We start from the raw sequence: 55,312 nt of genomic DNA, 5'->3' as shown, positions 1-55,312 counted from the left end.
GCGGGCGACCGACGCCGGCAAGCTGGCCGAGGGCAAGTTCCTGTACTCGGTGGTGCTGAGCGACGACTCGGTGAAGTTCCCGCTGAACCGGTACGAGCTGTCGCCGGAAGCCGAGCAGCGTCTGGCCGACTTCGCCTCGAAGCTGAAGGGCGACAACAAGAACGTCTATCTGGAGATCCAGGGCTTCACCGACGCCACCGGCGATCCGAAGTACAACGAGAGCCTGGCCGGCGAGCGGGCCGAGACGGTGCGCAAGTTCCTCAGCAAGCAGGGCGTGCCGCTGAACCGCATGGCGACGATCTCGTACGGCGAGGAAGACCCGGTGGCCCCCAACGACAACCCCGACGGCCGCGCCCAGAACCGCCGCGTGGTGATCCAGGTCCTGGCCTAGGTTTGGCTTGGGGACAGGCGCATGCGCCTGTCCCCGTCCCCTGACGCCCCCTCCGTCGGCTTCGCCGCCACCTCCCCCGTTTCACGGGGGAGGAGAACGGCTCTCTCCTCACCCGCATCGCGGGGGAGGTGGCGCGATGCGGATACGCATCGCGACGGAGGGGGCGTCAGGCGTCCGCCGCTTCCTTCGCCTTGGCGATCAGCGCGTCGTCAATCTGGGAGGCCCGCTTGGCCGCGGGGCGCTGGCTGATCCCGGCCCAGTAGGCCTCGAAGGCCGGACGCTTCTCGATCGAGCCGAACATCATGCCCCAGCCGATCTGCGAACCGACATAGACGTCGGCGGCGGAGAAGCGGTCGCCGACGATGTACGGGCGGCCCGTCACGGCCGTTTCCAGCGCGTTCAAGGTGTCTTCCAGGCAGCCATAGCCGGCTGTGGCGCGGCGTTCGGGCGGCACCTCGACGCCGAGGGCCTTGTTGGTCACCGCCGCCTCGACCGGACCGCAGCCGAACATCAGCCAACGATAATAGGTCCCGCGCTCGGAAGCGCCGACGGGCGGCGCCAGGCCCGCCTCCGGAAAGGCGTCGGCCAGGTAGGCGCAGATCGCCGCGCCTTCGGTGACCGTCACGCCGCGATGGGTGATGGCCGGCACCTTGCCCATCGGATTGATCGCCAGATATTCGGGCGCCTTCATCGACGCGGCGTAGTCGAGCGTCACTGTGCGGTAGGGCGCGCCGACCTCCTCGAGCATCCAGCGCACGATGCGACCGCGCGACATGGGGTTGGTGTAGAAAACGAGTTCGTCGCTCATGGCTGGCCCTCCAAAAGGAGGCGCGATCCTAGCGCGTGCGACCGGGCGCGCAATCTCGCAAACCAGTGATCTTCGAATTAGGCCGAAGCCCGCAGCGCCCGGTCCGGCGCGGCGGTCATGGCGCCGTTCAGCGCATCGACCAGGCCGGCGGCGGTCATCGGCTTGGACACCGAGCCGTCGAAGACCCCGCCGGGATTGCCGGGCCGGGCGTCGGCCGAGAAGGCGATGATCGGCGTCGCGGCGTTGGGGCCGCCGCCGTTGCGGATGCGCAGGGCGGCCTGGGCGCCGTCCAGGCGCGGCATGCGCAGATCCATCAGGATGGCGTCGAACGGAGCCGCCGCGGCGGCCGCCACGCCTTCTTCGCCGTCCACCGCCTCGGCGACCTCGGCGCCCAAGGCGGTGAGGATGGCGTTGACCAGCTCGCGGTTGGCGGGGTTGTCGTCGACGATCAGCACCCGGCAGGCGGGCGGCAGCGGCGGGATGGCGGCGCCGTGGGAGGGGCTGGCCTCGGCGCGAGCCGTCGACGGCGCGGCGATGTCGAAGCTGAAGCACGCCCCGTCGCCCGGCACGCTGACGACCCCGATGCGGCCGCCCATCGCCTCGACCAGGCCCTTGCAGATCGCCAGGCCCAGGCCGGTGCCGCCGTGCTTGCGGGTCAGGCCGGCGTCGACCTGGGAAAAGCGGCGGAACAGCAGGTCGACGGCCTCGGGCGCGATGCCGGGGCCGGTGTCGCGCACCGACACGTTCAGTCGCTCGGCGGCGTCGTCATAGGCGGCGGCGACGGTGATCGACCCCGCCTCGGTGAACTTCACCGCGTTGCCGATCAGGTTCAGCAGCACCTGGCGCAGGCGGCCGCCGTCGAGCAGCAGGTCGGCGGGCAGGGCGCCCAGGCCTTCGGCGCGCAGGGCCACGCCCCGGGCGTCGGTCTCCAGCGAGAACAGGCCCAGGGCCTCCTCGATCAGCGGGCCGGGGGCGACCGGCTCCAGCTTCAGCTCCAGCTGGCCGGCCTCCAGCTTCGAGAAGTCCAGGATGTCGTTGATGGTGGTCAGCAGGGCCTTGCCGCCGCTCAGCACGCGGCCGATGAAGCGGCGCGCGTCGGGCGACAGGTCCGCCTCGTCGTCCACCAGGCGGGCGAAACCCAGCACCGAGGTCAGGGGCGTGCGCAGCTCGTGGCTCATATTGGCCAGGAACTCGCCCTTCACCGCGGCGGCGGCCTCGGCCGCGTTGCGGGCCTCGCGCAGCTGGCGCTCCATGGCCTTCTGCTCGGTGACGTCGCGGACGATGTCGGTGATGCCGAGGACCGCTCCGGTCAGCGGGTCGCGCTGCAGGCTGGGGCGGGATTCCAGCCAGATCATCTGGCCGTCCTTGCGGATCGCGCGATATTGGACGCGGCTGGGGCCGTTGTCGTCATGGGCGGCCATGTGGGCGATGTGTTCGATCACGACGGCGCGGACGGCCTCGCGGTCGTCCTCGTGCACGGTGGTCATGCCCTCACGGCCGACCAGTTCCTCGGGCGCGTAACCCATCATCGCCACGCAGGCCGGCGAGACGTACTGGATGACGCCTCGCAGGTTGCTGTGGACGATCATGTCCTGGGCGTCCTCGGCCAGCTGGCGGAAGCGCGCCTCGCTGCGGAACACCGCGGCGTTGGCCTCGGTCATGCTCTGCAGCATCTGGCGCCGGCGCCGCTGGATCGAGGCCACGGGCAGGCTGATGAAGATCGCCACCGCCAGGAACAGCTGCAGCACGATGGCCTGGTCGGCCGAACCGGCCTGCAGCAGCGTGATCGGGCCTCGGCCGGCCATGGTGAAGATCACCGCCACGATCGCGACCAGGGTCGCGCTCAGGGCCGCGCCCAGCACCTCCAGCCGCCAGGCGACCAGCAGCATGACCGGCGGGATCATGAACAGCAGCGGCCGGTGCTGGGTGAAGACGCCGACGGTCACCGCCAGCAGCAGCAGCAGGCAGGCGACGCCGCTGGCCGACAGGGGGCGTTCGCGCAGGTAATGGCGCAGGCGGACCAGGGCCAGCAGACAGGGTGTGATGGTCATCAGGCCCAGGATGTCGCCCAGCGACCAGACGCCGATATTGGCCAGCAGCGCGCCGCCGCGCATGGCCGTATGGATCGAGGCGGTCACCACCCCGGTGGCGATCGGGGCGGCCAGGCCGCAGACCAGGGCGAAGGCGACCATGTCCCGGGGCCGGCCCAGGTCGACCTCCTGGCCGACCACCCGGCGCATGCCCCAGGCGCAGATGAAGACCTGGATGATGTTGCAGCTGACCAGCACGATGTTGACAGTGACCAGGTCGTGGACGTGGGCGCCGGCCGCCAGTCCGCCGGCCAGGCATCCCAGCAGTACGGCCGGCCAGTGCCGGCCGCGGCACGACAGCAGGCAGGCCACACCGAAGCCGTTGGACAGCCAGATGGGCGCCACCTGGTTGTAGTTGCGAGGGAATTCGACGCACAGATAGGCCAGCAGGGCGTAGCCGACCGCCGCGATCACGGCCAGGGCCAGGGTCTTCAGGATGTCGCCGCCGGTCCACTTCGAGATCGACCAGATCGAGGCGGGGGAGGTCGTCTCTGTCATCGCCCTGCTTTCGCGGGGCGCCAGCTTCCGCTCGAGTCGGCGCCCCTGAAGCACGCATAGGCTGAAGGCCTTAAAGAACAGTGGCTTGCGGCGTGGCCGCCATCAGGTTCGTTGGACGGGGCCGCTTCAGGCTCCGAAACCCGCCGCCACGACCAGCCGGGCGACCTCGGCGATCACGGCGTTGCGGCCGTCGTCGGCCAGGGTGGAGCGGCTCAGATAGGCGGTGATCAGCAGGGGCGGGCGGCGCGATCCGCCAGCGCCGGTCGGCCAGATCACGGCGATGTCGTTGGTGGTCCCGACCTTGCCGTCGCCCCAGCTGCCGGTCTTGTCGCCGACCGTCCAGCCGGCGGGCAGGCCGGCGCGCAGGCGCTTGTCGCCGGTCTGGTTGGCCACCAGCCACGTGACCAGCTGCTGGCGCGAGGCCGGCGACAGCACCGGACCCAGGGTCAGGGCGCGCAGGGCGGCCAGCATGGCGGCGGGCGAGGTGGTGTCGTGGATTTCGCCGGGCCGGACGATGTTCAGGCCGGGCTCGTAGCCGTCCAGGCGGGTCACCTTGTCGCCCAGGCCGCGCAGGAAGGCGGTCAGGGCCGGCGGGCCGCCGAAGGTGTAGAGCAGCACATTGGCGGCGGCGTTGTCGCTGAGGGTGACCGTCGCCTCGCACAGCGCCCCGACGGTCATGCCCTCGTCGACGTGCTTCTCGGTGACCGGCGAATGGGCGACCAGCACGTTTCGACCGTAGACGATCCGCCGATCCAGCCGCTCCAGGCCCTGGTCCACCCGCTTGAGCACCAGGCCCGCGACCAGGGCCTTGAAGGTGCTGCACATCGCGAAACGCTCGTCGCCGCGATGGGCGAAGGTCTTGCCGCTGGCGGTGTCCAGCACCGCCACGCCCAGCCGGCCGCCGCTGCGGGCCTCCAGGGCGGCCATATCCCGGCTAATGCCGCTGGTCAGTCGCGCCGTCGCGGCCGAGGCGGCGGGGCCGGCGATGGAAAGGGCGGGAATGGCGGAAAGGGCCGTCAACACTTGGCGTCGGTCGATCATCGGGTTCTCCATGGCCCGGAAGATGGGCCAGGCGTGACCCTGGGATCAAACGATGATACCTGGGCGCAAACCCTAGGAAAATTTGGGTGTCCAGATGAGCCGCGCGCAGCTTCCCCTGAACGCCCTGCGAGCCTTCGAGGCCTCGGCCCGGCACCTGTCCTTCACGCGGGCGGCCATCGAGCTGTGCGTGACCCAGGCCGCCGTCAGCCACCAGGTCAAGGGCCTGGAGCAGCGGCTGGGCGCCAGCCTGTTCCGCCGCCTGCCGCGCGGCCTGGCCCTGACCGACGAGGGCCTGGCCCTGCTGCCGACGGTGCGCGACAGCTTCGACCGAATGAGCGACGTGCTCGAGCGGTTCTCGGCCGGCCGGGTGATGGAGGTGCTCAGCGTCGGGGTGGTCGGCACCTTCGCCGTGGGCTGGCTGCTGCCGCGCCTGCCGGCCTTCCGCGAGGCCCATCCGTTCGTCGACCTGCGCCTGTTCACCAACAACAACCGCATCGACATCGCCGGCGAGGGGCTGGACTGCGCGGTGCGCTTCGGCGACGGGGCCTGGCACGGAACCCAGGCCGCGCCGCTGTTCGCCGCGCCGATGACGCCGCTGTGCGCGCCCCTGGTGGCCGAACGGCTGAAGTCGCCCGAGGCCCTGGGCGCCGAGATCCTGCTGCGCAGCTACCGGGCCGACGACTGGCCCGACTGGTTCGCCGCCGCCGGCCTGGTCCCGCCGCCGATTCGCGGGCCGGTGTTCGACAGCTCCTGGGTGATGGTCGAGGCGGCGATGCAGGGGGTCGGCGTGGCCCTGGCCCCGTCGATGATGTTCGCCCGCGACCTGGAGCAGGGCCGGCTGGTGCGCCCGTTCGCCCTGGAGGTGGGGTCGGGGATGTACTGGCTGACCTGGCTGAAGTCGCGGACGGTTACCCCGGCGTTGGGGGCGTTCCGGGATTGGCTGGCCGAGCAGGCCACCTAGGCGATCATCTCCGGGTCGTTGCGCCTCAGCCAGGCCGAGGCGTAGCTGCAGAGGGGAACGATCTTCATCCCTTCGTTGCGGGCTGTTTCGGCGACCTTGCCCATCAGGCGGCCGGCCGCGCCGGTGCCGCGCAGCGCGGGATCGGCTTCGACGTGGGGGATGACGAGGCGCTGGCCGCTGCGCTGGTAATCGGCGAAGGCGATGCGCCCGTCGACCTCCAGTTCATAGCGGCTCTTGGCGGGGTTGTGGCTGAAGGCGTCGGTCATGACTCGCATATGGGCTGGACGGCGCACCGCGCCAGGCGTGTTGGTGGCCCGGAGCTAACGCGCGAGCGAGGCGGGCGATGCGGCCAAGGCGGCCCGGTCGAGTGAACTTGGCGCTCGACGCCCTTGACGTTGTCATCCCGGAAGCCTCGCAGAGGCTGTCCGGGACCCAGGGGGCTGGGCAAGGGCGGTGCGGTTCTCCTGGGTCCCGGACAAGCGCTGCGCGCTTTCCGGGATGACAACGGTGGGGGAATGGCCCCTAGACCAGCTCCACCGCCATCGCCGTCGCCTCGCCGCCGCCGATGCACAGGGAGGCCAGGCCCTTCTTGCCGCCGCGGGCCTGCAGGGCGGCGATCAGGGTGCAGAGGATGCGCGCGCCGCTGGCGCCGATCGGGTGGCCCAGGGCGCAGGCGCCGCCGTTGACGTTCAGCCTGTCGGGGTCGAAGCCCAGTTCCTGCTGGGCGATCATGGCGACCACGGCGAAGGCCTCGTTGACCTCGAACAGGTCGACGTCGGCGACCGCCCAACCGGCCTTCTTCAGCGCCTTGCGCATGGCCGGAACCGGCGCGGTGGTGAACAGGCCCGGCTCGTGGGCGTGGGCGGCGTGGGCGGCGACGCGGGCGACGATCGGCAGGCCCAGGCGCTGGGCGACGCTCTGGCGAGTCATGACCAGGGCGGCGGCGCCGTCGCTGATCGAGCTGGAATTGGCCGCGGTGATGCCGCCGTCGCGGGCGAAGGCCGGGCGCAGGGTGGGGATCTTGGCGGCGTCGGCCTTCAGCGGCTGCTCGTCCTGGGCGATCGTCTCGACGCCCTTGCGGGTGGTGACGGTCACCGGCGCGATCTCGGCGGCGAAGGCCCCCGAGGTCACGGCTTTCTGGGCCTTGGCCAGGCCGGCGATGGCGTAGGCGTCCATGGCGTCGCGGCCGAACTGGTAGGTCGCCGCGCTGTCCTCGGCGAAGGCGCCCATCAGCTTGCCGGGGGTGTAGGCGTCCTCCAGGCCGTCCAGGTACATGGAGTCCCACATCTGGTCGTGGCCGATGCGGGCGCCGGCGCGGTGCTTGGTCAGCAGATAGGGCGCGTTGGTCATGCTCTCCATGCCGCCGGCCACGATGATCTCGGCGCTGCCGGCCGCCAGGGCGTCGTGGGCCATGATCGCCGCCTGCATGCCGCTGCCGCACATCTTGTTGACCGTCGTCGCCTCGACCGACTTGGGCAGGCCGGCCCCGATCGCCGCCTGGCGGGCGGGGGCCTGGCCCAGGCCCGCGGGCAGGACGCAGCCCATGAAGATCTGCTCGACCTGATCGCCCGAGACGCCGGCCCGCTCGATCGCAGCCTTCACCGCCGTCGCCCCCAGCTCGGTGGCCTTGGCGCCGGCCAGCGCGCCCTGGAAGCCGCCCATCGGCGTGCGGGCGAACGAGACGATGACGATGGGGTCGCCAGAAGACTTGAAGGCCTCGGACATGCTGGAGCTCCACCCGTTTTGCGTTCTGGGAATTTCGCGGCGAAATAAACCCTCTTCGGCGTGGTGGGCGCAAGGGTGTTCCGCAAAGAGCGGGCGACGGAGGAATGCGGACATTCCCGCCGTCGCCGCGCAGTGCGCAACCGAGAGAGTCAATTGCTATAAAAAACTTACCTCCGTGGGTCTGCAAAAGCAACCCTTGCATTCCCCGGCGTAAGGCTTCACCTTCGTGTGATGGGCCGGACCGCCGACTACACCAATGAACGCTGCGCCATCGCCGCCACCCTTGAGGTCGTCGGCGATCCGTGGACCCTGCTGATCCTGCGCGACGCCTTCCAGGGCGTGAAGCGGTTCGAGCAGTGGCAGGAACGCCTGGGCGTGGCCCGCAACGTGCTGGCCGCCCGGCTCAAGAGCCTGGTGGCCAACGGCGTGCTGGAGCCGCGCCGCTATTCGGAACGCCCGCCGCGCCAGGAATATGTGCTGACGTCCAAGGGCCGGGCCCTGTCGCCGGTGCTGCTGACCATGGCCGAGTGGGGCGACCAGCACGTCTACGGCCTGGGCAAGGGGCCGGTGCACTTCGTCCACAAGACCTGCGGCTGCGACTTCCATCCCAAGCTGGCCTGCGAGGCCTGCGGCCAGATCGTCGACGGCCGCGACCTGGGCCGGGTGGTGCACGAGGATCAGGCGCTGACGGTCGGCCAGGCCCTGGAGGCCTCGGCCAAGATCGCCGCCGAGTGAGCTTCCGCTTCCACGTCCATCGCGCCAAGCCGGCCTATCGGCTGGTGACGGCGGACGGGGCGGTATTTCCGGCCGGCGCCGATCCGGAAGACTGGCGCTTCACGCGAGTCCGCGCGCGGGCCGACACCAATCCCGACGTCGCCCGACTGGTCGACGAGACCGGCCATTGCCTGTTCAAGATCGGCCTGGGCTTCGACGAGATCGTTTGATCCACAGCTTTTGACAAATGTGTCGGAACCCCGACGCAAGCTCGGCGTTTTGAGCCGTCGAGCGCATCGCGCTCAGGGCGGGGCGCCCAGGGTGCAGTGGGGTTGGCGTTGGTCGAAGCGACGGGGCGTATAGGCGTGGTCGGCCCCGCCAGAAGCATAAGCAAGCGGATCCTGGACGTGCTGGGCGCGCTCCTGGTGCTGCTGTTCTTTCTTCCGATCGGCTTGGTGATGATCATCGGGATCCGCTTCGCCCGGCGGGGTCCGATTTTCGTGCGCGAGAAGACGGTCGGGCTGCATGGCCGCACGTTCGGGCGCTGGCGCCTGTACCGGCCGGCCGACGGCGGAAGCCTGTTCGACCAGGTGCTCTGGCGAGCGGGACTGGCCGACCTGCCATCGGCCGTGAATGTCATGGACGGCGACATGTCGCTGATCGGTCCCCGGCCGCAGTCGCCCGGGCAGGACGCCTATCTGCGCCAGGGACGGCCGGACTATGCGCGGCGCCTGGAGGCGCGGCCGGGCATGATCTGGCCGCGCGGCGAGGAGGGCGAACCGTCCTGGAGCGCCGAGCTGGACTATATCGCCCGGTGGTCGGTGTTCGTCGATCTGAGGGTCGCTGCCCTCTATGCGGTCCAGGGCCTGTTCCGCGAGGAACAGGACATAGATTAGATCGGCGACGAGATCAGCGCGCGATCATCGCCAGGCCGACAATCAGGCTGGCCCACAGACCAAGATTGGCCAGGATCACGCTCAGCCGGGTCAGCGAGACATGGCGTTCTTGGCGGTGCTTGTAAGTGTAGGCGGCGGTAGACATGGTCCCTGAACTCCAAATTCTACAGTCGCGTCAAAAACTTGGCGCGGGCATACAGTAGATACGTATGCATGCCACAAAAGTTTCGCATGTCACTCGCTCAGGGAGAGATTTCTGGTTCCGAACGACGATTATTTTGCTGCACGGCCCTGAGAGAACGTCAGTTTTTATCGGCGCTGTCAAATAATGGCCCAATATACCGCCTCCAGGATGCTGAAGCGCACCGATGCGCGCCTGGCGTGCATCGGTGCGAGCCGGCAAAAAATCTTGGATCTGGCGTGTCGAGAGACCGTCGGCCTGAGTCGGCCCCTATAGCGCGGCGCGCTCGGTCGCGGCGATGAAGCCGCCGCCCAGCACGCGTTCGGGATCGGCGGGATCGTACAGCACGCAGGCCTGGCCGGGGGCGACGCCCTCTTCCAGCCCGTCGAACACCAGGCGCGGTTCGCCGTCCGCCAGGGCCAGCCGACCCGGGACGGGCTCGCGGGTCGAGCGCACGCGGGCCAGCACCGGCGCGCCGGCGGCGGCGGCGGCTTCCAGGCTGTCCTCAGCGCCCAGCCAGTTGCCTTCCTTCAGCGACAGGGCCCGGGTCAGCAGGGCCTCGCGCGGGCCGACGATCACCTGTCGCTTGTCGGCGTCGATCCGGACCACGAACAGCGGGTCGCCGACGGCGACATTGAGGCCGCGGCGCTGGCCGATGGTGTAGCGGGTGACGCCCTCGTGGCGGCCCAGCACGCGACCGTCCAGGTGCACCATGTCGCCGGGCAAAGCGCCCTGCGGCCGGATGCGGTCGATCACCGTGGTGTACTTGCCCTCGGGCACGAAGCAGATGTCCTGGCTGTCGGGCTTGTCGGCGATGGCCAGCCCCAGCTCGGCGGCCACCTGGCGCACGGTCGGCTTGTCCATGCCGCCCAGGGGGAAGCGCAGGAAGTCCAGCTGCTCGGCCGTGGTGGCGAACAGGAAATAGCTCTGGTCCTTGGCCGGGTCGGCGGCGCGGCGCAGCTGCGGTCGGTTGCCGCCGCCGGCAAACGCCCTTTGCACATAGTGGCCGGTGGCCATGGCCTCGGCGCCGAGGTCGCGGGCGACGTCCAGCAGGTCGCGGAACTTGACGGTCTGGTTGCAGCGTACGCAGGGGATCGGGGTCTCGCCGCGCAGATAGGCGTCGGCGAAGTCCTCGATCACCTGTTCCTTGAAGCGGCTTTCGTAGTCGAGCACGTAGTGCGGGATGCCGATCCGCTCGGCCGCCATGCGGGCGTCCAGGATGTCCTGGCCCGCGCAGCAGGCGCCCTTGCGCGAGACCGCCGCGCCATGGTCGTAGAGCTGCAGGGTGACGCCCACCACGTCGTAGCCGGCCTTGGCCAGCAGGGCGGCGGTGACGGTGGAGTCCACGCCCCCGGACATCGCCGCCACGATCCGCGTCCCGACCGGCAGGCCCACGGCCAGGCGCGCTTGCTCGACGGCCTTCTCCAGGGAAGACGGGGCGAGGGCGGCGGCGGCAGGGGCGAGGGTGGCGTCCATCGCGCGCATATAGCTGTTCGAGGCCGGTTTTGCGAGGTTTGGGTGTCGCGGCGCGGCCCTGCGTCCTTCGAGGCCCGCTGCGCGGGCGCCTCAGGATGAGGAACTCTGTACTGACGTCCTCATCCTGAGGTGCGAGGCGTAGCCGAGCCTCGAAGGACGCAGGGCGTCCCTCCGCGCGAACCTACCTCAGCACGTTCAGCAGCGACGAGTTCTGCAGGCTGGCGAACACCTGGGCCGAGGCCTGGACCGCCAGCTTGGCGGACTCCAGCCGAGTGACCGCCTCGGCCATGTCGACGTCGGTGATGCCGCCGACCATGGTGCTCAGGGTGTCTGCCTGGTCGGAAAGCTCGGTCTTGGCGGTGTCGAAGCGCTTCTGGTTCAGGCCGTTCTGGGCCTGGGCGGTGACCAGCCCCGTCTTGACCCCGTCGAACACGGGCAGCAGGCCCTTGAGGAAGTCGCTCTGGGCCTGGGTAAGCTTGCCGGTGAACGGGCCGTTGGCGTCGACATAGGCCTGGACCTGCTTGAAGGCGCCGTAGACGCCCGTGCCCAGCTTGTCGGCCAGTTGGCCGGTGGCGACCGAGGTGGTGTCGTCGACGCGGTTGCTGGTGATGTACTGGTCGTTCTTGAACAGGGTGGCGATCGGCGGGCCGGCGGTCAGGTCGGTCATGTTGGTGGCGGTGGTCGGCTGGGTGTCAGACTTGGCCCCGGCGAACACGTAGCGGCCGTTGAACTTGCTGTTGAGGCCCTGGACCACGTCGCCGAACGCGCCGTTCATCTGCTGCATCAGGGTCTCGGCGCTGCCGGCCGCGATGGCGTTGGCGATGGCGTCGCGGGCGTCCTGGGTGGCGTCCGCGACCTGGCCGATGCCGATGTCCTGGACGTCCAGGCGGTTGGAGACCAGGGTCGTCTGGTCCAGGAAGCCGGCCACCTTGGCCTGGGCGCTCTTCATCGCCGTCAGGACCTCGGCGTTCTTGGCGTAGCCCTTCAGGTCGGTGGCGTTCTTCTGGCTGGAGACCTGTTCGCCAGCGACGTTCTGCAGCACCTGGGCGCGCATCAGGTTGCTGGTCATCACGCCGAAATTGCCGGAGGTGGAGACGCGGGTCATGGCTTAACCTCAAACGATATTGGTGAGGACATCGAACATGTCCTTCGTCGCCTGGATCAGGCGGGCGGAGGCGTTGAACGCCTGCTGGTAGGTGGTCAGGTTGACCAGTTCCTCGTCGAGGTTGACGCCTTCCTGCGACTGGCGCTGGGCGTCGACCTCGGTCTTGACGGAGTCGGCCGCTTCCTTGCGGCTGGTGGCGGCGGCGGCCTTGCGGGCGATCGAGCCGCTGAAGTCGGCGCCATAGTTCAGCACGGTCTTGCTGGAGCCGGCGGTGTCGCCGGCGGTGGCGAAGGCGGCGGCGACATCGCCGGCCTTGGCCAGGGCCAGCGCGCCGCGGCCGTCGCCGGTCGCCAGGGCGGGGACGCCGGCCGCCACGGTCAGGTTCAGCTTGGCGAACGGCAGCTTGGAGGGATCGGCGTCCATGGCCGGATCCACCTTGAACAGGCCGCCGCGCGTGCTGCGCTCGCTCATGCCGACGCCGAACAGCTGGCTCAGCGACGGACCGCCGACGCCGCGCTGGGTGGTGTCCTCGACCACCGACAGGCTGACCGGGGTGGCGGTGTTGGAGGTGAAGGTCAGCTCGCCCTTCGAGCCTAGCGAGAAAGAGCCATAGAGGCCGATGCCGGAATTGCGCGAGTTCAGGGCGTCGAGGGTTTCCTGCATCGTGCCGGTCCCGGTCGGGATGGCCACCTGGATGTCGCGGATGCGGCTGCCTTCGCTGTCGGTCAGGCGCAGGGTGATGGTCTGGCCGGGCGTGAAGCCGCTGGGATCGCTGGCGACCATGCCGGTCTCGTAGGGCGAGTAGCCGTCCGAGCGGATGATGTCGTTGAGCCCGAAGAACTGGGAAAAGCCCTTGCCGGCCTTGGTCGAGGGCGTGGTGGCGTCGTCGACGATGGCGACGCCATTGGTCGAGGTCGTGGTGTTCAGGCTCAACTGGCCGTTGGTGAAGGCCGCCGTGGCCGTGCCGCCCAGGGCGGTGTTCAGCTGGGTCAGGAAATTGGTGTTGGTGAAGGTCGGGCCGGCCGCGCCGTTGACGGTCATGGTTCCGGCGCCGAAATCGACGTCGACGCGCTGGACGATGGCGCCGGCGGCGTTGGTGATGGCGATCGTCGTCTTGCCGGTGAAGTTGGCGAAGGCGGTGTTGGCGTCCAGGCCCGTGTCCTTGCCGGTCAGGCTGCTTGGCGCGGGGACCGAGCTGGCGGCGTTGGAGGCGCGGTTCAGCTCTTCGGCGGCGCGGCTGACGAATTCGCCCAGCTGGTCGGAAAGGTTGGGCAACTCCTTGTTGCGCAGCTCCAGCAGGCCCTGGATCTCGCCGTTGGTGACGGCCAGCGGCATGACCTGGCCGCCGCTGTTGGCGGTGACGACGGTGAGATAGCCGCTGGCCGGGCCCGACTGGTTGTAGGTGACGGTGGCGGGGCCGTTGCCGGCCAGGGTCACGCCCTCGGCCGAGCGCACCATGACGCCGCCGTTGGAGCGGTCGCTGACCTGGATGTTCATGTAGGTCGACAGCTCGTTGATCAGTCCGCTCTGGACGTTCTCCGAGCCGGTGCCGTCGGCGCCCGCCATCTTGGCGCGGGTGATGTCGACGTTCAGGGCGTCGATCTGCTTGAGCAGGTCGTTGACGCGATCGACGTCGGCGCCGATGCGGTTGTCGGTGTCCTTGATCTGGCTCGACAGCGACGAGGTGATGCGCTTGCTCTCGCCGAGGAAGTCCTCGACCTTGGTGATGGCGCTGCTGCGCAGCAGGGTCGAGGACGGATCGTCCGCGGCCATGGAGAAGGCGGCGTAGACGTCGTCCAGGGTCGCGAAGAAGTTGGTCTTGGCGCTGGGGTCGCCGAACAGCTTCTGGGCGTTGTCCATCGCGGTGGCGACCGCGCTGGCGCGGCCGGCGTCGGAGGCGCCGTTCAGGCTGGCGGCGGCCATGAACTTGTCGGTGGCCCGCTTGATGGCGTCGATGTTGACGCCCACGCCCATGCCGTTCGACACCAGGTTGGACTGGGCGATCGTCTTGCGGACATAGCCGGCGGTATTGATGTTGGCGATGTTGTCGGAAACGACGCGCAGGCCCGTCTGGGCCGCCATCATCCCCGAGGTCGCCACGTTCAAGATGGTGTTCAACGACATGGTCTATTCTCCGGCCTGCTCGGCAAACCACGAACGGCGCAACGCGACCTTGCCCGGCGAAAACTGCCGGGCGTTGTGGGGGGTGACCCCTTCGGCGATGTGCAAGCCATTGAAAGTCATGGCAATTCGTTCCTGACGTCGAGCGAGCGACGCAAAGCCATGCGCAAGGACGGCGCCAACCGCGGGTGGGGCGCGACGACGCGGCAAGCCTGGCCCTTTCCGCTCGGTTCAGCCCGGCAAAAAGCGCCGTGGTCGGCCTATCCGAAGGTGTGAATGCAAGATTAATATCAACTGAAACAACGACTTAATTCTAGATTTCGAGTTGGCCCGGCGGTTGCTCAGGGAAGTCCGGATCAAGGCGTCTCCTCTTCGGGCCGCCATCCTCCGTGGACCTCATCGACGCATGACCGCGATCGCCGCCCCCGCTTCCGTCCTGCCTTCGGCCCCGGCTCTCGCCAGCGGCTATGACAAGGACGCGGCCGAAGGCTTCGGCGCGCTGCTGGCCCAGGCCGGAAGCGCCGGCGCCTCGGACGACAAAGCCTCCACGCGAGACGCTCGCGACGCCGGCAAGGCCTTGGACAAGGCGGCCGACCGGGCCCAGGACAAGAAGACGTCCGACACCAAGGCCGCCGACCGCGCCGCCGACGCCAAGGCCGACAAGGTCGCGGACGCCGCAGACAAGGCCGCCGATCCCAAGACTCCGATCAAGCTCGCCGACGGCCGGGCGACCGACAAGGCTTCGGACGCCAAGCCGGCCCAAGGCAAGACGGACGACAAGACCGACAGCAAGGACCAGGCCGCCGTCGCCGTCGACGGGCCGGTCGCCGATGCGACCGCCGGCCAAGCCGACGCCGCCGCCCTGGCCGCGGCCGCCCTGATCGCCGCCATGCAGGCGCCGGCCGTCGAGTCGCCCAAGCCGGCGACGGACGCCGCCGCGGCTTCCGCCCAGGCCGTCACGACCGAAACTACCGCGGTGCCTCCTGTCGCCAAGGATGCGCAAGTCCAGGCGCTGGCCCTGCCCGCTGAGGCTTTGGCGACCGACGCCGCCGAAACCGCCCCGGCCCTGACAGCGCCGCCGACCGCGACGGCCGCCGAGCTCGCCGCGGCCGCCGCGGCGGCCAAGTCCAAGACATCTTCGACGGCGCCGACCGCCAAGGCCGACGCCGCCACGCCCGCGCCGACCACGACGCCCGCCATCCCGACCGCCGAGGCCGCCGTCGCCGCGATCGCCGCCCCGGCCGCCGACCCCGCCGAACCCGCGCCCGTCCAGGCCGCCGCCGCCGCCCAGGCCGCCGCGCCGGAAGTCGCCTCCGTCACCGGCAAGGTGGTCAAGGCCGCCGAGCCGAAGACGACCCCCTCCACCACGGCGAGCGCCGTCGCGGCCGCCGTCGCCGACGCTGTCGCCGAACCCGGCCATGGCCCGGTCGCCGCCGCGGCCCACGCCGCGACCACCGGGGAAGGCGCGATGGGTGACGGCGCCCAGGACCACGCCAAAGCCCAGGGCTCGCCGCTGAAGGACGCCGCGCCGGTCACGGCCGCCGCCGACGCTCCAGCCGCCGCCCCGGCCTTCGTCGCGCCGGGCACGGCAGCGGCGCCGGCCCCCATCGTCGCCGCCCAGCTGCCGCCCAAGGCCGGTCCGGAAACCGTCAACCACCTGACGACCGAGATCGCCAGCAAGGCGGTGGTCGGCAAGACCAGCCGCTTCGACGTCGTGCTGCAGCCCGAAGGCCTGGGCCGCGTCGACGTACGCATCGAGATCGCCAAGGACGGCAAGCTGACCGCCGCCCTGAACTTCGACAATCCGGCCGCCGCCGCCGACCTGCGCGGCAAGTCCGGCGAGCTGCGCCAGGCCCTGGCGGCCGCCGGCTTCAACGTCGCCGACAACGCCCTGAGCTTCGACAGCTCGAGCCAGAACCAGGGTGGCCAGGGCCAGAACGCCTTCTTCAACTTCCAGGACGGCGAGAACGGCCGTCAGGCTTTCCACGGCCGCGCCTTCCGATCGGCGCTGGGCGAGGAAATCCCAACCCTGTCCCCGTCCGCCCTGCTGCCCGGCCTGCGTGTCGCCGACAGCAGCGGCGTCGACGTCAGAATCTAGGAGAGCCCGCCATGGTCACGGCCACCACCGCCACCGGCAACGCCACCACCGACAAGATCAACAACTCGCGGAACTCGCTCGCCAACAACGAGCAGACGTTCCTGAAGCTGCTGACCACCCAGCTGAAGAACCAGGATCCCCTGGCCCCCACCGACACGACCCAGATGACCAGCCAGATCACCCAGATGACCGGGGTCGAACAGCAACTGGTCACCAACGACCTGCTGACGGCCCTGGTGGGCATGAACACCAGCGGCGGCATCAGCGAGGGCGTCAACCTGATGGGCAAGCAGGTCACCGCCGAGACCGACAAGTCGGTGCTCAAGAGCGGCGAGGCGACCTGGAGCTACACCCAGAGCCGCGCGGGCACGGGTGTGAAGATCGAGGTCCTGGACAAGTTCGACAAGGTGATCGCCACCGTCCTGCCCGACGACATGTCGAGCGGCGACCACACCTTCAAGTGGGACGGCAAGAGCGCCGACGGCACCAAGCAGCCCGACGGCGGCGAATACACCATCAAGGTGACCGCCACCGACGCGGCGGGCACGAAGATTCCGACCACGGCGAAGGGACGCATCGACGGCGTCGTCACCAAGGTCACCAACGAAAGCGGCGTCAACATGGTCTGGATCGGCGAAACCAAGGTGCCGCTCGACTCCGTGATCGGCGTCACCAACCCCACCACGACGACCACGTAACGGCCGTCACGCACTAGATGAACGGGCGTCAGAACGACGCCGTCGCGGTCTCCCCCGGCGCCTCGCCGGATCTAGAGACCCAAACGCAAACCGCGCTGAGCCTTCAAACCCATCCGTTTTTGAACTTCATCGCAGGATCGCAGTCATGAGCATCAACAGCGCCATGCTCGCCGGGGTCTCCGGCCTGATCTCCAACTCGTCGGCCCTGGCCGCGATTTCGGACAACATCGCCAACGTCAACACGGTCGGCTACAAGCGCAGCTCGGCCAATTTCTCGACCCTGGTCACGTCCCAGAGCAAGAACGCCACCTACAGCGCCGGCGGCGTCAAGGCCCAGACCCACCAGTTCGTCAGTCAGCAGGGCCTGACCCAGGCCACGACCTCGAACCTGGACCTGTCGATCGCCGGCTCGGGCTTCTTCGTCGGCACCGAGAAGCCGGAAGGCCTGACCGCCACCGACACCCGCTCGTTTACCCGCGCCGGCTCGTTCCAGCTCGACAACCTGGGCTATCTGAAGAACGACGCCGGCCTCTATCTGCAAGGCTGGCTGGCCGACCCGGTGACCGGCACGATCACGCCCGACCCGTCGGACCTGACCCAACTGTCGTCGATCAATGTCGGCACCGTGGGCGGCACCGCCGAGAAGACCACCCGGGTCGGCGTCAACGCCAACCTGCGCTCGGAACAGCCCGTCTCGGCCGCGGCCAACGCCGTGGTGACCAAGACCGCCGTGGTCGAAGCGCCGGTCTCGTCGCCGGCCGTGGACTACAAGGTCTCGTACAGCCCGACCGGCAACGGCGACGAATACGCCGTTTCGATCAGCCGCGCCGGCGCGGTGTTCTCCACCGGCGTGGCCACCTACAACCCGGCCACTGGCGCGCTGACCGGCTACCTGCCCACCGGCTCGGCGGGCCCGCCCAGCACCACCACCGTCACCGACGGCACGCACACCGTGAACCTTTCGGCTCTGGGTCTGGACACCAAGGCCCAGGCCGTGTCGAGCGGCGCCTACGACCCGACGACCCGCTCGATGTCGGATTACGCCGAGGACAACACCACGGGCGTCAAGCCGGATTTCGAGATCCAGATCCCGGTCTCGGACTCCAAGGGCGGCCAGCGCACGGTCACCCTGTCGCTGCTGAAGGGCCCAGGTCCGAACGAATGGTTCGCCGAACTGCGCGCCAAGCCGGGCGATCTGGACAACAACACCAACGGTCAGATCGCCAGCGGCAAGGTGACCTTCACCACCGACGGCAAGCTGGCCTCGGTCGGCAACCTGTTCGGCGGGATCACCCCGACCGCGATCAGCATCGGCGCTTCCGATCCGCTGGCCACCGGCACGGCGCCGCGCTGGGCCGACGGCCTGGGCATCGACGCCCAGACCCTGCAGGTCGATCTGGCCAGCGCGGCCGGCGGTCTGACCCAGTTCAACAGCCAGTCGGTGGTCCAGTCGGTCAACACCAACGGCACGGCCTTCGGCAACCTGACCAATATCGAAGTCGACGACCAGGGCTATGTCTCGGCGATCTTCGATAACGGCGTGACCCGCCGGATCGCACAGGTAGCGATCGCGACCTTCTCGAACCCCAACGGCTTGAAGGGGGTGAACGGAAATGCATATCGCGTCACCAACGAAAGCGGCACCTATAGCTTGAAGACTCCAGGCGGCGGCGGCGCGGGCTCGATTGCTCCGTCCACGCTGGAAGCTTCGACCGTCGACTTGTCGACGGAGTTCACCGGTCTGATCACGACACAGAGAGCCTATTCGGCTTCGTCGAAGATCATCACCACCGCTGACCAGATGCTAGAAGAGCTTCTGAGCATTAAACGGTAATTACAGGTCTTAACTGACCTTAATTGTCCTGTGTCACATTGATACATCACGGGAGTAAGGGGAAGGTATCGTGTTTCAGCCTTTCTTTACTATTGGAATTAAGCGCCTGTTATTTCCCGGCGCCTATATTCCTCTCCAACAGTGATGGTTGTGGGAAAGGCGTAAAGCCATGTTGCAGCAGCAGCGCACGAACAGCCGGGGTGAGAAGTACGTGATCGGTCCGACCGGCGCGCCGCTGACTCTCTCCGACTTGCCGCCTCCGGAAACCCAGCGTTGGGTCATCCGGCGCAAGGCCGAGGTGGTGGCCGCCGTTCGCGGTGGTCTCCTCTCGCTCGACGAGGCGTGCGATCGGTACAAGTTGACCAACGAGGAGTTCCTCGCCTGGCAACAATCGATCGACCGTCACGGCCTGGCGGGTCTGCGGACCACGCGCCTTCAGCAGTACCGCTAGTCGGCGGGCTCGAAAGTCCAAGGCGCACAGGGGTTTCGGCCCCTTGGCGACCCTGTCGAACAGTTCAGCGGCCGCGTCCCCCAGGGGCGCGGCCGCGACCTTTTGGCGCCCCCGAGTCCCCCTTGGAGCGGGCCTTTGTAAACGACCCGTTTACCTTGCACTGGGTAAATCCTGCCTAGCGACGGCGTGCTCCGGCGCGCGGCGGCTGGCGTTCCCTTCGGGAGCGCCGTTCAGGGGTAGGGCGTAGGTTGGATAAGTTCCTCAGCGCGATTCAAAGGTTCGGCGTCGGCCGGCTGGCCGCCCTGATCGGCGTCGCCGCGGGCGCGATCGCCGTGATCGCCGCCGTGATGATGATGATGAGCAAGCAGCCCAACGAGCTGCTGCTGTCCAATGTCGACCCCAAGGAATCCGCCGCCGCCACCCAGGCGCTCGACACCGCCGGCATCAAGTACGAGACCAAGAGCGACGGCTCGACGATCTATGTCGCCCGCGACAAGGTCAACGCCGCCCGCCAGCTGATCTTCACCAAGGGCCTGGTGACCTCCGGCTCGGTCGGCTACGAGATCTTCGACACCGGCAGCGCGCTGGGCCAGACCGACTTCGTCCAGCAGCTGAACCGCCAGCGCGCCCTGCAGGGCGAACTTGAGCGCACCATCCAGGGCTGGGACGGCGTGCGCGCCGCCCGCGTCCACCTGGTGATCCCCAAGCGCCAGCTGTTCGAGGAAGACGCCGAGAAGCCGACCGCCGCCGTCACCATCAGCACCGGCCGCGAGCCGTCGGCCGACATGGTCCGCGCCGTCCAGAACCTGGTGGCCGGCTCGGTCGCCGGCATGAAGCCCGACGCCGTCAACGTCATCGACCAGCACGGCAAGACCCTGTCGGCCGGCAACGACGAGAGCCTGGCCGGCAAGCTGGCCCAGGACGCCAAGAGCGAGGCCGAGGGCCGCATCGCCAAGACGGTCAAGGACATGATCGACGGCGTGCTCGGCCCGGGCAAGGCGCGCGTCAACGTCACCGCCGACCTCGACCTGAACCGCGTCACCACCCAGGAGCGCAAGTTCGACCCGGACGGCCAGGTCATCCGCTCGGAAAGCACCAACGCCAACAATTCCAGCGAGACCAAGAACGACGACACCGGCGGCGTCACCTCGACCCAGAACATCCCGGGCCAGACCCCGAACGGCTTCCAGCCGCTGGGCTCCAAGCAGGACAGCAACGAGAGCGTCACCAACTACGAGATCTCGGAAAGCACCAGGACCACGGTCCAGGAGCCGGGCGCGGTCCGCAAGGTGGCCATCGCCGTGGCCGTCGACGGCATCACCGCCCCTCCGGGCAAGGACGGCAAGCCGGGCGCCTACACCCCCCGCACCGCCGCCGAGATGGCCCAGCTGGAGCAGCTGGTGAAGACCGCCGTCGGCTTCGACCAGGCCCGCGGCGACCAGGTCTCGGTGGTCAATGTCCGCTTCCCGCAACCCGAGGACCAGGGCCTGGGCAAGGCCGGGCTGATGGACGGCATGGACAAGAACGACCTGATGCGCATCGCCGAACTGGCCGTGCTGGCGGTCGTGGCCCTGCTGATCCTGCTGTTCGCGGTCCGCCCGTTCCTGAAGAGCCTGATGAGCCCGCCGCCGACCCCGCTGGGCCTGGCGCTGAACGGCCCGCAGGTGACCCGCATGGTCACCCTGTCGGACGGCTCGACCCAGGAAGTGGTCGTCGACCAGACGGGCGAGCCCATCGCCATCGCCGGCCCCGGCGACATGGACCAGCGCATCGACATCGCCAAGATCGAAGGCCAGGTGAAGGCCTCGTCGATCAAGCGGGTCTCGGAGTTCGTCGACAAGCACCCCGACGAGTCCGTCGCGATCCTCCGCTCCTGGCTGCACGAGTCGGAGTAGGCGATGAAGAGCTCCGTCAACGACGTCAAGAAGCTGGCCGGTCCCGAGAAGGCCGCGATCGTGCTGCTCGCCTTGGGCGAAGAGCACACCGCGATCTGGGAAGCCCTGGACGACGAGGAAATCAAGGAAGTCTCCCAGGCCATGGCCGGCCTGGGCACGGTCTCGGCCTCGGTCGTGGAAGAGCTGCTGGTCGAGTTCGTCTCGGGCATGAGCTCGACCGGCGCGATCATGGGCTCCTACGAGCAGACCCAGCGCCTGCTGTCGGCCTTCATGCCGCCGGAGAAGGTCGACCAGCTGATGGAAGAGATCCGCGGTCCCGCGGGTCGGACCATGTGGGACAAGCTGGGCAACGTGAACGAGGCGGTGCTCGCCAACTATCTGAAGAACGAATATCCGCAGACCGTCGCCGTGGTGCTGTCCAAGGTGAAGTCCGACCACGCCGCCCGCGTGCTGGCCTCGCTGCCGGAGGACTTCGCCCTGGAATGCGTCACCCGCATGCTGCGGATGGAGCCGGTCCAGCGCGAGATCCTCGACAAGATCGAGCAGACCCTGCGCACCGAATTCATGTCGAACCTGGCGCGCACCTCCAAGCGCGACAGCCACGAGATGATGGCCGAGATCTTCAACAACTTCGACCGCCAGACCGAGGCTCGGTTCATCGCGGCCCTGGAAGAGCGCAACCGCGAGGCCGCCGAGCGCATCCGCGCCCTGATGTTCGTGTTCGAGGACCTCAGCAAGCTCGACCCGGGCGGCGTCCAGACCCTGCTGCGCGCCACCGGCAAGGAGCAGCTGGCCCTGGCCCTGAAGGGCGCCTCGGACAAGCTGCGCGAGATGTTCTTCTCCAACATGTCGGAGCGCGCTTCGAAGATCATGCGCGAGGACATGGAAAGCATGGGCCCGGTCCGCCTGAAGGACGTCGACCAGGCCCAGGTCGCCATGGTGCAGGTCGCCAAGGACCTGGCCGCCAAGGGCGAGATCATGCTGGCCGGCGCCGGCGCCGAAGACGAACTGATCTACTAGGGGGATGGCTGAATGACCGACATCGCCCACAAGCGCTTCACCTTCGACACCGTGTTCGACGACCACGGCGGCATGACCGCGCCGCCGCGAGTGAAGAAGAACTTCACCCTGGAAGAACTGGAAGAGGCCAAGGCCGAGGCCTACGCCGCCGGCGAGCAGTCGGCCGTCGCCCAGGCCGAGCGCGAGGCCGCCCTGGCCCTCAATACCGTCGGCCAGGCGATCCACAGCGCCTTCTCGACCCTGGCCGCCGTCGCCCACGAGCACCGCGAGGGCTCGGCGATGCTGGCCCTGGCCTGCGGCCGGGCCATCGCCGACGCCGCCCTGGACCAGTTCCCCGATGCCCCGACCCAGGCGGCCCTGGTCGCCCTGGCCCGCGAGGTGGAGGCCAGCCCCAAGCTGACCGTCCGCGTCGCCCCGCATCTGGTCGAGCGCACCCAGGCCGCCCTGGAGCAGACCGCCCAGGCCATTGGCTTCCCCGGCCAGATCGTCGCCCGGGCCGACGCCGTGCCGCCCGCCGCCTTCCTCCTCGACTGGGGCGACGGCCGCGCGGCCTTCGATCCCGCCGACGCGGCCGCCCGCGTCACCCAAGCCCTCGAAGCCGCCATCGCGGCCGAGGGTCTCCACGCCGAACCTCTTGCGCCTAGCGAAGGCTGACCGCCATGTCCGAAGACAACCTCACCCTCGACGAATTCGGCGGCAGCATGCTGGCCTCCGAAATGCCGGTCGAACTCAGCGACAAGATCGCGTCCGACCTGGCGCCGGTCTTCGACGTGCCGGTCAACATCTCGGCCGTGCTGGGCCGCGCCCACATGTCGGTGGCGCAACTGCTGCAGTTGCAGGCCGGCAGCATCCTCGAACTGGACCGCAAGGTCGGCGAGGCGATCGACATCTATGTGAACAACCGCCTGGTGGCCCGCGGCGAGGTCGTCGTCGTCGATGAGCGCCTGGGCGTGACCATGACGGAAATCATCAAGGACGGCGACGCCGCCGGCTGACGCCGGACGCCGCCGAGCACCGCTTAAACAGTTGAACTGCCGGGGCACGAAGGCCCCAACGGAGAGAAAACGATGCGCCTCCTGGTCGTCGGAAAACTGAACGGACAGCTCTCGGTCGCCGTGAAGATGGCGATGAACACCGGGGCCAAGGTCTCGCACGTGGAGACCACGGACGCGGCGACCCACGCGCTGCGGGCCGGGCAGGGGGCCGACCTGCTGATGGTCGAGTACACGCTCGACATCGCCGGCCTGATCGCCGCCAACGAGTCCGAGCGGATCCGGGTGCCGGTGGTGGCCTGCGGCGTCGACGCCGACCCGATGCGGGCCGCCGCGGCGATCAAGGCCGGTGCCAAGGAATTCATCCCGCTGCCGCCGGACGCCGAGCTGATCGCCGCGGTCCTGGCCGCCGTCACCGACGACAACCGCCCGATGATCGTCCGCGACCCGGCCATGGAAGGCGTCATCCGCCTGGCCGACCAGGTCGCCCCGTCGGAAGCCTCGATCCTGATCACCGGCGAAAGCGGCTCGGGCAAGGAGGTCATGGCGCGCTACGTCCACGCCAAGTCGCGTCGGGCCAAGGCGCCGTTCATCAGCGTCAACTGCGCCGCCATCCCCGAGAACCTGCTGGAAAGCGAGCTGTTCGGCCACGAGAAGGGGGCCTTCACCGGCGCCGTGGCCCGCCGCGTGGGCAAGTTCGAGGAGGCCAACGGCGGCACCCTGCTGCTGGATGAAATCAGCGAGATGGACGCCCGTCTGCAGGCCAAGCTGCTGCGCGCCATCCAGGAGCGCGAGATCGACCGGGTCGGCGGCTCCAAGCCGGTCAAGGTCGACATCCGCATCCTGGCCACCTCCAACCGCGACCTGGCCGCGGCGGTGAAGGACGGCACGTTCCGCGAGGACCTGCTCTACCGCCTGAACGTCGTGAACCTGCGCCTGCCGCCGCTGCGCGAGCGCCCGGGCGACGTGATCACCCTGTGCGAGCACTTCGTGAAGAAGTACTCGGCCGCCAACGGCGTCGCCGAAAAGCCGATCTCGGCCGAGGCCAAGCGCCGGCTGATCGCCCACCGCTGGCCGGGCAACGTCCGCGAGCTGGAGAACGCCATGCACCGCGCGGTGCTGCTGTCGCCAGGCGCGGAGATCGAGGAGTTCGCCATCCGCCTGCCGGACGGCCAGCCCCTGTCCCCCGCCCCGGACGTGGCGGTGGCCCGCGGCGCCCAGATGGCCGCCGACGCCGTGTCACGCACCTTCGTCGGCTCGACCGTGGCCGAGGTCGAGCAGCACCTGATCATCGAGACGCTGGAGCACTGCCTGGGCAACCGCACCCACGCGGCCAACATCCTGGGCATCTCGATCCGCACCCTGCGCAACAAGCTCAAGGAATATTCCGACGCCGGCGTGTCGGTGCCGCCGCCGCAGGGCGGGGTGGCCGCCGCCTGAGGACCGTGAACCCCGTTCGGGCGCCGCGACCATCGGTCCGGCGCCCAACATAGCTAATTTCGATTAAGACCCCTGGCGACTTCGCGCAAATCGCTCCACTCGCCAAAGCTGGGCAACAGGATCGAAGACTTGAATGGCTGACGCCGCCGTCCCCAAGGCCGCCACCTCGATCCCCAGCGCCAAGTCGCTGTGGGAAGGGATCCTGCGCGGCGAAATGGGACTGGCCCTGGGCGTCGTGGGCATCATCGTCCTGCTGATCATCCCGGTCCCGCCGATGCTGCTGGACCTGCTGCTGGCCATCTCGGTGACCGGCTCGGTCCTGATCCTGATGACCGCGGTGCTGATCAAGAAGCCGCTGGAATTCACCTCGTTCCCGACCGTCCTGCTGGTCGCCACCCTCTACCGCCTGGGGCTGAACGTGGCCTCCACGCGCCTGATCCTCGGCCATGGCCAGGAAGGCTCGCACGGGGCCGGGGCGGTGATCGCCGCCTTCGGCAACCTGATGATGCAGGGCAACTTCGTCATCGGGGTGATCGTCTTCATCATCCTGGTGGTGGTGAACTTCATGGTCGTCACCAAGGGTTCGGGCCGGATCGCCGAAGTGGCGGCCCGCTTCACCCTGGACGCCATGCCCGGCAAGCAGATGGCCATCGACGCCGACCTGTCGACCGGCCTGATCGACCAGGACACCGCCAAGCAGCGCCGCAAGGACCTGGAGCAGGAATCGACCTTCTTCGGGGCCATGGACGGGGCGTCAAAGTTCGTGAAGGGCGACGCCGTCGCCGGCCTGATCATCACCGCCATCAACATCGTCGGCGGCATCCTGATCGGCGTCGTCCAGCACAAGATGCCGATCGGCGAGGCCTCGGCCTCCTACACCCTGATGACCATCGGCGACGGCCTGGTCAGCCAGATCCCGGCCCTGATCATCTCGATCGCCGCGGGCATGGTGGTGTCCAAGGCCGGCGTCGAGGGCAGCGCCAACAAGGCCCTGACCACCCAGCTGGCCATGAACCCGGTCGCCCTGGGCATGGTCTCGGCCTCGGCCGGGGTCATCGCCCTGATTCCGGGCATGCCGATCATCCCGTTCGCCGCCCTGGCGGTGGGCTCGGGCTACCTGGCCTATCGTCGCGCCCAGAAGGCCAAGGAGCCGCAGCCGCTGGACGCCGCCGCCCTGGCCGCCCTGGCCGAAGCGTCGGCCGAGCCGGAAGAGGAGCCGATCAGCGCCTCCCTGGCCATCGACGACGTCAAGATCGAGCTGGGCTACGGCCTGCTGACCCTGATCAACGACCTGGACGGCCGCAAGCTGACCGACCAGATCCGCGCCCTGCGCAAGACCCTGGCCACCGAGTTCGGCTTCGTGATGCCGCCGGTCCGCATCCTGGACAACATGCGCCTGGCCAACCAGGGCTACGCCATCCGCATCAAGGAGATGGAGGCCGGGGCCGGCGAGGTGCGCCTGGGCTGCCTGATGGCCATGGACCCGCGCGGCGGCCAGGTGGAACTGCCGGGCGAGCACGTGCGCGAGCCCGCCTTCGGCCTGCCCGCCACCTGGGTGGAGGAGGCCATGCGCGAGGAGGCCACCTTCCGCGGCTACACCATCGTCGATCCGGCCACCGTGCTGACCACGCACCTGACCGAGATCCTCAAGGAGAACATGGCCGACCTGCTCTCCTACGCCGAGGTGCAGAAGCTGCTGAAGGACCTGCCCGAGGGCCAGAAGAAGCTGGTCGACGACCTGATCCCCTCGGTGGTCAGCGCCACCACCATCCAGCGCGTGCTGCAGGCCCTGCTGAAGGAGCGCGTGTCGATCCGCGACCTGCCGCAGATCCTGGAAGGCATCGGCGAGGCCGCCCCGCACACCGCCTCGGTCATCCAGCTGGTCGAGCAGGTCCGCGCCCGCCTCGGCCGCCAGCTGTGCTGGGCCAACCGCGGCGACGACGGCGCCCTGCCGATCATCACCCTGTCGGCCGAGTGGGAGCAGGCCTTCGCCGAGGCCCTGGTCGGGCCGGGCGAGGACAAGCAGCTGGCCCTGGCGCCCTCGCGCTTGCAGGACTTCATCCGCGGCGTGCGCGACGCCTTCGACCGCGCCGCCATGTCCGGCGACAGCGCCGTGCTGCTGACCAGCCCCGGCGTGCGGCCCTATGTCCGCTCGATCATCGAGCGCTTCCGCGGCCAGACCGTGGTGATGAGCCAGAACGAAATCCATCCCCGCGCCCGCCTGCGCACAGTGGGAATGGTCTAGGGCGCTCCGGCCCCTGCGTTTCAAGCTTTGCCCGGAAAAAGCCTGGAAGCGCCCTGAAATGGTCACGCCTTGTTACCGACTATTTCGGAACCGTTGCCGATAGGTCGCGTTCGGTTTGGCAAGGCGGGGGCCTTCACGACGGAGCGCTACTGATGAAAACCAAGATCGCCATGTTCGCCGCCGCCGCCACTCTTTCGCTGGCCGGCGCCGCTTTCGCCCAGACGACGGGTTCCTCCTCGACTCCGGCCACCGGCGCCACGACGCCGTCCGGCCAGACCATGCCGTCGGCCCAGACCACCCCGTCTGGCACGACCTCGGCCACTCCGGCCACGCCCGCCTCGCCGTCGACCGGCGAGCAGGCGTCTCCGGCCACGCCGGCCAGCCCGGCCACGGGCGCGGCGGCCTCGACCGGCGCGACCGGCACCGCGGGCACGGCCGGCACGACGGCGGCTGACGCCGACGCGGCGGGCACGCCGTCCTCGGCCAATGTCGCCCTGGACCTGAAGGTCGGCTCCGAGGTCAAGGACCCCTCGGGCGCGGTGGTCGGCACCATCGCCGGCACCACGGCCGGCGCCGACGGCTCGACCAATGTCGTCGTGACCAGCGGCGACAAGAAGTTCGCCCTGCCCAAGGCCAGCTTCAGCGCCGCCGCCACCGGCGGCCTGCAGACCACGGCCACCAAGGCGCAGATCGACGCCACCCTGGCCGGCGCCAAGCCGCAATAACCATCCGGCGTCGTCGGAACGACCAGGAGCCCGCTCGGCATTGCCGAGCGGGCTTCGCGCTGCTAGCGATGGGCCAGTACCCGGCGGAGCTCCCGCTGACATGAGGGGTGTCGGATGGCTCCGGCCAGAAATTCCAAGGCGCGTGGCTCCAATGGCCTGTTCTGGGACCTGTTGACGTTCGACCGCCTCGTCACCGGGCCGGTGATTCACCTGATCTACTGGGCCGGCCTGGGCGTGGTGGCCCTGTTCGCCTTCTCCGTCGTCGGCGCCGCCGTCGGCCTGGCGCTGAAGGAGCCCGGCCTGCAGTCGCTGCTGCTGGCCTTCCCGGTGCTGATCGCCGGCCTGCTGGTCGCCGCCGCCATGGTGCTGCTGTGGCGCGCCTTCTGTGAGTTCTACGTCGCCATCTTCCGGATCAGCGAAGACCTGCGCGCCCTGCGCCAGGCCAGCGACGCCGACCACGCGGTGGCGACCGTCACCCGGCCGCCCGTTCAGGGCTAGAGCATCGCGCGGAAAAGTGGACGCCGGTTTTCCGCAAGAGCGATGCGAAAACCAAAGTCCAAGGCCCGATCGCCTGAACCCTCACCCCTGCGACCGAATAACGCGGTCGACGAAAATACGTCACAAAGCTTGAGGGCGGGGTCGATCCCCGGCGTCTAAGCGGCAGGAGGCCTGTCGAGCCTCCAGCCGGAGACGCATTTTGGCCGCCGATCAAGAACCTCACCTCGTCGATATCCATGTGGGCGCGCGCATCCGGATGCGCCGCAAATCCATGGGCCTGAGCCAGACGCAACTGGCCGACAGCGTGGGCATCACCTTCCAGCAGCTGCAGAAGTACGAGCGCGGGACCAACCGCGTCAGCGCGTCCAAGCTTTACGGCATGGCCGTGACTCTGCAGACCTCGGTGGCCTGGTTCTTCGAGGGCATGCCGCCCGAGGCGGACGGCGCCGGCGACCAGCGAACCCAGGCCGTGCGCCGGTTCATGGCCACCGAGGAGGGCGTGGAGCTGGCCTCTCTGGTGCCGCAGCTGCCGCCGGCCCAGCGCCGGCAGATCCTGGCCCTGGCCCGGACGCTCAGCTCGGACGGCGACGACGAGCCGGCGGGCGGGGCGGCGGGTTAGGTCCAGAGCCCAAGTAAGAGAGCCAACAGTTGTCATCCCGGCCGCAGCGAAGCGGAGAGCCGGGACCCAGGTGAACCGCACCGCTCTTGCCCAGTCCCCTGGATCCCGGACAGCCTCTGCGAGGCTTCCGGGATGACAACCATTTATTAGGTCGCCCCTATCCCCCGGAACGCCGCCGCGAGGGCCTCGGCCCCGGCCTTGGGCCGACCGGCGTTGTCGAAGACGGCCGGAGCGTCGGCGGCGTTCTCTGCCGTCAGCCACGAATCGCGGTCGCGCAGGCCCCAGACGGTGAAGGCGAAGCGCTGGCGTTCGGGCAGGGCCATGAAGGCCTCGGCGGCTTCGGCATAGACGGCCGCCTGGCGGCGCTGCAGCTCGGCGCGCGACAGCAGCTTGTTCTCCGACCGGGTCAGCGACACGTCCAGCTCGGACACGTGGATCGGCAGGCCCAGGCTGGCCAGTTCGCGGATCATCCGGGTGATCTCGCCCGGGGCGAGGTCGGCCGCCACGTGCATCTGGGTTCCCAGGCCGGTCAGCGGCGCGCCCGAGGCCAGCAGCCGTTCGGCCAGGTTCAGGAAGGTGGCGCGCTTGCGCGGATAGTATTCGAGATTGTAGTCGTTCAGCAGCAGCGGGGCGTCCGGCTCGGCCTCGCGAGCCGTGCGGAACGCCAGGGCGATGTGGTCGAAGGCGCCCAGGCGCTGGGCCCACAGGCTGTCGCGCCAGCCGGCGCCGTCCTCGGCCACCGCCTCGTTGACCACGTCCCAGCCGACCACCTGACCGCGATAGCGGCCGGCCACGGCGAGGATGTAGTTGCGATAGGCGTCGGCGAAGCCGATGCGGTTCTCGTCCAGCCGCGCGAAGGCCTCCGGCGCCTGGGCGTACCAGACCAGGGTGTGGCCCAGCAGGCCCATGCCGTGGGCGCGGGCGAACGCGGCGATGCGGTCGGGAGCGTCGAAGCGGAAGGATCCGTCCGGCTGGACGATGTACTCCATCTTCATCTGCCATTCGGGCGTCAGCTGGCTGACCTCGCGGGCCAGCAGGGCGGCCAGGGCGGGGTCGTCCAGGTGCAGGGCCTGGACGCAGCTGCCGATCCGGAACGGCGCCAGGCTCTTCAGCGGCGGCAGGGGGGCGGGTTGGCTCTTGGCGACCTGGGGGCCGCAGGCGGACAGGGCCAGGGCGCCGGTCAGGACCGCGCGGCGGCCGAGACGGGGCAGGGGCGGCGGACGGGGACAGGCGCATGCGCCTGTCCCCAGCCCCGGACGCGGCGAATAGAGGCTGTCGCGCCTACCGCCCACCGACCACCATCCGGCGCAGGCCCAGTTCGTCCAGGGCGGCGGTTTCCAGCTTGCCGGCCAGCTTGGCCTTGGCGACCTTGGCGGCCTCGGCGACGTGCTCGTATTTCTTGAGGTTCTCGAAGGCCAGGGACAGGGCGTCGCGGGCGCCGGCCTCCTCGATCAGGATCTGGTCGATCTCGAGCAAGGCCTGGTCGCGGCGGATCTTCGAGCCCTGGCGGAAGCCGATCATGTACCAGCCGGCCTCGACGTCGCCCTGGGCCTGCATGGCTTCCGCCTCGGACTCCGCGTCCAGGGTGGCGACCTTCATCTCGGCGGTCTGGCGGCGCTCGACGATGTCGGCCAGGCGCTTCTGCAGGGTCTCGACCTCGTGGTTCGAGATGCGGATCAGGGAGTCGGCCCACTTGGTCATGCCAGGTTTCCCATCTAGGCGGCGTCGCTCTGCAGGATGTGGGCGAGGTAGCCGAAGCTGTCGTCGAGGCTGGTGGCCTCGTCCGGGGTCTGGCTAAGAAAGGCCTCGACGGCGGGGTTCAGGCGGATGGCGCGGTCGATGATCGGATCGGCCCCGGCGCGGTAGGCGCCGATGCGGATCAGCTCCTCCATGTTCGAATAGGCCGCCAGGGTCTGGCGAGCGGCCTTGACCACCTCACGCTCCTCCAGCGTCTGGCAGCCCGGCATGGTCCGGCTGATCGACTTCAGGACATTGATCGCCGGGAAGCGGCCGCGTTCGGCGATGGCCCGCTCCATGACGATGTGGCCGTCCAGGATGCCCCGGGTGGCGTCGGCGATCGGCTCGTTGTGGTCGTCGCCGTCGACCAGCACGGTGAACAGGGCGGTGATCGGGGCCGCCGTGGTGCCGTCGGGACGGATCGGGCCTGGGCCGGCGCGCTCGAGCAGCTTGGGCAGCTCGGTGAAGACGGTGGGGGTGTAGCCCTTGGTGGTCGGCGGCTCGCCGGCGGCCAGGCCGATCTCGCGCTGGGCCATGGCGAAGCGGGTCACCGAGTCCATCAGGCAGAGGACTTCCAGGTCCTGGTCGCGCAGGAACTCGCTGATCGCCAGGGTCATGTAGGCGGCCTGGCGGCGGGTCAGGGCCGGCTCGTCCGAGGTGGCGACCACGACGATGGCGCGCTTGAGGCCTTCCTCGCCCAGGGTCTCCTCGATGAACTCGCGGACCTCGCGGCCGCGTTCGCCGATCAGGCCGACCACGACGGCGTCGCAGGTCGCCTCTTTGGCCAGCATCGACAGCAGGACGGACTTGCCGACGCCCGAGCCGGCGAAGATGCCCAGGCGCTGGCCGCGGCAGGTGGTGGTGAAGACGTTCAGCGACCGCACGCCCAGGTCGATGCGCTCGCCCACCCGGCCGCGGGCGTGGGCCGGCGGCGGGGGGGTCTTCAGGGGGTAAGGGACCTCGCCCTGCGGCAGCGGCCCGAGCCCATCTATGGGCTCGCCGAAGGCGTTGATGATCCGGCCCAGCCAGGCCTTGGTCGGGCGGACCACGGCGCCTTCGGGCATGATCTTGATCACGGCGCCGGGGGCCACGCCCTCGACGGGGCCGAACGGCATCAGCAGGGCGCGGGTCTCGCGGAAGCCGACCACCTCGGCCGGCAGCACCGGCAGGCCCAGGCGCTCGATCTCGACCCGGGCGCCGACGGCGAGCCGGGTCAGCCCGCCGCGAGCCTCGATCAGGAGGCCGTTCACGGCGGCGACGCGACCGAAGATGGTCAGCGGATCGATACGTTCGACGGCGGCGATCAGGCTACGCAAATCGGTCCTCGGAGGTGAGGTTTCATCCTCCGCCGACAGCGTTAACCAGGCATGAAATTAGGGATGTATTAGGGGGCGATTGAGCGGTGAAAACGTCGCACTCCCAGGGCACCAGAAAAACGCGTCCGCAACTGACCCTCGTCAGGACTTTTTTAGCCGACAAGGCCAAGGCCATTGTGGTCGTTCTCGCGACAACTCGGAATACACAGCATTGATCAATCGCGGGTCGGAACCGATAGGGCTGTAGAGGCCGACAACGCGTGGCGTCGCAGTGACTTGCTCGCCCGGGGCACCCGCCGTGTAGAGCATCGCGCGACTGCTGCCGATCGCAAGAATGCCGGATTCAATGGTGGTCTGGTCGAGCTTGTTTGGCAACGGCAGGCCTACGGCAATAGACTTGCCATTTACGCCTAAGGTTTGGACGGTCAGAGTGCCGGTCAGATTGTCCGCTTCGGCCTGAGCGCCGATGATTCCAAGGCCGCTCAAGGTGATGCCGCCTTTGAGCGCAGTGACGTCCGCTGACAATCTGAGGCCAACGCCGACATAAACAGGAATTGTTACTCTCTCGAACGACCGCGCTTCTTCGTCGGTAAGCGCAGATTTTTCGTTTCGGGAGTCGATCAGGCGAGCATCGAAGTTAGTGACGATCCGGGCGTCATCGAGAGGCGCGCTTACGGGGACCCATGCACCGCCGGCACTCGCGTGCTTTCCATCAGAGGTCCACATTACATACTTTCTGACGAGAAAATCGACAGGCACGGCATCCACGTTGACGTAGTCGAGAACGGCTCTGTAGGAGCCCTTTGCAACAGTTGTTTTCGAGGGACCAAAGGTTAAGCCGCCCGAGCCATCAAATTTCGCGACGGCAAATCTGATCGCAAGATCAGGCAACGCTTCCAGCAGCGGCACTCTCTCAGTCGTTGGTTCCATGCAGCTATCCGCCAACTTCGAAGTGGAGATCGAGAGCGGGTCCAAGGGAACATAGCCATAGCTTGTTGCTGCTTCGCCGGGTGTCTTTGGCAACGCGAGCGGCTGACCGCCTATGGTGGTGCAACCGCCCAACGTAACAAGGCAACATACCAACGCCAGATTTTTCATTATGGCTCGCCCCCTTCGAAAACTCGAAACAGCTTAACCACAATAGCCTATAAGTTGCGTCCTTATAAATAATATTCTTATACGTGTTTCTTGTTATGGCCGCTGTGCTGCCAGATTGGCCGTGAAGAATCCCACCACCTTGGCGTCGAAATCGCGATGGAACGCCGCCCGATCGAACCCTGCGGCGCTGGAGCAGATGAACGCCGCCGAGGTTTTGTTCTCGTCATTGCAGGGGGCGAGGAAGTCGAAGTGCCCGGCCTTGGCGACCAGATGATAGTCAGGAGCCTTGGGCAGGCGGGTCCGCACCGCGGTGGCGTAGAACGGATCGGGCAGGATCTGGTCGTTCTCGGCCCGCCAAAGCTGCAGGGGCAGGGTGACTTGGCTGACGTCCAGGCTGTAGCCGAGGGCCGGGGCGGCGGAGACCACGGCCTTGATCCGGGCGTCGTGGATCCAGCTGGCCTGCAGCGCGTCGGCCGGCGGCGGATGATCCTTCATCAGTTTGCAGTCGAAATAGTCCGGATGGGCCTGACAGTGCGGACCGACCGTCTTGAGGTCGGGTCTGGCCCCCGCCGCGACCAGCACCGTGAAGCCGCCGGCCGAAAAGCCGAACGCGCCGACCCGATCGGGATCGATGGCCGCCTTCATCGGCGCGGCGGTCAGCATGTAGTCGATCAGCAGCGACAGCTGGCGCGGCCGGTTGGCCGCGTCGGTGGCCCGGCTCTGGTCGCGATAGTTGTCGCCGCTGTGGGTCAGGGCGGCGACCACGAACCCGACCTCGGCCAGGGCCTGGGCGGTGTCGGCGTGGCTGCTGAACACCCCGCCGTTGCCGTGCGACATCACCACCAGGGGCAGGTGGTCGCCGGCCAGGGGCGCGCCCTTGGCCACGGTCTGGGATCCAAGGCCCAGGATCATGGGCGCGGCCGGGGCGTCGGTGGGATACCAGATCCCGACCGTGACCGGCGGCCCCTGCGGGTCGGGCATCTGCACGACGGTGAAGCCGGCGTTGGCGGCGAGGGCGGGCGAGGCCAGGCCAAGGGCCAGGGCGGCGGGCGCCAGGAGAAGGGAGCGGATCGACATGGACGTCCTCTGCGAATGAAACACGGCCAGGGGAATGCGGCGGCGACGGCGAGGGCGAAACCGCGTTTGCGCGAATGGGCGAACGGGTTCGCGAACCGGCTAGCCGCCGTTATAGGAACAAGCATGACCACCAAGGCCGAGCCACTGTTGGGAACCGCCCGCGAATGGGTCATCGACTTGGCTGTCGCGGCCGCCATTGGCCTGTTCATCGGCGTGCTCGGACCCTATGGCAGCTATCTGAACGGGCCGGTCGGGCCGCGCATCTTCCACTTCATCGTCTGCTTCTGCGTGGGGACCGTGATCTTCGGCGTGCTGCACCGGCTGGCGGCGGCGGGCGCCAAGCGCTTCAGGGTTCCGGTCTGGCTGGCGATCGGCGTGGCCTTGTTCGTCGGCTGCGTTCCGCTGGCGGTGTTCATCAGCTGGCTGGCGACCACCCTATGGCCGATCTTGAGAGACCGGATCGCGCCGCTGGAGTGGTACGGTCAGTGCGTCTTCCTCTCGACGCCGATGCTCGCCTTCTTCGTCGCCCGCCGTGCGCTGAAGGCGCGGGCGAGCGTCGCGAGAGCCATGGCGCCGACAATTTTTCCAATCGTCTCCGAACCCAAGCCCGGCCAGGTGATCTGCCTGCGCATGGAGGACCATTATGTGCGGGTCCATACGCTCGCCGGCTCGCGCCTGGTCGCGGGACCGTTCGAGCGGGTCATCGCCGGGCTGGGAAACCAGGAGGGCATGCGGGTCCACCGCTCCTGGTGGGTGGCGCGCGCCGCCGTGGTCGGGGTGGTGGCCGACGGTCGGAATCTGCGCCTGGAACTGAGCGGCGGCCTCTCCGCCCCGATCTCGCGCGCCTCGGTGGCGAGGCTGCGGCAGGCCGGTTGGCTGTCGCCGGAGCGCGCCGCCGAAGATTCAGCGTGAGACCCGCCGCGACCGGACGCCGCGGCGACCGACAGGCCGGCGGAAGGTCGCGCCGAAAACCTCGCGGCCAAGCCTGTAAACTTCTCGCGACAGAACGCCGCAATCTCGCCTTACTGGTGAACGGCGCGGCGTGGCGACAGGGACGAAAGACGGCGCCCGGCCCCTTTACAGCGCCCCATTTCCGGGCTTTCGGGCCAAAAGGAATCGTCTTGACGGACCATCCACAGGCCCCTGCGACCTTTGCGCCAAATGAGTCGCTGACCGCTTGCACCCGATTCGCAAATCAGATTAACCATTTCTCCAGCGAGATCATTCACCATTAACCTGTCTTAAATTAACTGTCCGGCAGAGTGCAGGACGGGTTTCACCGGCGGTATTCCGCCTAGCTGTCGAATAATGCCGCCCAAGGGCGGGGAGGGCTGCATGCGCGTACTGTTGATCGAGGATGACAGCGCCACCGCGCAGACCATCGAGCTGATGCTGAAGTCTGAAGGCTTCAACGTCTACACGACGGATCTTGGCGAAGAGGGCGTGGATCTGGGCAAGATCTATGACTACGACCTCATCCTGCTGGACCTGAATCTGCCGGACATGAGCGGCCTGGATGTTCTGCGCACCCTGCGGGTGGCGAAGGTGAACACGCCGATCATGATCCTGTCGGGCAGCGCCGAAATCGATACGAAGGTGAAGACCTTCTCGGGCGGCGCCGACGACTACATGACCAAGCCGTTCCACAAGGACGAGATGATCGCCCGCATCCACGCGGTGGTCCGTCGTTCGAAGGGTCACGCCCAGTCGGTGATCAAGACCGGCGACATCATCGTCAATCTCGACGCCAAGACGGTCGAGGTGAACGGCAACCGCGTGCATCTGACCGGCAAGGAATACCAGATGCTGGAGCTGCTCTCCCTGCGCAAGGGCACGACCCTGACCAAGGAGATGTTCCTCAACCACCTGTACGGCGGCATGGACGAGCCGGAGCTGAAGATCATCGACGTCTTCATCTGCAAGCTGCGCAAGAAGCTGGCGGCCTCGGCCCAGGGCAAGCACCACATCGAGACTGTCTGGGGCCGCGGCTACGTGCTGCGCGACCCGAACGAGCAGGTCAACGCGGCGTAACCGCCGGCGCGACCAGCCTGGAAAGTTGAGCGCCCGCCTCTCTGGAGGCGGGCGTTTTCCTTTGTGGGAACAGGGTCTTAACCCTGTCCGTGACAAATCGCCCGAAGCACCGAATAGTCCTTGCTCGAACATGGCGTCATCCGTCATTTTCCGGCGCGACGATTGCTGGGGGGCTTCCCAGCCGTGTCTTCCAACCGCACACGGCATCGCTACCAGTCGGGGGCTTGATGCAGGAATTCGATCCGAGACGGCCGACCATGCGTCTGGCCCCCAAGATCCTCACCGCGGCAGCCGGCCTGGTCGCCTTGGGCCTGGGATGGAAGCTGACCGCGCCGGACGCGCCGGTGGCGGTGGTCCGCGCCCCGCTCGACGCCAACGCCCTGGCCGCCCTGCAGCACGCCGCCTTCGCCAGCGCCGAGGCCCAGCCGGGCTTCGAGCGTCCGGAATCGATCCCCGTCCAGGTGCGTCCCGGCGAGACCCTGGAAAACGCCGTGCTGCGCACCGGCATCGCCCCCAACGACGCCCGCCAGGTGGTGGCCGCCCTGCAGGGCGCGATCGACACCGTCAACATCAAGGCCGGCATGGCCTTCGAGGCCGCCATCGCCGAGCGCCGCAACGGACGCGCTGGCTCGGCCCGGCTGATCGGCCTGTCGATGCGTACCGGCCCGTCCTCCACCCTGACCGTCTCGCGCACCTTCGACGGGGCGATGAAGCTGCGCGAGCTGGAGGAAAAGGTCACCGACGAGACCAAGGTGGCCTGCGGCGAGATGAAGGGGTCGTTCTACGAGAGCGTCGCCGACGTGGGCGGCACCCCGGCGGTGATCAGCCAGGCGGCCCAGTTGTTCGCCCACAAGATCGACTTCTCGCGCGACATCAAGGAAGGCGACCGCTTCTGCCTGGTGTTCGACCGCAAGGTCACCGAGAGCGGCCGCACGGTCGAGGCGGGCGACCTGGAATATGCCGAGGTCAAGGGCCAGAAGTTCTACGCCTTCGAGCGTAACGGCGAAGACGGCAAGCCGCAGTTCTTCGACGAACTGGGCAAGAACATCAAGGGCTTCCTGCTGCGCACGCCGGTCGACGGGGCCCGCATCACCTCGACCTTCGGCCAGCGCAAGCACCCGGTGCTGGGCTATACTCGCGCCCACAAGGGCGTCGACTTCGGGGCCGGCCAAGGCACCCCGATCCTGGCGGCCGGCGACGGCGTGGTGCTGGAGGCCCGCCGCTGGAGCGGCTACGGCAACTGGCTGCGCATCCGCCATTCGGGCCAGTGGGACACCGGCTACGGACACATCTCGCGCTACGCTGCGGGCATCCGTCCCGGCGTCCACGTGCGCCAGGGCCAGGTGGTGGCCTATGTCGGCTCCACCGGCCTGGCGACCGGGCCGCACCTGCACTACGAGGTCTGGCTCAACGGCCAGCGGGTCAATCCGATCGGCGCCAAGGTGCCCCAGGGCACCATCCTGGCCGGCGCCGAGCTGTCGCGCTTCAAGGCCCAGCGGGCGCACATCGACACCCTGTTGGCGCAAGGCGGCGCGCCCGATCCCGCGGCCCCGAAGCTGGCCCTGGCCAGCCTGGACCGGAGCAAGGGACCGCAGCTGCGGTAGGGCGACCCAACGGTTGTCATCCCGGAAGCGCGTAGCGCTGTCCGGGACCCAGGGAAACCGCACCGCTTCAGCCCAGTCCACTGGGTCCCGGACAGCCTCTGCGAGGCTTCCGGGATGACAACGTTGGTAGGGATGGGGGGAGCGCGAAGCTCGGCCGAGCTTGACCATCACCTCGCCGCGTCCCATCCCAGGACGATGAAAGCCTTCCCGCCGCTGAAGCCCGACTCCGAGGACATGCTGCATCTGGACGCCCTGCGCATCGTCGGGGCGCTGATGATCGTGGTCTTCCACTTCAACCGCTACATCAACCTGGATGGGCGCTGGCAGCTGGTCGACGACATGGTCAAGGGCTTCAGCCTGGTCGTCGACCTGTTCTTCCTGATCTCCGGCTATGTGATGGCGGCGGTCTATACCGGCCGGCTGCACAGCTGGTCGCGGTACGGGACCTTCCTGAAGAAGCGGGTGGCGCGGCTGGGGCCGCTGCACTGGGCGACCATGCTGGTGTTCGTCGGCGTCTGGGCGGCCGGCGTGATGGGCTGGGGCGGCGACGTCGATCCCAAGCGCTACGACATCTCCTGCATCGCGCCCAACATCCTGTTCGTCCACGCCTGGCATGTCTGCCACAGCCAGACCTGGAACTTCGCCAGCTGGGCGATCAGCGCCGAGATGGGGCTGTACCTGGCCTTGCCGCTGCTGTTCTGGATAACGGCGCGGGGGCGGGTCGTCACCGCCCTGGTCGCGGTCGCCAGCTTCGTCCTGCTGCTGCTCAATCCCGACGGCGACATGCCGTTCCATCAGTGGACCTGGAACTTCGGGGTGCTGCGGGCCGTGCCGGGCTTCCTGCTGGGCATGCTGGCGTTCCAGCTGCGCGCGCCGCTGGGCCGCCTGCCGTTGGCGCGGTTCTGGATGTGGGGGCTGCTGGCGGCGTTCCTGGTGGCCTCGGCCTTGCGGATCGAGCGGACCCTGCTGCTGCTGCTCGTCTACGCCATCGGCCTGGCCGGGGTCGCCGCCGACGCGGCCGGCTCGCAGGGCGGGATCAGCCGTCGCCTGGCGCCCTGGGCCCAGCTGAGCTTCAGCCTTTACCTGCTGCACCCGATCGCCCTGAAGATGGGGATCAACTGGGTCGGGGTCGCCGCCTGGGGCCTGAACGGCGACCTGCTGAGGCTGTGGGTGCTGTTCTGGGTGCTGGCCCTGATCCCGGCCGCCTATCTGTCGCTCGTGCTGTTCGAGCGGCCGGCGCGGGACTGGATTTCAGGGCTGGGCAAAAGACGAACCCTCTCTCATGGAGAGAGGGAGGGGCCCGCCGCGTAGCGGTGGGAGGGTGAGAGATTTCACCCTGTCCGGTTTCACGCTGGGCCGCTAGCTGACGCTGAAAACGTCTGTGGTGAGTGTGGACCGGACATTTGGGTTGAGCCGGCCTAGGCTTGCGTCATGCGAGAGACTGGACGCCCCAGTTGATGGAGGAAGTTGATGCGCAATCCGATTGAGACGACATACGACAGACAGGTTGACACTGCCTATCTCTCCTTAAGGAAGATCGGTCCGGGCGAGGTGTCCAAGACCTATTCCTGCGATATCGAGCAGGTTGGCGGGACGATTAATCTCGATTTTGATCAGAATGGCCGATTGGTGGGCATCGAAATATTGGATGCGACCGCACTGCTACCGGCTGAATTTTTCTCGTAATCTGACCGTTAGCAGCCTGTTCGCCGTCAGATAGGTCCCGCAAACAGATCTTCTCAACATCGTATATGGGGCGCAAGCGACTTCGCGCGGTTCTTAGCGCCCTGCTGGCACGTCGGCTTAGGCTGTAACCTCTCACCCTCCCATGGCTTCGCCATGGGCCCCTCCCTCTCTCAAAGAGAGAGGGTTCAACCGAGCGAATCCACCCACGCCGGCAGCTCCCCGATCGAGCCAAGCTCGGCATAGCGCCCGTGGTCCTTCGGCGCCGTCGCCGCCTCATGCGCCCAGACCAGCGGGTAGGGGATCAGGGCGGCCCAGGCGCCGGCCTCCAGAGCCGGGAGGATGTCGGACTTGACCGAATTGCCGGCCATCACCGCCTGCTCGGGTCCCGAGCCGTGGCGGGCGAACACCCGGCGGTAGGTGTCGGCGTCCTTCTCCGAGACGATCTCGACCGCGGCGAACAGGTCGCCCAGGCCCGAGGCCGCCAGCTTCTGCTCCTGGTGCAGCAGGTCGCCCTTGGTGATCAGCACCAGGCGGTAGCGTTCCGACAGCGTGGCGAGCGCCTTCTCGACGCCGGGCAGGGGCTCGACCGGCTCGGTCAGCATCTCGCGGCCGGCGGCCAGGATCTGACGGATCACGCCGATGCTGACCTGGCTGTCGGTCAGGTCCATCGCCGTCTCGATCATCGACAGGGTGAAGCCCTTGGCCCCGTAGCCGTAGAGCCGCAGGTTCCTCTTCTCGGTCTCGGCCAGCTTGGCGTCGATCTGCTCGGCGTCGCCATAGGGGGCCAGCAGCTCGACGAACCGCTTGTGGGTCAGGCGAAAGATGGTCTCGTTGTGCCAAAGGGTGTCGTCGGCGTCGATACCGACGGTGGTGACGGCCATGGAAGCTCTCCGGATCTCGCCCGGTGATACGCTGCGTCGCCGCCCCAGGCCAAGGCGCGGCGTGCGGTCAGCCTTTCTCGCCGGAGCCTTCGAGCTCGTTGTCGCCGTCGGCGCGGAACGTCCGTTCCTCAAGCTTGAGACGTTCCTGCTCGAACCGGTTGGTCAGGTGGAGCATCTGCTCGGTCAGGTTCGCGGACACGGCCGAGGCCGGTTCTTCGAAACGATCGTCATAGGAATTGGACATGAAAAGCCACAGGCACGACTAGGACGCCCCCGCCCATGCCTAGCCAAACGACGTCGCCTTCCCGACGTTCCAACGGTCAAGATCGGTTTTTCGGATTTTAGAGACTCTGGAGCACGAAGATCGCCGCGCTGACCAGCGCGGCGACCAGCAGCAGCACGCGCAGGCCGGTCTCGACCAGGCCGAACCAGTCGGCGGCGGCGGGGACGGCGCGGGCGGCGGGCGGGTTCATGGGATCAACTCCTCGAAGCTCGACCATGAGCCTCGAGCCGTTAACGCGTCGACCGCGCGAACGGACGCACCCCCGCGACAAGTTGTTCCAGCCGTGGCGCCGAAGAGACGGTGTGTCGGGCGTCAGGGTTTGGAAGACGAGAGCGGCGAGAGGTTGTCATCCCGGAAGCCCTGCAGGGGCTGTCCGGGACCCAGGGGGCTGGGCTGGTGCGGTGCGGCTGTTCTGGATCCCGGACAAGCGCTGCGCGCTTTCCGGGATGACAATTATGCCCGAACTCGACCTCAGGCCCAGGAGGCCGGGGGCTGCCGCGTATCCGTCGGCGGCGGGCGCACGGGGGCGCAAACCGGATGGGCCTTGTAGACGCGCCTCAGCGAGGCGGGAAAGCGGTGCAGGGCCGCGCTGGGCCGGATCGGCCGGGCCGACAGGTCGCCGCCGCAGTTGGGACAGACCCCGGAGAATCGGGTCTCCACGCAGTCGGCGCAGAAGGTGCATTCGAAGGTGCAGATCCGCGCGTCCGGGCTGTCGGGCGGCAGGTCACGATCGCAGCACTCGCAATTGGGACGCAGTTCGAGCATGGGCCGTCCTCCCAGGTTCTAGTGCTTCTTGTGGCGCTTAACCCTTCCAGCATAGGGGCTTTGGGGCTCGCCGCGCGAGGGGGCTTGTTGGCCGATCACGGGAATGTGGGGCCACGCTTCGACTCCCGTGATCGAAGGGGTTGACCCCCCCGCCATACCCCCCTAGACACGCCGCCGTTTGCGCGGGCGGACGAGCTTTTCGCTCGTCCGCCTTTTTGCGAGAATGACCGGCCTATTCTGGCCCGCGTTTAGGAGGCGCTTTCCGAGATGTCCAAAGACCTTCTCCCCAAGCCTTCCTTGCTCAAGGGCGTCACCGGCGTTCTGGCCCTGGCCGACGGCACGATCCTGCAAGGCGTGGGCTGCGGCGCGGTCGGCGACGCGGTCGGCGAGGTGTGCTTCAACACCGCCATGACCGGCTACCAGGAGATCCTGACCGACCCCTCCTACATGGCCCAGATCGTCGCCTTCACCTTCCCGCACGTGGGCAATGTCGGGACCAATCTCGAGGACCTGGAGCAGATGGCCGGCGGGGCCGAGACGGCCGCCCGCGGCGTGCTGTTCCGCGAGGTTCCGACCGATGCGGCCAACTGGCGCGCCAACAGCGACTTCGACGCCTGGATGCAGCGGCGCGGCGTCATCGGCCTGGCCGGCGTCGACACCCGCGCCCTGACCCGCAAGATCCGCGAGACCGGCATGCCGCACGGCGTGATCGCCCACTCGCCGACAGGTGAATTCGACCTCGACGCCCTGGTCGCCAAGGCCAAGGCCTGGGCCGGCCTGGAAGGCCTGGACCTGGCCAAGGACGCCTCGACCACCCAGACCTTCACCTGGGACGAGGGCCTGTGGTCGTGGCCGGAAGGCTACGCCAAGCTGGACAAGCCCAAATACGAGGTCGTGGTCCTGGACTACGGCGTCAAGCGCAACATTCTGCGCGCCCTGGCCCATGTCGGGGCCCGCGCCACCGTGGTGCCGGCCGACACCTCGGCCGAGGACATCCTGGCCCGCAATCCCGACGGCGTGCTGCTGTCCAACGGCCCGGGCGACCCGGCCGCGACGGGCGCGTACGCGGTGCCCGAGATCCAGAAACTGGTCGCCAGCGGCAAGCCGGTGTTCGGCATCTGCCTGGGCCACCAGATGCTGGCCCTGGCGGTGGGCGCCAAGACCGTGAAGATGGAACAGGGGCACCATGGGGCCAACCACCCGGTGAAGGACCTGACGACCGGCAAGGTCGAGATCGTCTCGATGAATCACGGCTTCACCGTCGACAGCGCTTCGCTGCCGAAAGCGGTCACCGAGACCCACGTCTCGCTGTTCGACGGCACCAACGCCGGCATCGCCCTGGCCGACAAGCCGGTGTTCAGCGTCCAGCACCACCCGGAAGCCTCGCCAGGGCCGACCGACAGCCTGTACCTGTTCGAGCGGTTCGCGGGGCTGATGGACGCGGCGAAATAGGCTAGGCCTTCTTCCGATCGACCCAGCGCTCGCGGCGTATACCGCGAGCGCTGTTCGTTGACTCGATATAACAGCACTTATACATAAACCGGCGTGACGCCGCCCACACCCACGCTTGGCACGCTTTTGCGCCACTTGATCGAGATCCTCGACGGGGCGGTCGAGCAGGCCTACCGCGCGTCGGGTCTCGATTACCGCCCGCGCTACACGCCGGTGGTGAAGGCGTTGATCGCGCTGGGTCCCGTCTCGATCCGGCTCATCGCGGACCGCGCCGGAATCACCCATTCGGCCGCCAGCCAGACCGTGTCGCAGATGGCCAGGGAAGGCCTGGTGTCGTTGTCGCCTGGCCGGGACGGCCGCGAGCGCATCGTGTCCCTGGCGCCCCGCGCCGAGGCCATCCTGCCCGCCGTGATCCGCCAGTGGCAGGCCGTGAACGCCGCCGCCGCCGGCCTGGACGCCGAGCTCTCCGCGCCGCTTTCCCACCTGTTGGTCGAGACCCTGGCGGCGCTTGAACGCCGACCTTTCGGCGACCGCATCGCCCAGGCCGCCGCGCGGCTTTCCGACGATTCACCTCCCAGCTTGGAGTCCTCATGAAATCGCGTCGTCTTCTCCTGCCCCTGGCCATCCTGGCCCTGGCGGCGCCGGCCGCGCCCGTCCTGGCCCGGCAGGTCGCGCTAGGCGTGGAACGGGCCGCGCCCAACGCCCTGTCCAAGGCCGATCGCGAGGCGGCCCTGGTCAAGATCGCCGAGGCGGTGCGGACCTCCTACGTCTTTCCGGAAAAGGACGACGCGATCGTCGCGTGGCTCGAGAAGGCCCGGCGGGACGGGCGTTACGACACCGGCGATGCGGGCGTCTTCGCCGAGCGGGTCACCGAGGACCTGCGCGCCGCCAGCGGCGATCGCCACATGTACATGCTCTACGACCCGGCGCAGTACGCGGCGACCAGCGCCAGTCCGTCCGGCGACGGCTCGGTGAACGAGGCCGCCGAGGCGGCGTTCGCGCGCCGCCTCGCCGTCCGCGACCATCATGGCCTGGTCGCGCAGTCCATACTGCCCGGCAACATCCGTTACCTGAAGATCGCCGGCTTCGAGTGGGTGGATGACGAGACGGGGACGCTCTACGACGAGGCCCTGCGGTTCTTGAAGGACGGCGATGCGGTGATCATCGACGTGCGTGGCAATCCGGGCGGTTCGCACCCGGCGGTGCGTTATCTGGTCAGCCATTTCATGGACCCCGACATTCTGGAACTGACGTTCCTGGCGGGCGGCGAGGCGCCCAAGCAGTCGCGGACGCTGGAACACCTGCCTGCCGGCCGCCTGAAGGGCAAGCCGCTTTACGTCCTGATCGACGGCGGCACGGGCTCGGCCGCCGAGGCCTTCGCCTACGACGTCCAGCAGTTCAAGCTGGGCGAACTGGTCGGCGCCAAGACCGCCGGGGCGGCCAACAACAACAAGTTCGTGCCGGTCGCGCCGGGCTTCATGCTCAGCGTTTCCTTCGGTCGCCCTGTCCACGCTGTGAGCCAGACCAATTGGGATGGAGCCGGCGTGGCGCCGACGGTGGCGACGGCGTCGGCCCAGGCCCTGGACGTCGCCCAGTCCCTGGCCCTGACCCGGTTGGCGGCGGCCCCCGGCGCGACGCCGGAGTCGCTGGCTGAGTACGGCTGGGCGCGGGTCGCCGTCGAGGCGGCGCTGAAGCCGGTCTCGATCCCGCCCGGTCGGCTGAAGGCGTGGACCGGACGCTATGGCGAGATCACCATCAGCTTGCGCGACGGCAAGCTGTGGATGGCCCGGGCCGACCGGCCGCTACGCGGCCTGACGCCTCTGACCGCCGACGGACTGTTCGCGGTCGACGGCTCGGAGATGCTGCGGGCCCGCTTCTCCGACACCAAGCTGGAAACCTTGTGGCGGGGAAGCCCCAACGTATGGACCTATCCGAAGGGGAAGTAGCGCCTCTTCACCTTCTCCCTCCGGGAGAGGGTCTCTAGATCACGTCCCGAACTGGGTGAACGGGACCTTGTTGAACAGCTCGCGTTCCGCCCCGCGCGGGTCGTCTTCCATCCGGGTGGTGTTGTCGAACACCAGCGTCTGGCGCCTGGGCAGGGTGTAGGGCTCCCAGGCCGGGATCGACGGGTTGTTGGGGGTTCCCGTGCGGGCGAAGGCGACGAAGGTGTCGGCCAGCCGCTCGTGCATGGCCACGGCGTCGGGGCCAGACCCGGTGATCACCCCGGGGGCGTCGAAGTTGCCGAACACCAGCTGCATGTCCAGCGTGTGGGGGGCGCCCCAGACGCCGCCATCCTTGGGCGCGCGCCAGTCCAGCTGGTAGGCGAAGGCGGGGGCGCCGGCCTTGGCCCGCTCCTCGTCCTGGATGATCGCCGCCTTCCACGAGCGGCCCGCCGTCGACGCCGCGAAATAGACGTCGGCCGGCGTGTAGTGCGGATAGATCTTGCGATAGGCCGCCACCACCGTGGCCGGGTCGATGTCGATCCGGGCGTTGAACTGGGCCGGCAGCTTGTCGATCACCTGCGCCCAGGTCAGGTCCAGCAGGCTCTTGTCGTAGCCGACGAAGCCGCGCGTCTCGTCGTGGGTGTTGCCGCACATCATCGGCACGTCCAGGCTCTGCGGCGCGGCGTCGGGGAAGAACGGGTGGCGAGTCAGCGACCGCTCGTCCAGCACCGGGCCCATATAGACGCCGCCGCTGCCGGCGATCGGGTCGACGGCCTTCAGGCCGGCCAGGAAGGCCTCGGCGGGCAGGGCGCGCAGGGCGGCCAGGTCCTTGATCCCCAGCTTGTCGACGAAGCCCTTGGCGCGCCGGGCAGCGTTGAACGGGCCGGCGGCGGTGACCTGCTGGCCGCTCATGGTGGCGGCGCGGTGGAACAGACCCTTGGCGGCCGGCATGGCCATCAGGGTGGCGATCTTGGCGCCGCCGCCCGATTGGCCGAACAGCATGACCTTGCCGGGATCGCCGCCGAACGCGGCGATGTTGTCGCGAACCCATTGCAGGGCCAGGACCAGGTCCAACTGGCCGACATTGCCGCTGTCGGCGACGCTCGGATCGTCAAACAGGCGGGCCAGGTAGAGATACCCGAAGGCGTTGAGGCGGTGGTTGACGGTGACCACCACCACGTCGCCGCGCTTGGCCAGCTTGGTCCCGTCGTACCAGGGGCTGGCCCCCGAGCCAGTGTTGTAGGCGCCGCCGTGGATATAGACCATCACCGGCCGCTTCTGGCCGTCGGCCAGGCCCTGCTTGGCGAGCGGGGCGGGGGTCCAGATGTTGAGGAACAGGCAGTCCTCGCTCAGCGCCTCGCCCTCTTCGCCCTTGCCCTGCGGGCAGGCCGCGCCATAGGCCAGGGCGTCGACGACGCCGGTCCAGGGCTGGGGCGGCCGCGGCGGCATGAAGCGGCCCGCGCCGCCGGTGTCGGCCCCGTAGCGCACGCCCTTGAACACCTGGACGCCGTCGCCCGCCGCGCCGCGCACCTTGCCGTGGGCGGTGGCCACGACGGGCCCGGGCTTGGCGGCCAAGGCCGGGCTCGAGCCCAGGGCGAGGGCCGCGCCCGCGCCGGCGATCAGGCCGCGACGATCCAGGTGAAGATGGTCCATGGGCTTCCTCCGGCGCGGTTGGGCTCGCGCTCGGCGGATTGGCTACCACGGATCATGACACCGGTGACATCCATTTTTCGGGGAGGCATGAGGCGGCAACCTAAGTTCCTCCCCCTGTGGGGGAGGCGGCGCGAAGGCACCGGTGGGGGAGCAGACCCACGTCGGCGAACTCCCCCCTCCGTCGGCTGCGCCGACACCTCCCCCACAGGGGGAGGATCTTAGAGCGCGCGAACCGCCTTCGCATGCGCCCGCACCACGGCGAGGGTCGAGGCGTCGGTGTCGAACACGCCGAACAGGCCCTGCTCCTCCTGCGGCGGGTCGCCGACATAGGACCGGTCGCCCATCTTGAACCAGGCGTCGGGATGCTGGGCGCGGCCCTCGCCGTTCCAGGCCCAGAAGTTGGTGCCCGCCAACGGGCCGCCGGCCTTCATGTCGGCTTCGACCAGGCCAAACATCATCCTGTAGAACCGGTCGCGGTGGGTGGTCGGGCCACCCGGCGTGAAGGCGCGGTCCTCGCGGATCAGGCCGAACTCCTCAATGACCAGCGGCTTGCCCATCGTCTTGGCGATGGCGACGTGGCGGGTCACGTAGTCGCTGCACTTGGCTTCGCCGGCCGCGTAGGTCGCCGGCTGGTTCTTCGGATCGATCCAGCCCCAGTTGTTGGGCCAGACGTGCAGGGTCAGGTAGTCGATGCTGGCCGGCTTGTGGGCCTCGACCACGCAGGCCTCGCGCTGCAGGCAGCCCATGGCGCCCTCGCTGCCGGTGGTCACCAGGTGGCGCGGGTCCAGCGACTTGATCAGGGCTGAGGTCTCGGCGATCCAGTGATAGTAGGTGGGCAGGTTGGGAACGCCGAACGCCTCGCTGCCGCCCGGCCGCGGCTCGTTGGCCAGCTGCCAAGCCATGATCGTCGGGTCGTCGCGATAGGGCTTGCCGGTGACGCTGCTGACCCGGCCGACCAGGGCGCGCAGGTAGTGCTGGAACAACGCCTGAGCCTTGGCGTCGCCGTAGAAGCGGGCCGAATAGTCGGCGAATTCGGGCCAGGGGTGGGCGGGGTCGCCCTGCTGGAACCACTCGCCGTTGCCGGTCCAGCGCAGATAGGCGGGCATGCCGCCCGACCAGTCCCAGAAGTTGTTGACGTAGATCACCGCCTTCATGCCGCGCTTAGCCATCTCGGCCAGCACCACGTCCAGGCCCTTGAGCAGGTCCTGGTCGTAATCCTCGCCGGGGCCGCGGAAGGTGGGGGAGATCGCCACCTTGGCCGGCGAGGTCTCGCCCGCGCCCAGGATGCGCAGGTTGGTGACGCCGAGAGCCTTCAGCCGGTCCAGCTCGCGCCCCAGCCGCGCGCGGTCGCCCGAGACGCCGGGCGAGCCCAGCCAGGCCCCGTACCACAGGTTCGCGCCGACGAAGCGATAGGCCTTGCCGCCCAGGCTCAGGCGACCGTCCTTGACGGTGACGAAGGCGGGCGAGGGCTTGGCGGTCTCGGCGGCGGCTCCGCCCGCGGCCATGGCGGCGGCTCCGGCGACCAGCAGGCGGCGTCTCGACAGCATGTTTCACTCCCCGTGTTTTGTGCAACCTAAGGGGAAGCGGCGGCCCGAGGGAAGAGATTAAATAAATTCACTTTCGGAATAGTCACTCTCGTTCCACTGGCCGATTAGGTCGCGGCTCTGCGAAAAAGCTAAGGTGTCTTGTCGGGCGGGGCGCTGGTGACGCGTCCTCGGTGGGAAGCCAGCGATCGGGAGATCATCGCCATGAACAGTGTCACCTCGCCCATGAAGCCCACCATCACCGCCTTCAAGGCCTCGCCCGATCGCGGCCAAGGCCTGGCGCGCGACATGCGCGTGCGCTGGGCGTTCGAGGAAGTCGGCCAACCCTACGAGGTCGAACTGCTGACCTTCCCCGAAATGAAGGCGCCGGCCCACCTCGCGCGTCATCCCTTCGGCCAGATCCCGACCTACCAGAAGGGCGACCTGGTGCTGTTCGAGACCGGCGCCATCGTGCTGCACATCGCGCAAAGCCATCCCGGCCTGCTGCCGGACGACGCCAACGGCCGGGCGCGGGCGATCACCTGGATGTTCTCCGCGCTCAGCACGGTGGAGCAGTCGATCGTCGAGTTGCAGTGGGTGATGTTCACCGAGCGCGACAAGAGCTGGTACGAGGAGCGCCTGGCCATGGTCCACGACCGCATCCGCGCCCGGCTGGCCGAGCTTTCGCGGCATCTGGGCGACGCCGACTGGCTGGACGGCGCGTTCAGCGCCGGCGACCTGATGATGGCCTCGGTGCTGCTGCGGGTGAGGGGCCCGGGCCTGCTGGACGAGTATCCCAACCTCGCCGCCTATGTCGCCCGCGCCGAAGCCCGCCCGGCCTACCAGCGCGCCTTCGCCGAGCAGTTGGCGGTCTTCAAGGCGGCGCTGGCGGGGTAGGGAGGGGCCTATCCCTTTGGGGGCTTGTGCCTAGCGATCTTCGAGACCGTGCCAGACACGCGAGACAAGAACGCTCGCTGTGTCGGCTTCATAGCGGATCACGTAGCTTGAGCCACCGAACGGCACGATCAACTCCCTGATCTGATCGTCGATCAAGCGTCCTCGGTCGGAGAACTGGGCCAAACTCTCGAAACTCTCTTCGAGCAAGGCGATCAGTCGAACGGCTGCCGCCGGGCTCCTTTCGAACAGCCAATCGTGCAGGCGATCGATATCGCGTTCCGCCTGGGCCGAGACATGAACCTGACGAGCCAGGATGCTACCGGCTGTGGCGCGCGAGAAGGCGATCACGCACTTCGGACCAAGGCCTGGCCTGGCCAGTCCGCTTGGCGTGATCGATGATGGCGCGGTCGATCGCTGGGTCAGGGTCGATCCGACCGATCTCGACCTCTCCGAGCCCTTGATCGATCAACAGCGCGGCATAGGCCTCGGGCGTCATGTCGAGCAGATCCGCCATCGCCTTGAGCTTGGCGGCGCGCTCGGGATCCAGGTGAATGTCGAAACCGTCGGCCATGGGCGAAGAATCCAACCCATGGCCAGTATCGTCAAGGTCAGAGATTCAGCAGCGTCGGATCCCCGCCCTGGGCGGTGATGTTGATGCTCAGCGCCCGCTCGACGGCGTAGCGCAGCAGGGCGTGGGGGCCGCCGGCCTTGGGGCCGGTGCCTGACAGGCCCTCGCCGCCGAACGGCTGGACGCCGACCACGGCGCCGGTCATCGAGCGGTTGACGTAGCAGTTGCCGGCCGGGACCAGGCGCTGGACGTCGGCCGCGAAGCTCTCGATCCGCGAATGGACGCCCAGGGTCAGGCCGTAGCGGCGGGCCGCCAGGGCGCCGGCGACCTGTTCCAGGTCCTCGGGCCGGTAGCGCACCACGTGCAGCACCGGGCCGAACACCTCGCGCTCCAGGAAGTCGGCGGCGGGGATCTCGGTCAGGACGGGAGCGAAGAACGTGCCCACTTCCGGCGCCGTCAGCTGGTGCAGCACCTTGGCCTCGCGGTTCAGGCGGACCAGGTGCTTGTCCAGCGCCGCCTTGGCCTCGGCGTCGATCACCGGGCCGACGTCGGTGACGGCCAAGGCCGGGTCGCCGAGGACCAGGGCGTCCATCGCGCCCTTCAGCCCCTCGATCACGTGGTCGGCGGTGTCGTGCGGCAGGAACAGCAGGCGCAGGGCCGAGCAGCGCTGGCCGGCGCTGCCGAAGGCCGACAGGATGACGTCGTCGATCACCTGCTCGCGCTGGGCGGTGGTGTCGACGAACATGCCGTTGAGGCCGCCGGTCTCGGCGATGAACGGCACGATCGGGCCCTGCCTCTGGGCCAGGGTCTGATTGATCCGCCAGGCGGTGTCGGTGCCGCCGGTGAAGGCCACGCCGTCCAGGCCCTCGTGGGCGGTCAGGGCCGCGCCGACCGTTTCGCCGCGTCCCGGCAGCAGGGCCAGCAGCCGATGGTCCAGGCCGGCGGCGTGGTAGAGCTTCACGGCCTCCATGGCGATCAGCGGCGTCTGTTCGGCCGGCTTGGCCAGCACCGCGTTGCCGGCGGCCAGGGCGGCGGCGACTTGGCCGGTGAAGATGGCCAGCGGGAAGTTCCACGGGCTGATGCAGACGAAGACGCCGCGCCCGGCCAGGCGCAGGCTGTTGGCTTCGCCCACCGGGCCGGTCAGGACCTCGCCGGCCAGGCCGAACTGCGCCTGGGCCAGCTTGGCGTAGTAGCGGCAGAAGTCGACGGCCTCGCGCACCTCGGCGATGGCGTCGGGCAGGGTCTTGCCGGCCTCGCGCGAGAGGATGGCGCACAGCCGCTCGAGATTGGCCTCCAGGGCGTCGCCCATGGCGCGCAGCACCTCCGCGCGGGCTGGGCCGCCGGCCTGGTCCCAGGCGGGCTGGGCGGCGCGGGCCAGCTTGAAGGCCTGATCGATCTGCGGCAGTTGGGCCTCGGAGACCACGCCGATGACGCGGTCGTGGTCGGTGGGGCTCTGCACCGGCATCGGCGGCGCGCCGGCCGTCAGCTTGCCGCCGACCAGCGGGCCGGCCGACAGGGTCAGCTTGTCCAGCTCCGCCACGTGGGCGGCCAGGCGGTCGCGGTCGGCCTTGACCGACAGGTCCAGGCCCGCGCTGTTCCGGCGGTCCGGGCCGTAGACATGGACCGGCGTCGGGATCTTGGCGTGGCGGTCGGGGTGGGCCTCGACGGCGGTGATCGGGTCGACCACCACCTTCTCGACGGGCACCCGCTCGTCGAGCAGGGCGTGGACGAAGGAGGTGTTGGCGCCGTTCTCCAGCAGGCGGCGGACCAGGTAGGGCAGTAGGTCCTCGTGGCCGCCGACCGGGGCGTAGGCCCGCAGGATCACGCCGTCATAGAGGTCGTCGGCGGCCTTGTAGAGCGCCTCGCCCATGCCGTGCAGGCGCTGGTGCTCGATCCTGACGCCGGCGTTCTTCGACATCCGCACCACGGCCGCTAGGGTGTGGGCGTTGTGGGTGGCGAACTGGGCGTAGAGGTGCGGGGCGGCGGCGATCAGGGCCTTGGCGCAGACCAGGTACGACAGGTCGGTGGCCGGCTTGGTGGTGTAGACCGGATAGTCAGGCCGTCCGGCGACCTGGGCGCGCTTGATCTCGCTGTCCCAATAGGCCCCCTTGACCAGGCGGACCATCAGGCGGCGGCCGGTTTCCTTCGACAGGGCGGTCAGGCGGGCGATCACCTCGGGGCAGCGCTTCTGGTAGGCCTGGACGGCCAGGCCCAGGCCCGTCCACGCGCCTAGCTCGGGTTCGCGGCACAGGCGGTCCAGCAGCTTCAGCGACAGCGCAAGTCTATCCGCTTCTTCGGCGTCGATGGTGAAGTTGAGGTCGTGGCGGGCGGCGATCCGCGCCAGGCGGAGGATGCGGGGATAGAGCTCGTCCCAGACGCGGGCCTCTTGCGTGGCCTCGTAGCGCGGCGTCAGGGCCGACAGCTTGACCGACACGCCGTGGCCGGCTTCCGGACCCGCCTTGTTCGACAGCTTGCCGACCGTCTGAATCGCGTCGGCATAGGCCTTTTCGTAGCGGGCGGCGTCGGCGGCGGTGCGGGCGCCTTCGCCCAGCATGTCGAAGCTGCAGATATCGCCGTCGTTGGCGGCGCGCTTGATGGCGGCCTCGATCGTGCGGCCCAGCACGAACTGCTCGCCCATGATGCGGATGGCCTGGCCGACGGCGGCGCGGATCACCGGCTCGCCCAGGCGGCCGGCGATCTTTTTGATGAAGCCGGGCAAGTCCTTCTGCGCCTGGTCGTCCGGCTCGACGATCTTGCCGGTCAGCATCAGGCCCCAGGTCGAGGCGTTGACGAACAGGCTGTCGCTGCCGCCCAGGTGGCTGGCCCAGTCGGCCGAACCGATCTTCTCGGCGATCAGCTTGTCGCGGGTGTCGTCGTCGGGGGTGCGCAGCAGGGCCTCGGCCAGGCACATCAGGGCCAGGCCCTCGCGGGTGCCGAGGCTGAACTCCTGCAGGAAGCTTTCGACCACGCCCTGCTTGCGGACGCTGCGGCGGGCCCCGCGGACCAGGGCCTCGGCCTCGGCGCGGACGGCGGCGCGGTCCTCGGCGCTCAGGGGCTGGGCGGCCAGCAGGTCGGCGATCACAGCCGCCTCGTCACGATACTTGCCGTCGTCCAGGGAGTCCCAATCGGTCATGGTCGCCTCGTTGGTGGATATCGTCGCTATATCTCTGGATTGTTCGAAGGTGCTTCGTTTGTTGTGCGTCCAGGCTGTACGATCTTCGGCGAAAGGCGCGGAAAGGCGCGGTCGGCTCCAGGCGCGCGACAGGCTGTCGCGGCGTGCGTGCGGGCCGAAGCATGATCGGGAAGGGGAGAGGTGGGAAGGGACGCGATACGGGGGGAGGTCGCGCGTCCCTTCCGCTCTCACACGGCGCCGACGGGGGAGAGGGCGCCATGTCTGCGCTCCGCCGGGGGGATGGCGGAGGCTGGTCCGAGTTCGCCAGGGCGCCGGGGGGAGTGGCGGCCAAGCTCGCTAGGACGATCGAGGGTATAATCCCGGCTGTAGCGAAGGTGCTTTGTTTGTTGGTATCAGTTTCCGAATGATCTTCGGTCTAAGCGGGAAATGACCATGTCTGCTCTGGACGACACCGATCGCCGGCTTTTGCGGGTTCTGCAGGCCGACGGCCGCATCACCAACGCCGAGCTGGCCAAGCGCTGCAACCTGTCGCCGGCCGCCACCTTCGACCGGGTGCGGCGGCTGCGCGAGCGGGGCTTCATCACCGGCTATGCGGCTTTGCTTGACCCGGCCAAGGTCGACCGCGCTTTGCTGATCTTCGTCGAGGTGGTGCTGGACCGCACGACCGGCGAGGTGTTCGAGGACTTCGCCGCCGCCGTGCGCCGCGCGCCCGAGATCCTGGAATGCCACATGGTGGCCGGCGGCTTCGACTACCTGATCAAGGCCCGGGTGCGCGACATGGAGGCCTATCGCGGCTTCCTCGGCGACATCCTGGTCAAGATGCCGGGTGTGCGCGAGACGCGGACCTATGCGGTGCTGGAAGAGGTCAAGAGCACGGTGCAGCTGCCTTTGTGACGGCTGGACGCCCCCTCCGTCACGATGCGTATCCGCATCGCGCCACCTCCCCCGCAATGCGGGTGAGGAGGAGGGGGATTCCTTCTCCTCACCCGTGAAACGGGGGAGGTGGCCGCGAAGCGGACGGAAGGGGCGTCAAGGCGCTGACATCTCCCGCTTCCGCCACCCCGCCACCTTGGCCTTGTTCCCGCAGGCGCTCATCGAGCACCAGCGGCGGTCGCCCTTGCGCGAGGTGTCGACGAACAGCACCGCGCAGGGCGGGCCTTCGCATTGGCGGATGCGGTGGCCGAAGTCGCCGCCCAGCAGTGACACGCCTTCGCGGGCCAGCTCGGCCAGCAGGCCGCGGACGTCGCCGGACAGGCGGGCGCGGCCGTCGGCGTCCAGTTGCGGCGGCGCGGCGGGCAGGGCGGCGTAGCCGTTGAGCAGTTCGCGGTCGGCGTCGGGCAGGGGCGCGCCTTGCGCCCGCGACAGGGCCAGGCGGTAGAGCGCCTCGCGCAGCGAGCGGGCCTGGACGAGGTTGCCCTCGGTGGCCTCCGGCGCGGCCTGGGCGAGGTCCGCCGCCACCAGCCAGCGGTCGAGGTCGGCGGGGCCTTCCAGGAGGTCGCGCGGCGCGGGGCCCAGCCGGCCCGTGACGGTCGCCGCCAGGTCCAGGGCCGGACTGCCGCCGCGAAACTTGAAGCCGTCGCGGATCTCCGCCTTCGTCATCCTCGTACTCCAAACCGGATTGACAGGTTACGCTGTTCGGCGAAGGATCGGCAAGCTAACCTGGTAAATAGGTTACATGCTGGAGCGTGAATATGAAGTCGATTCATAGACGCCGTCTCGGCGCGGGCCTGGCCCTGGCCGCGGCGACGCTGGCCACGGCGGCGACCGCGGCCGAGCCTTCCCTGGCCGGGACCTGGACCCTGACGGCGGCGGACCGACTCACCCCGGACGGCGCGCGCCGCCGCGACTATGGCGAGCATCCGAAGGGCCGGCTGATCATCGACGCCCAGGGGCGCTACAGCCTGCAGATCTTCAACGGCGACCGGCCGCGCGTCGTCTCGGGCGAGAAGGCCACGTCCACGCCGGAGGAGTTCGCCGCCGCCGCGCTGGGGTCGTCCACCCACTACGGGACCGTGGCCGTCGATCAGGTCGCCCACGTGCTGGTCTTCCGGATCGAGGGGGCCTCGTTCCGCAACTGGGAGGGGACCGAACAGCGGCGCAAGTACGTCCTGACCGCCGACAGCCTCAGCTACCAGGTGCCGACGCCGCGGCCCGACGGCTCGATCCCGATCTCGGAGTGGCGGCGCGAGCGGTAAGGGGGCCTGGAGCGCCTCCACCAAGTTGTCATCCCGGCTGGAGCGAAGCGGAAGGCCGGGATCCAGGTGAACCGCAAGGCGTCAGCCCAGTCCCCTGGGTCCCGGACAGCCTCTGCGAGGCTTCCGGGATGACAACCGTTTGAGCTTTGAATCAGGGCTCGTCGGAGCGATCCCCCGGGCCGTCGGCAAGGGTTGGAAGGGGCGCGCGGGATCTGGGGGGAGCGCGCCCCTTCCGGCTTGGCGGCGTCGGGGGGCGACGCCGCTAGCACTCCCCCGCTGGGACAGGGGATCGGTGCAGCTCAGCGGCCGGCGGGAGCGCCGCCGCCGAGCGACTTGTACAGCGTGGCCAGGTTGGTGGCCCGGGCCAGACGGGCGGCGATCAGCCCCTGCTGCGAGGTGTAGAGCGTGCGCTGGGCGTCCAGCAGGGTCAGGGAGCTGTCGATCCCGGCGCCGTAGCGGGCCCGCGACAGGCGGACCGAGTCGTTGGCGGCGGCGACCAGGCGCTCCTGAGAGCCGACCCGGTCCTGGATCGTCGACTGCACGGCCAGGCCGTCGGAGACCTCGCGGAACGCGGTCTGCACCGCCTTTTCGTAGTTGGCCACGGCGATGTCGCGGCTGGCCTTGGCGCTGTCGAGATTGGCGACATTGGCCCCGCCGGCGAAGATCGGCAGGCTGATGCGCGGCGCGAAGCTCCAGGTCCCGTTGCCGCTGTCGAACAGGCTGCTCAGCGAGCCGCTGGCCACGCCGGTCGAGGCCGTCAGGCTGATGCTGGGGAAGAAGGCCGCCCGGGCCGCGCCGATATTGGCGTTGGCGCCGGCCAGGTCATGCTCGGCGGCCAGCACGTCGGGGCGGCGGGTCAGCACGTCGGACGGGATGCCGGGCGGCAGGTCCGGCAGGATCTGGGCGGTGACCAGGCCGCCGGCCGGCAGCAGGTCGGCCGGCACGTCG

General features: G+C 68.7%; 54 protein-coding genes and 1 pseudogene (2 of these 55 running past the window's edge). 29 read left to right on the top strand and 26 right to left on the bottom strand.

Annotated features, from left to right (window positions below; all coding sequences use genetic code 11):
• Positions 1-391, top strand: the 3' portion of a protein-coding gene (locus J2X41_RS11270; protein ID WP_310081900.1) for an OmpA family protein. 179 nt of this gene lie to the left of the window's left edge; only the last 391 of its 570 coding nucleotides appear in the window; its start codon lies off the left edge, out of view; the stop codon is at positions 389-391.
• Positions 392-557: 166 nt separating this feature from the next.
• Here the strand turns inward: J2X41_RS11270 and J2X41_RS11265 are convergent, their stop codons facing one another.
• From J2X41_RS11265 to bla, 3 genes are all read right to left on the bottom strand, one after another.
• Positions 558-1,199: a glutathione S-transferase family protein gene (locus tag J2X41_RS11265; RefSeq protein ID WP_310081898.1), complete on the bottom strand. Its 642-nt coding sequence runs from the start codon at positions 1,197-1,199 to the stop codon at positions 558-560.
• 77 nt (positions 1,200-1,276) lie between these two features.
• Entirely contained in the window at positions 1,277-3,787 is a 2,511-nt protein-coding gene (locus J2X41_RS11260) for an MASE1 domain-containing protein (RefSeq protein ID WP_310081897.1), read from the bottom strand.
• A gap of 126 nt (positions 3,788-3,913) precedes the next feature.
• Positions 3,914-4,828: a class A beta-lactamase gene (gene bla / locus J2X41_RS11255; protein WP_310081896.1), complete on the bottom strand. Its 915-nt coding sequence runs from the start codon at positions 4,826-4,828 to the stop codon at positions 3,914-3,916.
• A 94-nt stretch (positions 4,829-4,922) separates the two neighbouring features.
• Between bla and J2X41_RS11250 the strand changes: the two genes are divergently transcribed.
• Positions 4,923-5,789, top strand: coding sequence for a LysR family transcriptional regulator (locus J2X41_RS11250; protein WP_310081893.1), 867 nt, complete (start codon positions 4,923-4,925; stop codon positions 5,787-5,789).
• On the opposite strand, the gene J2X41_RS11245 is transcribed toward J2X41_RS11250, so the two are convergent.
• Together J2X41_RS11245 and J2X41_RS11240 are read right to left on the bottom strand one after the other, a co-directional pair.
• On the bottom strand, positions 5,786-6,055 hold the full coding sequence (locus J2X41_RS11245) for a GNAT family N-acetyltransferase (protein ID WP_310081891.1): 270 nt from the start codon (positions 6,053-6,055) through the stop codon (positions 5,786-5,788). The genes J2X41_RS11250 and J2X41_RS11245 overlap by 4 nt on opposite strands.
• A 256-nt stretch (positions 6,056-6,311) precedes the next feature.
• On the bottom strand, positions 6,312-7,514 hold the full coding sequence (locus J2X41_RS11240) for an acetyl-CoA C-acyltransferase (protein ID WP_310081889.1): 1,203 nt from the start codon (positions 7,512-7,514) through the stop codon (positions 6,312-6,314).
• A 231-nt stretch (positions 7,515-7,745) separates the two neighbouring features.
• Here J2X41_RS11240 and J2X41_RS11235 point away from each other — a divergent pair, with 231 nt between their 5' ends.
• The 3 genes from J2X41_RS11235 to J2X41_RS11225 all read left to right on the top strand — a co-directional run bounded on the left by J2X41_RS11235 (position 7,746) and on the right by J2X41_RS11225 (position 9,124).
• Positions 7,746-8,249 carry a helix-turn-helix domain-containing protein gene (locus tag J2X41_RS11235; protein WP_310081888.1) on the top strand — a complete coding sequence of 168 codons (504 nt, stop codon included), beginning with the start codon at positions 7,746-7,748 and terminating at the stop codon, positions 8,247-8,249.
• Positions 8,246-8,458: a hypothetical protein gene (locus tag J2X41_RS11230; protein WP_310081887.1), complete on the top strand. Its 213-nt coding sequence runs from the start codon at positions 8,246-8,248 to the stop codon at positions 8,456-8,458. Before J2X41_RS11235 ends, J2X41_RS11230 begins: the two co-directional genes overlap by 4 nt.
• A gap of 96 nt (positions 8,459-8,554) precedes the next feature.
• The gene (locus J2X41_RS11225) at positions 8,555-9,124 is read left to right on the top strand and encodes a sugar transferase (protein ID WP_310081886.1); all 570 of its coding nucleotides are present in this window, start codon (positions 8,555-8,557) and stop codon (positions 9,122-9,124) included.
• Positions 9,125-9,137: 13 nt separating this feature from the next.
• Here J2X41_RS11225 and J2X41_RS11220 read toward each other — a convergent pair whose 3' ends face one another.
• The 5 genes and pseudogenes from J2X41_RS11220 to flgK all read right to left on the bottom strand — a co-directional run bounded on the left by J2X41_RS11220 (position 9,138) and on the right by flgK (position 14,010).
• Positions 9,138-9,269 carry a hypothetical protein gene (locus J2X41_RS11220; RefSeq protein ID WP_310081884.1) on the bottom strand — a complete coding sequence of 44 codons (132 nt, stop codon included), beginning with the start codon at positions 9,267-9,269 and terminating at the stop codon, positions 9,138-9,140.
• A gap of 306 nt (positions 9,270-9,575) precedes the next feature.
• A complete protein-coding gene (gene mnmA / locus J2X41_RS11215; protein WP_310082172.1) occupies positions 9,576-10,781 on the bottom strand; it encodes a tRNA 2-thiouridine(34) synthase MnmA in 1,206 nt (401 codons plus the stop codon).
• 56 nt (positions 10,782-10,837) lie between these two features.
• Positions 10,838-10,947 (bottom strand): annotated as a pseudogene (locus J2X41_RS11210) (hypothetical protein); the annotation flags it as partial.
• A 15-nt stretch (positions 10,948-10,962) separates the two neighbouring features.
• On the bottom strand, positions 10,963-11,886 hold the full coding sequence (locus J2X41_RS11205; protein ID WP_310081882.1) for a flagellin: 924 nt from the start codon (positions 11,884-11,886) through the stop codon (positions 10,963-10,965).
• Between the two features lie 9 nt (positions 11,887-11,895).
• Positions 11,896-14,010 (bottom strand): flagellar hook-associated protein FlgK, encoded by a 2,115-nt coding sequence (gene flgK / locus J2X41_RS11200; RefSeq protein ID WP_310081880.1) that lies wholly within the window; start codon positions 14,008-14,010, stop codon positions 11,896-11,898.
• Between the two features lie 403 nt (positions 14,011-14,413).
• Between flgK and J2X41_RS11195 the strand changes: the two genes are divergently transcribed.
• The 13 genes from J2X41_RS11195 (at position 14,414) to J2X41_RS11135 (ending at position 28,522) form a co-directional block, all read left to right on the top strand.
• The gene (locus J2X41_RS11195; RefSeq protein WP_310081879.1) at positions 14,414-16,105 is read left to right on the top strand and encodes a flagellar hook-length control protein FliK; all 1,692 of its coding nucleotides are present in this window, start codon (positions 14,414-14,416) and stop codon (positions 16,103-16,105) included.
• Between the two features lie 11 nt (positions 16,106-16,116).
• Positions 16,117-16,803: a flagellar hook assembly protein FlgD gene (locus J2X41_RS11190; RefSeq protein WP_310081878.1), complete on the top strand. Its 687-nt coding sequence runs from the start codon at positions 16,117-16,119 to the stop codon at positions 16,801-16,803.
• Positions 16,804-16,948: 145 nt separating this feature from the next.
• Positions 16,949-18,637, top strand: coding sequence for a flagellar hook protein FlgE (flgE, locus tag J2X41_RS11185; protein ID WP_310081876.1), 1,689 nt, complete (start codon positions 16,949-16,951; stop codon positions 18,635-18,637).
• Positions 18,638-18,806: 169 nt separating this feature from the next.
• Entirely contained in the window at positions 18,807-19,088 is a 282-nt protein-coding gene (gene sciP / locus J2X41_RS11180; protein ID WP_007675208.1) for a CtrA inhibitor SciP, read from the top strand.
• A 248-nt stretch (positions 19,089-19,336) separates the two neighbouring features.
• Complete coding sequence (fliF, locus tag J2X41_RS11175; RefSeq protein WP_310081875.1) at positions 19,337-20,983, top strand: flagellar basal-body MS-ring/collar protein FliF; 1,647 nt, start codon at positions 19,337-19,339, stop codon at positions 20,981-20,983.
• A 3-nt stretch (positions 20,984-20,986) separates the two neighbouring features.
• A complete protein-coding gene (gene fliG / locus J2X41_RS11170; protein WP_056761298.1) occupies positions 20,987-22,003 on the top strand; it encodes a flagellar motor switch protein FliG in 1,017 nt (338 codons plus the stop codon).
• Positions 22,004-22,015: 12 nt separating this feature from the next.
• Complete coding sequence (locus J2X41_RS11165) at positions 22,016-22,657, top strand: flagellar assembly protein FliH (protein ID WP_310081874.1); 642 nt, start codon at positions 22,016-22,018, stop codon at positions 22,655-22,657.
• A gap of 5 nt (positions 22,658-22,662) precedes the next feature.
• On the top strand, positions 22,663-22,998 hold the full coding sequence (fliN, locus tag J2X41_RS11160; protein ID WP_028039304.1) for a flagellar motor switch protein FliN: 336 nt from the start codon (positions 22,663-22,665) through the stop codon (positions 22,996-22,998).
• Between the two features lie 72 nt (positions 22,999-23,070).
• On the top strand, positions 23,071-24,435 hold the full coding sequence (locus J2X41_RS11155) for a sigma-54 dependent transcriptional regulator (RefSeq protein ID WP_310081871.1): 1,365 nt from the start codon (positions 23,071-23,073) through the stop codon (positions 24,433-24,435).
• A gap of 133 nt (positions 24,436-24,568) precedes the next feature.
• Positions 24,569-26,680, top strand: coding sequence for a flagellar biosynthesis protein FlhA (gene flhA / locus J2X41_RS11150; RefSeq protein WP_310081868.1), 2,112 nt, complete (start codon positions 24,569-24,571; stop codon positions 26,678-26,680).
• A 152-nt stretch (positions 26,681-26,832) separates the two neighbouring features.
• Positions 26,833-27,405, top strand: a complete 573-nt coding sequence (locus J2X41_RS11145) for a hypothetical protein (RefSeq protein ID WP_310081867.1) — start codon at positions 26,833-26,835, stop codon at positions 27,403-27,405.
• A gap of 114 nt (positions 27,406-27,519) precedes the next feature.
• Positions 27,520-27,903, top strand: coding sequence for a DUF4282 domain-containing protein (locus tag J2X41_RS11140; RefSeq protein ID WP_310081866.1), 384 nt, complete (start codon positions 27,520-27,522; stop codon positions 27,901-27,903).
• 199 nt (positions 27,904-28,102) lie between these two features.
• A complete protein-coding gene (locus J2X41_RS11135) occupies positions 28,103-28,522 on the top strand; it encodes a helix-turn-helix transcriptional regulator (protein WP_310081865.1) in 420 nt (139 codons plus the stop codon).
• Positions 28,523-28,668: 146 nt separating this feature from the next.
• Here the strand turns inward: J2X41_RS11135 and J2X41_RS11130 are convergent, their stop codons facing one another.
• From J2X41_RS11130 to J2X41_RS11110, 5 genes are all read right to left on the bottom strand, one after another.
• Entirely contained in the window at positions 28,669-29,814 is a 1,146-nt protein-coding gene (locus tag J2X41_RS11130; RefSeq protein WP_310081864.1) for an endo-1,4-beta-xylanase, read from the bottom strand.
• A complete protein-coding gene (locus J2X41_RS11125) occupies positions 29,804-30,223 on the bottom strand; it encodes a flagellar export protein FliJ (protein ID WP_310081863.1) in 420 nt (139 codons plus the stop codon). The genes J2X41_RS11130 and J2X41_RS11125 overlap by 11 nt, the downstream gene beginning before the upstream one ends.
• A gap of 14 nt (positions 30,224-30,237) precedes the next feature.
• Positions 30,238-31,575, bottom strand: a complete 1,338-nt coding sequence (gene fliI / locus J2X41_RS11120) for a flagellar protein export ATPase FliI (protein ID WP_310081862.1) — start codon at positions 31,573-31,575, stop codon at positions 30,238-30,240.
• Between the two features lie 141 nt (positions 31,576-31,716).
• Positions 31,717-32,673 (bottom strand): hypothetical protein, encoded by a 957-nt coding sequence (locus tag J2X41_RS11115; protein ID WP_310081860.1) that lies wholly within the window; start codon positions 32,671-32,673, stop codon positions 31,717-31,719.
• 93 nt (positions 32,674-32,766) lie between these two features.
• Positions 32,767-33,750: a prolyl oligopeptidase family serine peptidase gene (locus J2X41_RS11110; RefSeq protein ID WP_310081859.1), complete on the bottom strand. Its 984-nt coding sequence runs from the start codon at positions 33,748-33,750 to the stop codon at positions 32,767-32,769.
• A gap of 123 nt (positions 33,751-33,873) precedes the next feature.
• On the opposite strand from J2X41_RS11110, the gene J2X41_RS11105 reads away from it, so the two are divergent.
• The 5 genes from J2X41_RS11105 (at position 33,874) to J2X41_RS11085 (ending at position 39,071) form a co-directional block, all read left to right on the top strand.
• The gene (locus J2X41_RS11105; RefSeq protein WP_310081858.1) at positions 33,874-34,662 is read left to right on the top strand and encodes a LytTR family transcriptional regulator DNA-binding domain-containing protein; all 789 of its coding nucleotides are present in this window, start codon (positions 33,874-33,876) and stop codon (positions 34,660-34,662) included.
• Between the two features lie 423 nt (positions 34,663-35,085).
• On the top strand, positions 35,086-35,781 hold the full coding sequence (gene ctrA / locus J2X41_RS11100; RefSeq protein ID WP_029914069.1) for a response regulator transcription factor CtrA: 696 nt from the start codon (positions 35,086-35,088) through the stop codon (positions 35,779-35,781).
• Positions 35,782-36,008: 227 nt separating this feature from the next.
• On the top strand, positions 36,009-37,385 hold the full coding sequence (locus J2X41_RS11095; RefSeq protein ID WP_310081857.1) for a peptidoglycan DD-metalloendopeptidase family protein: 1,377 nt from the start codon (positions 36,009-36,011) through the stop codon (positions 37,383-37,385).
• Between the two features lie 195 nt (positions 37,386-37,580).
• Entirely contained in the window at positions 37,581-38,696 is a 1,116-nt protein-coding gene (locus J2X41_RS11090) for an acyltransferase (protein ID WP_310081856.1), read from the top strand.
• 159 nt (positions 38,697-38,855) lie between these two features.
• A complete protein-coding gene (locus J2X41_RS11085; RefSeq protein WP_310081855.1) occupies positions 38,856-39,071 on the top strand; it encodes a DUF2283 domain-containing protein in 216 nt (71 codons plus the stop codon).
• Positions 39,072-39,256: 185 nt separating this feature from the next.
• Here J2X41_RS11085 and J2X41_RS11080 read toward each other — a convergent pair whose 3' ends face one another.
• From J2X41_RS11080 to J2X41_RS11065, 4 genes are all read right to left on the bottom strand, one after another.
• On the bottom strand, positions 39,257-39,952 hold the full coding sequence (locus tag J2X41_RS11080) for an HAD family hydrolase (protein ID WP_310081854.1): 696 nt from the start codon (positions 39,950-39,952) through the stop codon (positions 39,257-39,259).
• 67 nt (positions 39,953-40,019) lie between these two features.
• The gene (locus J2X41_RS11075; protein ID WP_310081853.1) at positions 40,020-40,196 is read right to left on the bottom strand and encodes a hypothetical protein; all 177 of its coding nucleotides are present in this window, start codon (positions 40,194-40,196) and stop codon (positions 40,020-40,022) included.
• Positions 40,197-40,293: 97 nt separating this feature from the next.
• Positions 40,294-40,425 (bottom strand): hypothetical protein, encoded by a 132-nt coding sequence (locus J2X41_RS11070; protein ID WP_310081852.1) that lies wholly within the window; start codon positions 40,423-40,425, stop codon positions 40,294-40,296.
• 281 nt (positions 40,426-40,706) lie between these two features.
• Positions 40,707-41,000, bottom strand: coding sequence for a DUF1272 domain-containing protein (locus tag J2X41_RS11065; protein WP_310081850.1), 294 nt, complete (start codon positions 40,998-41,000; stop codon positions 40,707-40,709).
• A gap of 267 nt (positions 41,001-41,267) precedes the next feature.
• On the opposite strand from J2X41_RS11065, the gene carA reads away from it, so the two are divergent.
• The 3 genes from carA to J2X41_RS11050 all read left to right on the top strand — a co-directional run bounded on the left by carA (position 41,268) and on the right by J2X41_RS11050 (position 44,398).
• Positions 41,268-42,452, top strand: a complete 1,185-nt coding sequence (carA, locus tag J2X41_RS11060; RefSeq protein WP_310081849.1) for a glutamine-hydrolyzing carbamoyl-phosphate synthase small subunit — start codon at positions 41,268-41,270, stop codon at positions 42,450-42,452.
• 135 nt (positions 42,453-42,587) lie between these two features.
• Complete coding sequence (locus J2X41_RS11055) at positions 42,588-43,046, top strand: MarR family winged helix-turn-helix transcriptional regulator (RefSeq protein WP_310081848.1); 459 nt, start codon at positions 42,588-42,590, stop codon at positions 43,044-43,046.
• Positions 43,043-44,398: a S41 family peptidase gene (locus J2X41_RS11050; protein WP_310081847.1), complete on the top strand. Its 1,356-nt coding sequence runs from the start codon at positions 43,043-43,045 to the stop codon at positions 44,396-44,398. Before J2X41_RS11055 ends, J2X41_RS11050 begins: the two co-directional genes overlap by 4 nt.
• Before the next feature lie 39 nt (positions 44,399-44,437).
• Here J2X41_RS11050 and J2X41_RS11045 read toward each other — a convergent pair whose 3' ends face one another.
• Entirely contained in the window at positions 44,438-46,048 is a 1,611-nt protein-coding gene (locus tag J2X41_RS11045; RefSeq protein ID WP_310081846.1) for a carboxylesterase/lipase family protein, read from the bottom strand.
• A 218-nt stretch (positions 46,049-46,266) separates the two neighbouring features.
• The gene (locus J2X41_RS11040; protein WP_310081844.1) at positions 46,267-47,595 is read right to left on the bottom strand and encodes a cellulase family glycosylhydrolase; all 1,329 of its coding nucleotides are present in this window, start codon (positions 47,593-47,595) and stop codon (positions 46,267-46,269) included.
• Positions 47,596-47,796: 201 nt separating this feature from the next.
• Between J2X41_RS11040 and J2X41_RS11035 the strand changes: the two genes are divergently transcribed.
• The gene (locus J2X41_RS11035) at positions 47,797-48,468 is read left to right on the top strand and encodes a glutathione S-transferase family protein (protein ID WP_310081842.1); all 672 of its coding nucleotides are present in this window, start codon (positions 47,797-47,799) and stop codon (positions 48,466-48,468) included.
• 30 nt (positions 48,469-48,498) lie between these two features.
• Here the strand turns inward: J2X41_RS11035 and J2X41_RS11030 are convergent, their stop codons facing one another.
• Genes J2X41_RS11030 through putA form a run of 3 tightly spaced genes read right to left on the bottom strand, consistent with a single transcriptional unit; the run spans position 48,499 to position 52,190 of the window.
• Positions 48,499-48,816, bottom strand: coding sequence for a type II toxin-antitoxin system RelE/ParE family toxin (locus tag J2X41_RS11030; protein ID WP_310081841.1), 318 nt, complete (start codon positions 48,814-48,816; stop codon positions 48,499-48,501).
• A complete protein-coding gene (locus J2X41_RS11025) occupies positions 48,785-49,039 on the bottom strand; it encodes an antitoxin (RefSeq protein ID WP_310081839.1) in 255 nt (84 codons plus the stop codon). The genes J2X41_RS11030 and J2X41_RS11025 overlap by 32 nt, the downstream gene beginning before the upstream one ends.
• Before the next feature lie 37 nt (positions 49,040-49,076).
• Positions 49,077-52,190 carry a bifunctional proline dehydrogenase/L-glutamate gamma-semialdehyde dehydrogenase PutA gene (gene putA / locus J2X41_RS11020; protein ID WP_310082170.1) on the bottom strand — a complete coding sequence of 1,038 codons (3,114 nt, stop codon included), beginning with the start codon at positions 52,188-52,190 and terminating at the stop codon, positions 49,077-49,079.
• A gap of 405 nt (positions 52,191-52,595) precedes the next feature.
• Between putA and J2X41_RS11015 the strand changes: the two genes are divergently transcribed.
• The gene (locus tag J2X41_RS11015; protein ID WP_028039284.1) at positions 52,596-53,063 is read left to right on the top strand and encodes an Lrp/AsnC ligand binding domain-containing protein; all 468 of its coding nucleotides are present in this window, start codon (positions 52,596-52,598) and stop codon (positions 53,061-53,063) included.
• A 135-nt stretch (positions 53,064-53,198) separates the two neighbouring features.
• On the opposite strand, the gene J2X41_RS11010 is transcribed toward J2X41_RS11015, so the two are convergent.
• Entirely contained in the window at positions 53,199-53,768 is a 570-nt protein-coding gene (locus tag J2X41_RS11010; RefSeq protein ID WP_310081838.1) for an ABATE domain-containing protein, read from the bottom strand.
• 92 nt (positions 53,769-53,860) lie between these two features.
• Between J2X41_RS11010 and J2X41_RS11005 the strand changes: the two genes are divergently transcribed.
• The gene (locus J2X41_RS11005) at positions 53,861-54,364 is read left to right on the top strand and encodes a lipocalin-like domain-containing protein (RefSeq protein WP_310081837.1); all 504 of its coding nucleotides are present in this window, start codon (positions 53,861-53,863) and stop codon (positions 54,362-54,364) included.
• Positions 54,365-54,663: 299 nt separating this feature from the next.
• Here the strand turns inward: J2X41_RS11005 and J2X41_RS11000 are convergent, their stop codons facing one another.
• On the bottom strand, positions 54,664-55,312 hold the 3' end of the coding sequence (locus tag J2X41_RS11000) for an efflux transporter outer membrane subunit (protein WP_310081836.1). 758 nt of this gene lie beyond the right edge of the window; the window shows 649 of its 1,407 coding nt (coding positions 759-1,407); its start codon lies beyond the right edge, outside the window — the gene reads right to left on this strand; the stop codon is at positions 54,664-54,666.

The organism is Caulobacter sp. BE254, from assembly GCF_031457295.1.
Classification (GTDB): Bacteria; Pseudomonadota; Alphaproteobacteria; order Caulobacterales; family Caulobacteraceae; genus Caulobacter.
Note: the sequence above shows the minus strand (reverse complement) of the source record. Positions and strands in the feature narration are given on the sequence as shown.

Excerpts from the sequence above, each read along its gene's own strand:
- J2X41_RS11265 (WP_310081898.1), bottom strand. The coding sequence starts at position 1,199 with ATGAGCGACGAACTCGTTTTCTACACCAACCCCATGTCGCGCGGTCGC.
- J2X41_RS11260 (WP_310081897.1), bottom strand. The coding sequence starts at position 3,787 with ATGACAGAGACGACCTCCCCCGCCTCGATCTGGTCGATCTCGAAGTGG.
- bla (WP_310081896.1), bottom strand. The coding sequence starts at position 4,828 with ATGATCGACCGACGCCAAGTGTTGACGGCCCTTTCCGCCATTCCCGCC.
- J2X41_RS11250 (WP_310081893.1), top strand. The coding sequence starts at position 4,923 with ATGAGCCGCGCGCAGCTTCCCCTGAACGCCCTGCGAGCCTTCGAGGCC.
- J2X41_RS11245 (WP_310081891.1), bottom strand. The coding sequence starts at position 6,055 with ATGACCGACGCCTTCAGCCACAACCCCGCCAAGAGCCGCTATGAACTG.
- J2X41_RS11240 (WP_310081889.1), bottom strand. The coding sequence starts at position 7,514 with ATGTCCGAGGCCTTCAAGTCTTCTGGCGACCCCATCGTCATCGTCTCG.
- J2X41_RS11235 (WP_310081888.1), top strand. The coding sequence starts at position 7,746 with ATGGGCCGGACCGCCGACTACACCAATGAACGCTGCGCCATCGCCGCC.
- J2X41_RS11220 (WP_310081884.1), bottom strand. The coding sequence starts at position 9,269 with ATGTCTACCGCCGCCTACACTTACAAGCACCGCCAAGAACGCCATGTC.
- mnmA (WP_310082172.1), bottom strand. The coding sequence starts at position 10,781 with ATGGACGCCACCCTCGCCCCTGCCGCCGCCGCCCTCGCCCCGTCTTCC.
- J2X41_RS11205 (WP_310081882.1), bottom strand. The coding sequence starts at position 11,886 with ATGACCCGCGTCTCCACCTCCGGCAATTTCGGCGTGATGACCAGCAAC.
- flgK (WP_310081880.1), bottom strand. The coding sequence starts at position 14,010 with ATGTCGTTGAACACCATCTTGAACGTGGCGACCTCGGGGATGATGGCG.
- J2X41_RS11195 (WP_310081879.1), top strand. The coding sequence starts at position 14,414 with ATGACCGCGATCGCCGCCCCCGCTTCCGTCCTGCCTTCGGCCCCGGCT.
- J2X41_RS11190 (WP_310081878.1), top strand. The coding sequence starts at position 16,117 with ATGGTCACGGCCACCACCGCCACCGGCAACGCCACCACCGACAAGATC.
- flgE (WP_310081876.1), top strand. The coding sequence starts at position 16,949 with ATGAGCATCAACAGCGCCATGCTCGCCGGGGTCTCCGGCCTGATCTCC.
- sciP (WP_007675208.1), top strand. The coding sequence starts at position 18,807 with ATGTTGCAGCAGCAGCGCACGAACAGCCGGGGTGAGAAGTACGTGATC.
- fliG (WP_056761298.1), top strand. The coding sequence starts at position 20,987 with ATGAAGAGCTCCGTCAACGACGTCAAGAAGCTGGCCGGTCCCGAGAAG.
- J2X41_RS11165 (WP_310081874.1), top strand. The coding sequence starts at position 22,016 with ATGACCGACATCGCCCACAAGCGCTTCACCTTCGACACCGTGTTCGAC.
- fliN (WP_028039304.1), top strand. The coding sequence starts at position 22,663 with ATGTCCGAAGACAACCTCACCCTCGACGAATTCGGCGGCAGCATGCTG.
- J2X41_RS11155 (WP_310081871.1), top strand. The coding sequence starts at position 23,071 with ATGCGCCTCCTGGTCGTCGGAAAACTGAACGGACAGCTCTCGGTCGCC.
- flhA (WP_310081868.1), top strand. The coding sequence starts at position 24,569 with ATGGCTGACGCCGCCGTCCCCAAGGCCGCCACCTCGATCCCCAGCGCC.
- J2X41_RS11145 (WP_310081867.1), top strand. The coding sequence starts at position 26,833 with ATGAAAACCAAGATCGCCATGTTCGCCGCCGCCGCCACTCTTTCGCTG.
- J2X41_RS11140 (WP_310081866.1), top strand. The coding sequence starts at position 27,520 with ATGGCTCCGGCCAGAAATTCCAAGGCGCGTGGCTCCAATGGCCTGTTC.
- J2X41_RS11125 (WP_310081863.1), bottom strand. The coding sequence starts at position 30,223 with ATGACCAAGTGGGCCGACTCCCTGATCCGCATCTCGAACCACGAGGTC.
- J2X41_RS11115 (WP_310081860.1), bottom strand. The coding sequence starts at position 32,673 with ATGAAAAATCTGGCGTTGGTATGTTGCCTTGTTACGTTGGGCGGTTGC.
- J2X41_RS11110 (WP_310081859.1), bottom strand. The coding sequence starts at position 33,750 with ATGTCGATCCGCTCCCTTCTCCTGGCGCCCGCCGCCCTGGCCCTTGGC.
- J2X41_RS11105 (WP_310081858.1), top strand. The coding sequence starts at position 33,874 with ATGACCACCAAGGCCGAGCCACTGTTGGGAACCGCCCGCGAATGGGTC.
- ctrA (WP_029914069.1), top strand. The coding sequence starts at position 35,086 with ATGCGCGTACTGTTGATCGAGGATGACAGCGCCACCGCGCAGACCATC.
- J2X41_RS11095 (WP_310081857.1), top strand. The coding sequence starts at position 36,009 with ATGCAGGAATTCGATCCGAGACGGCCGACCATGCGTCTGGCCCCCAAG.
- J2X41_RS11090 (WP_310081856.1), top strand. The coding sequence starts at position 37,581 with ATGAAAGCCTTCCCGCCGCTGAAGCCCGACTCCGAGGACATGCTGCAT.
- J2X41_RS11085 (WP_310081855.1), top strand. The coding sequence starts at position 38,856 with ATGCGCAATCCGATTGAGACGACATACGACAGACAGGTTGACACTGCC.
- J2X41_RS11080 (WP_310081854.1), bottom strand. The coding sequence starts at position 39,952 with ATGGCCGTCACCACCGTCGGTATCGACGCCGACGACACCCTTTGGCAC.
- J2X41_RS11075 (WP_310081853.1), bottom strand. The coding sequence starts at position 40,196 with ATGTCCAATTCCTATGACGATCGTTTCGAAGAACCGGCCTCGGCCGTG.
- J2X41_RS11070 (WP_310081852.1), bottom strand. The coding sequence starts at position 40,425 with ATGAACCCGCCCGCCGCCCGCGCCGTCCCCGCCGCCGCCGACTGGTTC.
- J2X41_RS11065 (WP_310081850.1), bottom strand. The coding sequence starts at position 41,000 with ATGCTCGAACTGCGTCCCAATTGCGAGTGCTGCGATCGTGACCTGCCG.
- carA (WP_310081849.1), top strand. The coding sequence starts at position 41,268 with ATGTCCAAAGACCTTCTCCCCAAGCCTTCCTTGCTCAAGGGCGTCACC.
- J2X41_RS11050 (WP_310081847.1), top strand. The coding sequence starts at position 43,043 with ATGAAATCGCGTCGTCTTCTCCTGCCCCTGGCCATCCTGGCCCTGGCG.
- J2X41_RS11045 (WP_310081846.1), bottom strand. The coding sequence starts at position 46,048 with ATGGACCATCTTCACCTGGATCGTCGCGGCCTGATCGCCGGCGCGGGC.
- J2X41_RS11040 (WP_310081844.1), bottom strand. The coding sequence starts at position 47,595 with ATGCTGTCGAGACGCCGCCTGCTGGTCGCCGGAGCCGCCGCCATGGCC.
- J2X41_RS11035 (WP_310081842.1), top strand. The coding sequence starts at position 47,797 with ATGAACAGTGTCACCTCGCCCATGAAGCCCACCATCACCGCCTTCAAG.
- J2X41_RS11025 (WP_310081839.1), bottom strand. The coding sequence starts at position 49,039 with ATGGCCGACGGTTTCGACATTCACCTGGATCCCGAGCGCGCCGCCAAG.
- J2X41_RS11015 (WP_028039284.1), top strand. The coding sequence starts at position 52,596 with ATGACCATGTCTGCTCTGGACGACACCGATCGCCGGCTTTTGCGGGTT.
- J2X41_RS11010 (WP_310081838.1), bottom strand. The coding sequence starts at position 53,768 with ATGACGAAGGCGGAGATCCGCGACGGCTTCAAGTTTCGCGGCGGCAGT.
- J2X41_RS11005 (WP_310081837.1), top strand. The coding sequence starts at position 53,861 with ATGAAGTCGATTCATAGACGCCGTCTCGGCGCGGGCCTGGCCCTGGCC.